The 55655-nt window shown below is 66.0% G+C and carries 54 protein-coding genes (2 of these 54 only partly in view); 22 read left to right on the top strand and 32 right to left on the bottom strand.

The annotated features are described in order from the left end of the window. The 13 genes from B5D62_RS17185 to B5D62_RS17125 all read right to left on the bottom strand — a co-directional run. Positions 1-525, bottom strand: the beginning of a protein-coding gene (locus B5D62_RS17185; RefSeq protein ID WP_085935128.1) for a sulfate/molybdate ABC transporter ATP-binding protein. The gene continues 546 nt to the left of window position 1, outside the view; only the first 525 of its 1071 coding nucleotides appear in the window; it begins with the start codon at positions 523-525; the stop codon falls past the left edge of the window. Between the two features lie 22 nt (positions 526-547). Further along, the gene (gene cysW / locus B5D62_RS17180; RefSeq protein WP_085935127.1) at positions 548-1390 is read right to left on the bottom strand and encodes a sulfate ABC transporter permease subunit CysW; all 843 of its coding nucleotides are present in this window, start codon (positions 1388-1390) and stop codon (positions 548-550) included. After that, complete coding sequence (cysT, locus tag B5D62_RS17175; protein ID WP_085935126.1) at positions 1383-2243, bottom strand: sulfate ABC transporter permease subunit CysT; 861 nt, start codon at positions 2241-2243, stop codon at positions 1383-1385. The genes cysW and cysT overlap by 8 nt, the downstream gene beginning before the upstream one ends. After that, positions 2240-3292 carry a sulfate ABC transporter substrate-binding protein gene (locus B5D62_RS17170; RefSeq protein WP_085935125.1) on the bottom strand — a complete coding sequence of 351 codons (1053 nt, stop codon included), beginning with the start codon at positions 3290-3292 and terminating at the stop codon, positions 2240-2242. The genes cysT and B5D62_RS17170 overlap by 4 nt, the downstream gene beginning before the upstream one ends. Before the next feature lie 22 nt (positions 3293-3314). Further along, positions 3315-3509: a hypothetical protein gene (locus B5D62_RS17165; RefSeq protein WP_139373935.1), complete on the bottom strand. Its 195-nt coding sequence runs from the start codon at positions 3507-3509 to the stop codon at positions 3315-3317. A gap of 408 nt (positions 3510-3917) precedes the next feature. Next, a complete protein-coding gene (locus B5D62_RS17160; protein WP_085935123.1) occupies positions 3918-5246 on the bottom strand; it encodes an ABC transporter ATP-binding protein in 1329 nt (442 codons plus the stop codon). 10 nt (positions 5247-5256) lie between these two features. Beyond that, on the bottom strand, positions 5257-7011 hold the full coding sequence (locus tag B5D62_RS17155) for an ABC transporter permease (RefSeq protein ID WP_085935122.1): 1755 nt from the start codon (positions 7009-7011) through the stop codon (positions 5257-5259). 121 nt (positions 7012-7132) lie between these two features. After that, positions 7133-7927 (bottom strand): ABC transporter permease, encoded by a 795-nt coding sequence (locus tag B5D62_RS17150; RefSeq protein ID WP_085935121.1) that lies wholly within the window; start codon positions 7925-7927, stop codon positions 7133-7135. Continuing rightward, positions 7924-8793 (bottom strand): ABC transporter permease, encoded by an 870-nt coding sequence (locus B5D62_RS17145; protein WP_218191102.1) that lies wholly within the window; start codon positions 8791-8793, stop codon positions 7924-7926. Before B5D62_RS17145 ends, B5D62_RS17150 begins: the two co-directional genes overlap by 4 nt. Before the next feature lie 7 nt (positions 8794-8800). Continuing rightward, positions 8801-9814, bottom strand: coding sequence for an ABC transporter substrate-binding protein (locus B5D62_RS17140; protein ID WP_419188791.1), 1014 nt, complete (start codon positions 9812-9814; stop codon positions 8801-8803). 102 nt (positions 9815-9916) lie between these two features. Further along, entirely contained in the window at positions 9917-11233 is a 1317-nt protein-coding gene (locus tag B5D62_RS17135; RefSeq protein ID WP_085935119.1) for an NAD(P)/FAD-dependent oxidoreductase, read from the bottom strand. 6 nt (positions 11234-11239) lie between these two features. Continuing rightward, positions 11240-11938 carry an HAD-IA family hydrolase gene (locus tag B5D62_RS17130; protein ID WP_085935118.1) on the bottom strand — a complete coding sequence of 233 codons (699 nt, stop codon included), beginning with the start codon at positions 11936-11938 and terminating at the stop codon, positions 11240-11242. Positions 11939-11993: 55 nt separating this feature from the next. Continuing rightward, complete coding sequence (locus B5D62_RS17125; protein WP_231714840.1) at positions 11994-13076, bottom strand: ABC transporter ATP-binding protein; 1083 nt, start codon at positions 13074-13076, stop codon at positions 11994-11996. Positions 13077-13209: 133 nt separating this feature from the next. Between B5D62_RS17125 and B5D62_RS17120 the strand changes: the two genes are divergently transcribed. Next, a complete protein-coding gene (locus tag B5D62_RS17120) occupies positions 13210-14160 on the top strand; it encodes a LysR family transcriptional regulator (RefSeq protein ID WP_085935116.1) in 951 nt (316 codons plus the stop codon). Here the strand turns inward: B5D62_RS17120 and argC are convergent. The 3 genes from argC to B5D62_RS17105 form a co-directional block, all read right to left on the bottom strand. After that, the gene (argC, locus tag B5D62_RS17115) at positions 14154-15122 is read right to left on the bottom strand and encodes an N-acetyl-gamma-glutamyl-phosphate reductase (protein WP_085935115.1); all 969 of its coding nucleotides are present in this window, start codon (positions 15120-15122) and stop codon (positions 14154-14156) included. The genes B5D62_RS17120 and argC overlap by 7 nt on opposite strands. A gap of 345 nt (positions 15123-15467) precedes the next feature. Further along, the gene (locus B5D62_RS32940; RefSeq protein ID WP_218191101.1) at positions 15468-16265 is read right to left on the bottom strand and encodes a hypothetical protein; all 798 of its coding nucleotides are present in this window, start codon (positions 16263-16265) and stop codon (positions 15468-15470) included. 130 nt (positions 16266-16395) lie between these two features. Beyond that, a complete protein-coding gene (locus B5D62_RS17105; RefSeq protein ID WP_085935113.1) occupies positions 16396-17025 on the bottom strand; it encodes a hypothetical protein in 630 nt (209 codons plus the stop codon). Between the two features lie 129 nt (positions 17026-17154). On the opposite strand from B5D62_RS17105, the gene B5D62_RS17100 reads away from it, so the two are divergent. Together B5D62_RS17100 and B5D62_RS17095 are read left to right on the top strand one after the other, a co-directional pair. Then, the gene (locus B5D62_RS17100) at positions 17155-17640 is read left to right on the top strand and encodes an L-2-amino-thiazoline-4-carboxylic acid hydrolase (RefSeq protein WP_085935112.1); all 486 of its coding nucleotides are present in this window, start codon (positions 17155-17157) and stop codon (positions 17638-17640) included. Continuing rightward, on the top strand, positions 17637-18647 hold the full coding sequence (locus B5D62_RS17095) for an NADP-dependent oxidoreductase (RefSeq protein ID WP_085935111.1): 1011 nt from the start codon (positions 17637-17639) through the stop codon (positions 18645-18647). Before B5D62_RS17100 ends, B5D62_RS17095 begins: the two co-directional genes overlap by 4 nt. A 12-nt stretch (positions 18648-18659) precedes the next feature. On the opposite strand, the gene B5D62_RS17090 is transcribed toward B5D62_RS17095, so the two are convergent. Continuing rightward, complete coding sequence (locus B5D62_RS17090) at positions 18660-20027, bottom strand: alpha/beta fold hydrolase (protein WP_085935110.1); 1368 nt, start codon at positions 20025-20027, stop codon at positions 18660-18662. 27 nt (positions 20028-20054) lie between these two features. Between B5D62_RS17090 and B5D62_RS17085 the strand changes: the two genes are divergently transcribed. Genes B5D62_RS17085 through B5D62_RS17070 form a run of 4 tightly spaced genes read left to right on the top strand, consistent with a single transcriptional unit; the run spans position 20055 to position 25012 of the window. Then, complete coding sequence (locus tag B5D62_RS17085) at positions 20055-20555, top strand: methylated-DNA--[protein]-cysteine S-methyltransferase (RefSeq protein WP_231714839.1); 501 nt, start codon at positions 20055-20057, stop codon at positions 20553-20555. A 30-nt stretch (positions 20556-20585) separates the two neighbouring features. Then, complete coding sequence (locus B5D62_RS17080) at positions 20586-22601, top strand: uroporphyrinogen-III synthase (protein ID WP_085935109.1); 2016 nt, start codon at positions 20586-20588, stop codon at positions 22599-22601. A 6-nt stretch (positions 22602-22607) separates the two neighbouring features. Further along, positions 22608-23966 carry a heme biosynthesis protein HemY gene (locus B5D62_RS17075; protein WP_085935108.1) on the top strand — a complete coding sequence of 453 codons (1359 nt, stop codon included), beginning with the start codon at positions 22608-22610 and terminating at the stop codon, positions 23964-23966. Positions 23967-23995: 29 nt separating this feature from the next. Further along, a complete protein-coding gene (locus B5D62_RS17070; protein ID WP_085935107.1) occupies positions 23996-25012 on the top strand; it encodes a methionine synthase in 1017 nt (338 codons plus the stop codon). Positions 25013-25016: 4 nt separating this feature from the next. Here the strand turns inward: B5D62_RS17070 and mutS are convergent, their stop codons facing one another. Both mutS and B5D62_RS17060 read right to left on the bottom strand, forming a co-directional pair. Continuing rightward, positions 25017-27650, bottom strand: coding sequence for a DNA mismatch repair protein MutS (gene mutS, locus B5D62_RS17065; RefSeq protein WP_085935106.1), 2634 nt, complete (start codon positions 27648-27650; stop codon positions 25017-25019). Between the two features lie 94 nt (positions 27651-27744). Further along, the gene (locus B5D62_RS17060; protein ID WP_085935105.1) at positions 27745-28572 is read right to left on the bottom strand and encodes a nucleotidyltransferase domain-containing protein; all 828 of its coding nucleotides are present in this window, start codon (positions 28570-28572) and stop codon (positions 27745-27747) included. A gap of 106 nt (positions 28573-28678) precedes the next feature. On the opposite strand from B5D62_RS17060, the gene B5D62_RS17055 reads away from it, so the two are divergent. The 6 genes from B5D62_RS17055 to B5D62_RS17030 all read left to right on the top strand — a co-directional run bounded on the left by B5D62_RS17055 (position 28679) and on the right by B5D62_RS17030 (position 36314). Then, entirely contained in the window at positions 28679-30988 is a 2310-nt protein-coding gene (locus tag B5D62_RS17055; RefSeq protein WP_419188789.1) for an NADP-dependent malic enzyme, read from the top strand. Positions 30989-30990: 2 nt separating this feature from the next. Beyond that, positions 30991-32709 carry an N-acyl-D-amino-acid deacylase family protein gene (locus B5D62_RS17050; RefSeq protein WP_085935104.1) on the top strand — a complete coding sequence of 573 codons (1719 nt, stop codon included), beginning with the start codon at positions 30991-30993 and terminating at the stop codon, positions 32707-32709. 9 nt (positions 32710-32718) lie between these two features. Next, complete coding sequence (locus tag B5D62_RS17045) at positions 32719-33354, top strand: LysE family translocator (RefSeq protein ID WP_085935103.1); 636 nt, start codon at positions 32719-32721, stop codon at positions 33352-33354. A gap of 64 nt (positions 33355-33418) precedes the next feature. Further along, a complete protein-coding gene (locus B5D62_RS17040; RefSeq protein WP_085935102.1) occupies positions 33419-34453 on the top strand; it encodes a TRAP transporter substrate-binding protein in 1035 nt (344 codons plus the stop codon). 76 nt (positions 34454-34529) lie between these two features. Beyond that, on the top strand, positions 34530-35018 hold the full coding sequence (locus B5D62_RS17035; RefSeq protein ID WP_170920983.1) for a TRAP transporter small permease: 489 nt from the start codon (positions 34530-34532) through the stop codon (positions 35016-35018). 12 nt (positions 35019-35030) lie between these two features. Next, complete coding sequence (locus tag B5D62_RS17030; protein WP_085935100.1) at positions 35031-36314, top strand: TRAP transporter large permease; 1284 nt, start codon at positions 35031-35033, stop codon at positions 36312-36314. Here the strand turns inward: B5D62_RS17030 and rnk are convergent. The 3 genes from rnk to B5D62_RS17015 form a co-directional block, all read right to left on the bottom strand. Then, positions 36311-36733 (bottom strand): nucleoside diphosphate kinase regulator, encoded by a 423-nt coding sequence (gene rnk, locus B5D62_RS17025; RefSeq protein WP_085935099.1) that lies wholly within the window; start codon positions 36731-36733, stop codon positions 36311-36313. The two genes, B5D62_RS17030 and rnk, sit on opposite strands and share 4 nt — an antisense overlap. A 129-nt stretch (positions 36734-36862) precedes the next feature. Then, positions 36863-37810, bottom strand: a complete 948-nt coding sequence (panE, locus tag B5D62_RS17020; RefSeq protein WP_085935098.1) for a 2-dehydropantoate 2-reductase — start codon at positions 37808-37810, stop codon at positions 36863-36865. Then, entirely contained in the window at positions 37807-38490 is a 684-nt protein-coding gene (locus B5D62_RS17015; protein WP_085935097.1) for a pyrimidine 5'-nucleotidase, read from the bottom strand. The genes panE and B5D62_RS17015 overlap by 4 nt, the downstream gene beginning before the upstream one ends. Before the next feature lie 63 nt (positions 38491-38553). Here B5D62_RS17015 and B5D62_RS17010 point away from each other — a divergent pair, with 63 nt between their 5' ends. Beyond that, positions 38554-39600, top strand: a complete 1047-nt coding sequence (locus B5D62_RS17010; RefSeq protein WP_085935096.1) for a DNA recombination protein RmuC — start codon at positions 38554-38556, stop codon at positions 39598-39600. 375 nt (positions 39601-39975) lie between these two features. Here the strand turns inward: B5D62_RS17010 and htpX are convergent, their stop codons facing one another. Continuing rightward, complete coding sequence (gene htpX / locus B5D62_RS17005) at positions 39976-40911, bottom strand: zinc metalloprotease HtpX (RefSeq protein WP_085935095.1); 936 nt, start codon at positions 40909-40911, stop codon at positions 39976-39978. A 59-nt stretch (positions 40912-40970) separates the two neighbouring features. Here htpX and B5D62_RS17000 point away from each other — a divergent pair, with 59 nt between their 5' ends. From B5D62_RS17000 to purH, 5 genes are all read left to right on the top strand, one after another. Further along, positions 40971-41141: a DUF1674 domain-containing protein gene (locus B5D62_RS17000; protein WP_085935094.1), complete on the top strand. Its 171-nt coding sequence runs from the start codon at positions 40971-40973 to the stop codon at positions 41139-41141. Positions 41142-41200: 59 nt separating this feature from the next. Continuing rightward, a complete protein-coding gene (locus B5D62_RS16995; RefSeq protein WP_085935093.1) occupies positions 41201-42532 on the top strand; it encodes an NAD(P)/FAD-dependent oxidoreductase in 1332 nt (443 codons plus the stop codon). Beyond that, positions 42532-43758 (top strand): threonine ammonia-lyase, encoded by a 1227-nt coding sequence (locus B5D62_RS16990; protein WP_085935092.1) that lies wholly within the window; start codon positions 42532-42534, stop codon positions 43756-43758. Before B5D62_RS16995 ends, B5D62_RS16990 begins: the two co-directional genes overlap by 1 nt. Positions 43759-43836: 78 nt before the next feature. Further along, on the top strand, positions 43837-44148 hold the full coding sequence (locus tag B5D62_RS16985; protein ID WP_085935162.1) for an NIPSNAP family protein: 312 nt from the start codon (positions 43837-43839) through the stop codon (positions 44146-44148). A gap of 54 nt (positions 44149-44202) precedes the next feature. Continuing rightward, positions 44203-45813, top strand: a complete 1611-nt coding sequence (gene purH, locus B5D62_RS16980; protein WP_085935091.1) for a bifunctional phosphoribosylaminoimidazolecarboxamide formyltransferase/IMP cyclohydrolase — start codon at positions 44203-44205, stop codon at positions 45811-45813. 108 nt (positions 45814-45921) lie between these two features. On the opposite strand, the gene B5D62_RS16975 is transcribed toward purH, so the two are convergent. The 3 genes from B5D62_RS16975 to B5D62_RS16965 form a co-directional block, all read right to left on the bottom strand. Beyond that, complete coding sequence (locus B5D62_RS16975) at positions 45922-46311, bottom strand: hypothetical protein (RefSeq protein ID WP_139373932.1); 390 nt, start codon at positions 46309-46311, stop codon at positions 45922-45924. Between the two features lie 162 nt (positions 46312-46473). After that, positions 46474-47415, bottom strand: a complete 942-nt coding sequence (locus tag B5D62_RS16970) for a diacylglycerol/lipid kinase family protein (RefSeq protein ID WP_170920982.1) — start codon at positions 47413-47415, stop codon at positions 46474-46476. After that, positions 47412-48407, bottom strand: a complete 996-nt coding sequence (locus B5D62_RS16965) for an LLM class flavin-dependent oxidoreductase (RefSeq protein ID WP_085935089.1) — start codon at positions 48405-48407, stop codon at positions 47412-47414. The genes B5D62_RS16970 and B5D62_RS16965 overlap by 4 nt, the downstream gene beginning before the upstream one ends. A 311-nt stretch (positions 48408-48718) precedes the next feature. Between B5D62_RS16965 and B5D62_RS16960 the strand changes: the two genes are divergently transcribed. Both B5D62_RS16960 and B5D62_RS16955 read left to right on the top strand, forming a co-directional pair. Continuing rightward, a complete protein-coding gene (locus B5D62_RS16960; protein WP_085935088.1) occupies positions 48719-49087 on the top strand; it encodes a nuclear transport factor 2 family protein in 369 nt (122 codons plus the stop codon). A 1-nt stretch (position 49088) separates the two neighbouring features. Next, the gene (locus B5D62_RS16955) at positions 49089-49877 is read left to right on the top strand and encodes an enoyl-CoA hydratase-related protein (RefSeq protein ID WP_085935087.1); all 789 of its coding nucleotides are present in this window, start codon (positions 49089-49091) and stop codon (positions 49875-49877) included. A gap of 27 nt (positions 49878-49904) precedes the next feature. Here B5D62_RS16955 and cysK read toward each other — a convergent pair whose 3' ends face one another. The 5 genes from cysK to B5D62_RS16930 form a co-directional block, all read right to left on the bottom strand. Continuing rightward, positions 49905-50876, bottom strand: coding sequence for a cysteine synthase A (gene cysK, locus B5D62_RS16950; protein ID WP_085935086.1), 972 nt, complete (start codon positions 50874-50876; stop codon positions 49905-49907). A 4-nt stretch (positions 50877-50880) separates the two neighbouring features. Beyond that, positions 50881-52017 (bottom strand): C45 family autoproteolytic acyltransferase/hydrolase, encoded by a 1137-nt coding sequence (locus tag B5D62_RS16945; protein WP_085935085.1) that lies wholly within the window; start codon positions 52015-52017, stop codon positions 50881-50883. After that, positions 52017-52631, bottom strand: coding sequence for a thiamine pyrophosphate-dependent enzyme (locus B5D62_RS16940; RefSeq protein ID WP_085935084.1), 615 nt, complete (start codon positions 52629-52631; stop codon positions 52017-52019). Before B5D62_RS16940 ends, B5D62_RS16945 begins: the two co-directional genes overlap by 1 nt. A gap of 1 nt (position 52632) precedes the next feature. Beyond that, positions 52633-53148: a thiamine pyrophosphate-binding protein gene (locus B5D62_RS16935; RefSeq protein WP_085935083.1), complete on the bottom strand. Its 516-nt coding sequence runs from the start codon at positions 53146-53148 to the stop codon at positions 52633-52635. 113 nt (positions 53149-53261) lie between these two features. Further along, complete coding sequence (locus B5D62_RS16930) at positions 53262-53705, bottom strand: winged helix-turn-helix transcriptional regulator (protein WP_085935082.1); 444 nt, start codon at positions 53703-53705, stop codon at positions 53262-53264. Positions 53706-53811: 106 nt separating this feature from the next. Here B5D62_RS16930 and B5D62_RS16925 point away from each other — a divergent pair, with 106 nt between their 5' ends. Continuing rightward, positions 53812-55251 carry an MATE family efflux transporter gene (locus B5D62_RS16925; protein WP_085935081.1) on the top strand — a complete coding sequence of 480 codons (1440 nt, stop codon included), beginning with the start codon at positions 53812-53814 and terminating at the stop codon, positions 55249-55251. On the opposite strand, the gene hemJ is transcribed toward B5D62_RS16925, so the two are convergent. After that, a protein-coding gene (gene hemJ / locus B5D62_RS16920) for a protoporphyrinogen oxidase HemJ (protein WP_085935080.1) crosses the window boundary here: on the bottom strand, positions 55238-55655 show its 3' portion. It continues 8 nt past the right edge of the window; only the last 418 of its 426 coding nucleotides appear in the window; the start codon falls outside the window, past its right edge; it ends in the stop codon at positions 55238-55240. The two genes, B5D62_RS16925 and hemJ, sit on opposite strands and share 14 nt — an antisense overlap.

The following is a 55655-nucleotide window of genomic DNA, read 5'->3' as shown; positions in this document are numbered from 1 at the left end:
GCGGCGCACCTGGGCATCGAGGGCGCCGAACGGCTCGTCGAGCAGCAGCACCCTGGGCTCGACCGCGAGAGCGCGGGCGAGCGCGACGCGCTGGCGCTGGCCACCGGAAAGCTGCGCCGGCCGGCGCTTGCCGAGCCCGTTGAGCTGGACGAGGTCGAGCAGCTCGCCGACGCGGCGCTGGATCTCCGCCTCCGGCGGCCGCGTGCGGCGCGGGCGCACGCGCAGGCCGTAGGCGATGTTGTCGGCCACGGTCAGGTGCTTGAAGAGCGCATAGTGCTGGAACACGAAGCCGACGCGGCGCTGGCGCGCCGCCAGACGGGTCGCATCTTCCTCGCCGAACAACAGACGGCCGGCATCCGGGGCCTCGAGACCGGCCACCAGCCGCAGCAAGGTCGTCTTGCCCGAGCCGGACGGCCCCAGCAGCGCCAGCAGTTCGCCCGGTTCGACGGCGAGATCGAGGCGGTCGACCGCGGCCGTGCCGTTGAAGACCTTGCCGAGACCCTGCGCCGTGATCGCGACCGCCACATCGCGGTGCGCGCGCGGCCCGTCAGTGGCGGCGGACGGCGGCGAGTTCGTCGCCGTGTCGCCATTCGAGGACGGACTTGCCGACCAGGGTGACGAGGGCGAGTCCTGCCAGAAGCGAGGCGACGGCGAAAGCAGCGACGAAGTCGTACTCATTGTAGAGGATCTCCACATGCAGGGGCATGGTGTTGGTGACGCCGCGGATATGGCCGGACACGACCGACACCGCGCCGAACTCGCCCATGGCGCGGGCGTTGCAGAGCAGCACGCCGTAGAGCAGCGCCCAGCGGACGTTGGGCAGCGTCACCGTGAGGAAGGTGCGAAGGCCGGAGGCACCGAGCGTCAGGGCCGCTTCCTCCTCGGCCGAGCCCTGCTCCTGCATGAGCGGAATGAGCTCGCGGGCGATGAAGGGAAAGGTGACGAAGACCGTCGCCAGGACGATGCCCGGCACGGCGAAGATGATCTTGAAGTCCCAGTCGCTCATCAGCGGCCCGAGCACGCCCTTGGCGCCGAACAGCAGCACGTAGACCAACCCGGAAACGACCGGCGAGACGGAGAACGGCAGGTCGATCAGGCTGACCAGCAGGCTCTTGCCGGGAAACGAGAACTTGGCGATCGCCCAGGCAGCGGCGATGCCGAAGACGAGATTGAGCGGCACGGCGATCGCGGCCACCAGCAGGGTGAGGCGGATCGCCGACTGGGTGTCGGCATCGGCGAAGGTGCTGAGATAGGGGCCGAGGCCGCGGCTGAGCGCCTGCGCAAACACGGCCAGCAGCGGCAGCAGCAGGAACAGCGCCAGGAAGCCGACGGCGATGGCGATCAGCAGCCAGCGGACCCAGGGGCTCTCTGCGATTGCCGCGTCACGCATGGCCGAGCCTTCGCCGGCTCACCGCCTGCAGCGCATTGATCGCCAGCAGCGAGGCGAAGGAGATCGCCAGCATGATGGTGGCGATGGCCGAGGCGCCGGTATAGTCGAACTCCTCGAGCCGCATGACGATCAGCAGCGGCGCGATCTCGGACCGGAACGGCATGTTGCCGGCGATGAAGATGACCGAGCCGTACTCGCCGACGGCGCGGGCGAAGGCGAGCGCCACGCCGGTGAGGATGGCCGGCGCCAGCAGCGGCAGGACGACCCGGCGCACCGTCTGGCCGCGACTGGCCCCCAGCGTGGCCGAGGCTTCCTCGACCTCGCGGTCGAGATCCTCCAGTACCGGCTGCACGGTGCGCACGACGAAGGGCAGGCCGATGAACACCAGGGCGACGAAGATGCCGGCCGGCGTATAGGCGATCCGGATATCGAACGGCGCCAGCAGGGAGCCGATCCAGCCGTTCGGCGCATAGAGCGCCGCCAGGGCGATGCCGGCGACCGCGGTCGGCAGCGCGAACGGCAGGTCGACCACCGCGTCGAGCAGGCGCCGTCCCGGGAAGCTGTAGCGGCTCAGCACCCAGGCCACGACGACACCGAACACGGCATTGGCCAGGGCCGCGAGCGCCGCGGTCACGAAGCTGGTGCGCAGGGCGGCAAGGACGCGCGGCTCGGTGGCGACCCGCCAGATGCCGTCGAGGCCGAGGCCGCTGGCCCGCCAGACCAGCACCGCCAGTGGGATCAGCACGATCAGCGACAGGTAGGTGAGGGCAAAACCGAAGGTGAGGCCGAAGCCCGGCAGAGGGCTCGGCTTGACGAAGACCGCCCGCGGCGCGACGAGGGCGGCAACGCTCATCGCGCGGCCGAGCCTGGCTTGTAGATCTGGTCGAACACGCCGCCGTCCCCGAAATGCGTCGGCTGCGCCTTGCTCCAGCCGCCGAAGACATCGCCCACCGTCACCAGCCTGATCTTGGGGAAGCGGGCGATATCGGCCGGGTCGGCCTGATCCGGATGCAGCGGCCGATAGTAGTTGTGCGCGATGATCTTCTGCGCCGCCGGGGAGTAGAGATAGTTGAGGAACGCCTCGGCCTCCTTGCGGGTGCCGCGCTTGTCGACGACGCTGTCGACCAGCGCCACCGGCGGCTCGGCCAGGATCGAGAACGGCGGGACCACGATCTCGAACTTGTCGGCGCCGAACTCGGCCAGGGTCAGGAAGGCCTCGTTCTCCCAGTTGATCAGCACATCGCCCAGGCCGCGCTGGGCGAAGGTCGTGGTCGTGCCGCGCGCACCGGAATCCAGCACCGGCACGTTGCGGTAGAGCGCCGAGACGAACGCCCTGGCCGCTGCCTGGTCGCCCTTGGTGCGATCGAGCTCGTAGGCCCAGGCGGCGAGATAGTTCCAGCGCGCGCCGCCCGAGGTCTTGGGGTTGGGGGTCATGACCGAGACGCCCGGCTTGATCAGGTCATTCCAGTCCTTGATGCCCTTGGGATTACCCTTGCGCACCACGAACACGATGGTGGAGGTGTAGGGGCTCGAGTTGTTGGGCAACCGCGACTGCCAATCCGGCGGCAGGCGCTTGGACTCGCGGGCGATGGCATCGATGTCGCCCGCCAGGGCGAGCGTGACGATGTCGGCCTCGAGCCCGTCGATCACCTTGCGCGCCTGGCTGCCCGAGCCGCCGTGCGAGGAGCGGATCACCACCTTCTCGCCCGTGCTCGCCTGCCAGTCGCGCGCAAACGCCTCGCTCAGCGCCCGATAGAGTTCCCGTGTCGGATCGTACGAGACATTCGTGAGCACGACCTCCTTCGCGGCCTGGGCGTTGGCAACGTGCGCCCGCACCGAAGCCAGCAGGGCCGGCGCGCCGAGGGCTGCGCCGGCGCGGAGGAGAAGTCGACGTGTCGTCATGGGAAGCTTCGCCTCTCTCAAATCAGTGCAGGGTCACGACATTCGGCCGCGCACGCAGCCGCGCGGCGGCAAGCCGGGCATGGCCAAGCGTGTTGAACTCCGTACCCTCCAGGGCAAAGAACGGACGCGCCACGGCGTGAAAGCGGAAGGCATTGCCTTCCTTGACGACGAAGCCCGCGGGCTCGCCCCACACTTCGACGATGATGGATTCGGACATGATCTCACTCCCGCCGGCATCGGCGGCCGGCATCACCCAATGGAAACGAAAAGAGTCGAATGTCTTGCGGTCAGACGGACCGGCAACACAGGCAGCGATGGCCGCTTCGACAGGGGGTGCGGGAAGTGAAAAAAGGTTTCTGGGTCATCGCCATCTCATCCGTATCAGCGGAGCCCACGAAGCGTTCGTGACGCTTTAGCACTTGGTGACGCGGCGCAAGCTGCTCCATCAAATCCCGCGGTCTTTCGACCCTCCAGACATGACTCTTAGGCCGCGCGATCACAATGAACGGCGTTGCCAAAGTTGATCGACCGCGCGGCAAGCACCGTTTGCCGCACGGTGTCGAGTGGAAAAATTCTTGTCGTCGAGCCGCGGCCGGCTGTCGACCCGGCCCTCAGCTCGACCTTGTCAGCTCGGATTGTCGAGGCTGAACACGCCGCTGTCCTCGTCGTAGGCGAAGATCTCGCCATAGCGCGCCCAGGAGATCACGGCGCGCAGCGTGTTCTCGGCGTAGGTATCGGACATGTGGTCTTCGAGCTCGTCGCGGAAGCGACTGGCCGGCGCGGCATGCGTGCCGCGCTCGTCGAGGACGCGCTTGATGTGCTGGGCCAGCGGAACATAGGCCAGCAGATGCTGGGCGAAGAGCCGCTTGCGATCGTCCGGATCGAGCTGGACGAAGCGGCGGCCCGGCTCGGTGAGCCGGATATCGCCCTCCGCCACCTCGGCGAAGCGCAGAAGCTGCAGGGTCTCGGCGACCGGGAACAGATCGTCGATCTCCATCTGCAAGGGTCCCGCGAGCGCCGGCATGTCGGCATGGCCGTTGAACGGCGCCCCGGCCACGGTCTCCATCAGACCCGCCAGCAGGTTGGGCGACACGCGCGGCAGCTCCATGGTGATGCCGGTGCCGGGAAAGATGCCCTGTGCCTGCTTGCCCGTCGGCCGGGCCGTCATGAGAGCGTAGATGTCGTCGACCATCTGGCGAAAGGCCGGATCGAGACGGTTGCGCGGCATCGGCAGCTTGACCGGGATTTCCGCGCGCAGCCGACCGGGATTGGAGGAGAAGACGAGGATGCGATCGCTCATCAGCACCGCTTCCTCGATATTGTGCGTGACCAGCAGGATGGAGGAGATCGGCATGCGCCCCTCGCTCCAGAGATCGAGCAGGTCGGTGCGCAGCGTCTCCGCGGTCAGCACGTCGAGAGCGGAGAAGGGTTCGTCCATCAGCAGGAGCTTGGGATGCACCACCAGGGCGCGGGCGAGGCCGACGCGCTGGCGCATGCCGCCCGACAGTTCCTTGGGGTAGGCGCTCTCGTAGCCGTCGAGACCGATCAGATCGATGGCCGCCAGGGCCCGCTTGTGCCGCTCGGCCGGCGGCACCTTCTGCGCCTCGAGCCCGATCTCCACGTTCTCCAGCACGGTGAGCCAGGGGAACAGGGCGAATGTCTGGAACACCATCGCCACTTCCTCGGCAGGACCATCGACCGCGCGGCCACCGATCGTCACCCGCCCTTCGCTGGCCGGCATCAGCCCGGCGATGATGCGCAACAGCGAGGACTTCCCGCAGCCGGACCGGCCCAGCAGCGAGACGATCTCGTTGCCGCGTAACGAGAGGCTGATGTCGTCGAGCACCAGCAGATCGTCGCCGCTGCCTTTCGAGTAGCGCTGACGGACATGATCCACCGCCACCAGGGGCGAAGTGTCGGCGGTCGATGCGGGTCTGACGGCGGCGATCTCCATGGCAATCTCCTCAAGCCAGCCGGAAGCGGCGCTCGGCCAAACGATAAAGCGGCCGCCATACCAGACGGTTGCAGGCCACGACCATCACCGACATCACGACGATGCCCAGAACCACGCGCGGATAGTCGGCGGCCTCGGTCGCATCGGCGATGTAGGACCCAAGGCCGGCGGCCTTGAGCTTGGTGTCGCCCCAGCTCGCCACCTCGGCCACGATGCTGGCGTTCCACGATCCGCCCGAAGCGGTCAACGCACCGGTCACGTAATAGGGCAGGATGCCGGGCAGGATGACCTTGCGCCACCACTGCCAGGTCCGCAGGCGGAACAAGGTCGAGGCCTCGCGCAAATCGGTCGGGAACGCGCTGGCGCCGGCGATGACGTTGAACAGGATGTACCACTGCGTCCCCAGCACCATCAGCGGGCTCAGCCAGATGTTGGGGTCGAGATGCAGCGAGACGATCAGCACGACCGCCATCGGGAACAGCACGTTGGCCGGAAAGGCGGCGAGGAACTGGGCCAGTGGCTGGAACCGCGTCGCCGCCCATGGCCGCAATCCGATCCAGACGCCGACCGGCACCCAGATCGCGCTGGCGATGGAGATCAGCACCACCACCCGCAACAGGGTCAGCAGCCCCATCTCCAGTGCCGTCAGCAGGTCGCCCCAGCCGAGCGACGCCTCGGTGAAGAGCACGATCCGCCACAGCGCATAGGCAACCACGGCCAGGATGACCAGTCGCCACAGGATATCCGAGCCTCGCCCGGTCCTCGGCGCCACCACGACGCGCCGCGGCGGCTGCGTCAGCGGGATCGGCAACAGGGAGACGGTGCGGCCGATCCAGGAGGTGACCAGGGTGATACGGCGCACGACATGCCCACGACGCCACAGCTCGTAGACCCAGGAGCGCGGCCGCTGCTGCGCCGCCGTCTGCTCGAAGCGGAACTTGTCGGCCCAGGCGACGATCGGCCGGAACAGGAGCTGGTCGTACGCCAGGATCACCACCGCCATGGTCGCGACCGCCAGCACCACGGCGCCGATATCCTTGGCATCGATCGCGGTCGCCAGCCACGACCCGATGCCCGGCAGCTTGACCGTCGTGTCGCCGACGGTGATCGCCTCCGAGGCGACGACGAAGAACCAGCCGCCCGACATGGACATCATCGTGTTCCAGATCAGGCCGGGCGCGGCGAACGGCGCCTCGAGGCGCCAGAACTTCAGCCACGGCGAGAGCTGGAAATGCCGGCTGACCTCATCCAGGTCGGCCGGCACCGTCCGCAGCGACTGATAGAAGCTGAAGGCCATGTTCCAGGCCTGGCTGGTGAAGATGGCGAACACGGCGGCGCACTCGGCGCCCAATTCGCTGTCGGGGAACAGGCGCAGGAAGAACACGACCGTGAAGGTCAGGAACCCCAGCACCGGAACCGACTGCAGGATGTCGAGCGCCGGAACGATCACCAGCTCGGCCTTGCGGCTCTTGGCGGCCAGGGTGGCGACCACGAAGGTGAAGATCAGCGACGCGCCGATCGCGGCGAACATGCGCAGCGTGGTGCGCAGCGCATATCCCGGCAGGTTGGCCGGATCGAGCGTCACCGGCGCCACCGTCAGCCGCGCCACCGGCGCCGTGACCTCGCCCGCCCCGTAGGCCATCGCCACGAAGGCGGCGGCGATCAGGATGAAGATCGCGAGATCGTAGATGTTCGGGCGCAGCCCCACGCCGCCCAGTCCGAGCAGCGGAGTGCGACCGACCTTTGCGAGGTCCCCTTGAGCCATTGCCTCTTCCGGTGCGCGTCAATCCGTTGCGAACAGCCATCGCAAGCCTAGATGACACGGCAATGACATGCCAGCGCGACACCGCCGCATGGAGCCCCGATCGTGACGAGGACGCCGGCTTCTAGCCTTGGGCGTCGCGTCGATTGCCGCGGCTGGTCGCGATCAGCACGAGCATGAAGGAGGCGGCGGTCATGAGCGTGCTGATGGCCGCGATGGTCGGATCGATCTCGTCCCGCAGGGCCGTGAACATGCGCTTGGTCAGGGTCTGATACTGGCCGCCCGAGACGAACAGCGCGATGATCGTCTCGTCGATGGCCGAGATGAAGGCGAACACCGCGCCGGCGACGACGCTGGCCTTGATCTGCGGCAGCGTCACCACCAGGAAGGCGCGCAGCCGGTTCATGCCCAGGCTGCGGGCGACCATCTCCTGGACCGGATCGAAGCGCTGCAGCCCCGCCGCCACCGCGGTGATCACGTACGGCAGGCCCAGCATCACGTTGGCCAGCACCAGCCCCGGCAGGGTCGCGACCAGGCCGAGCCGCGAATAGACGAAGAAGATGCCGATCGCCACGATGATGATGGGCACGATCAGCGGCAGCATCAGTACCAGATGGATCGCCCGCATCAGCGGATGGCGCGACGTTGTGATGGCGTAGGCGGCCGCGACGCCGAGCGGCGTGGCGACCAGGACCGTCAGGATAGCGATGGCGAGGCTGACGCCGGTCGCGTCCATCCAATTGCGGCTGCCGAAATACTCGACATACCAGCGCAGCGAGAACCCGGTCGGCGGAAAGCGCAGGAACCGTGCATCGGAGAAGGAGATCGGAACGATGATCAGGACCGGCAGGATCAGATAGGCCAGCACCAATCCAACCACCGAAATCAGCGCCAGGCGCGGAAGGAGCCCCGGCTTCATCGATGGCCCAGCACACGGTCGAGCGGCAATGCGCGGCCGACAACGACGAAGATCGCCAGGACGCAGGCGAGAAGGATGACGCCGACGGCGCTTGCCGCTCCCCACTGGTCGTAGAGTTCGACGTTCCGGCTGACGACCATCGACACCATGATGGTGCGGCCACCGCCCAGCAGTTCCGGCGTGATGTAGAAGCCCAGCGCCAGCACGAAGACGAGGGTCAGGCCGGCCAGCACGCCCGGCAGCGACAGCGGCAGGAACACCCGGACGAAGGTGGGCCAGGGCCCGCAGCCGAGGCTGGCGCTCGCCTGCAGCAGATCGCGCGGGATCTTCTGCATGGCCGAGTAGAGCGGCAGCACCATGAAAGGCAGCAGGATATGGACGGTGGCGATCACCGTGCCGAGTTCGTTGTGCACCAGCGCCAGAGGTTCGTCGATCAGGCCGAGGTCCGCGAGCAGATGGTTCACGACTCCGGTCCGCTGCAGCAGGACCAGCCAGGCATAGGCCCGCACCAGCACGCTGGTCCAGAACGGCAGGATCACCAGGCTCATGATCAGGATGTCCCACGGTCGGCCGACGGCCGTGGCGACGTAGGCCACGGGATAGCCCAGCAGCAACGCAAGCACCGTCACCTCGAAAGCAAAGCGGAAGGTGAGCGAGAAGCTGCGCCAGTAGATTGGCTCGACAAAGATCCGGCGATAGTTCTCCAGCGTGAAGCCGTGATCGAAGACCGACTGGCCCATCAGCCAGCCCACCGGCACGACCACCAGGGCGAGGACGACGACCAGCGCCGGCGAGGCGAGCAGGAACATGAGGCCCTGCTCGCGCCGCCGGTGGCGCAGCGATGGATCGGAGACGCCGGCCGCCATCCCGCGCCTATTTCTGCATGAATTCGAGCCAGCGCTTCTCCGCCGCCTCGCCGGCCGGTGAAGACCACCACTCGTACGACATCAGCGCCTGACGACGCGCATTCTCGGGCGCGCTCGGCAATTCCGGCACGCGCGCGGCCGGGATGACGCCGGTATCGAAGGCCTTGGGATTGGCCGGACCATAGTCGATATGCAGCGGCAGGTTGGCCTGCAGCACCGGATCGACCGCCTCGTTCACGAACCGGACGGCGGCCGACAGGTTGGGCGCGCCCTTGAGGATGCACAGCGAGGTGCTTTGCAGGATGCCCTGATTGAAGGTGTAGCCCACCTTGGCGCCGTCCTTGATCAGGGCGGTGATGCGGCCGTTCCAGGCCATCACCATATCGACCTCGCCGTCGTTCAGGAGCTGCGCCGACTGGGCGCCCGACGTCCACCATACGGTGATGTTCGGCTTGATCTCCGCCAGCTTCCGGAAAGCACGATCGACATCGAGCGGATAGAGCTTGTCCGGCGCCACGCCGTCGGCCATCAGCGCCGCCTCGAGCGTTGCCAGCGGATGGTTGCGCAGCGCGCGGCGGCCCGGGAACTTCTTCACGTCCCAGAAATCGGCCCAGCTCTGCGGTGCCTTGGCCGCGTCCGGATACTTCTTGGCGTTGTAGCCCAGCACGCTCGAATAGAATTCGTAGGCGACGGAGTATGGGCTGCGATAGGCCGCCGGCATCGCCGCGCCATTGGGGATCTTGGCGAAGTCGAGTTTCTCGACCAGGCCCTGCTCGCCGCCGCGCAGGCAATAGCTGGTCGGCACATCGACGACATCCCAGGTCGGCTTGCCGCTCGCGACCTGCGATTTCATGATCGGCCAGGAGTCGGGGGCGCTGTCCTGATTGATCGTGATGCCGAGTTTCTTGGCAGCGGGGTCGAGGATGGCGATGGTCTGCGCCTTCTGATAGGCGCCGCCTTGCGACACGAAGGTGATCTGGTCGGCGGCCTGCGCCGCGGCCCCTGCCCCCAGCGCCAACATCAGTGCTGCGGCGGCGGCCGCCAAGCCTCTGGGCAAACCCTTGTGAACGCGTCTGTCAGCCATGATGGATCCCCGTTGTTGAAGTCGTTGGTCTTCTGAACATCACCGTCCGATTGCATCCAGGAACTGGTACCAGCCGGCGACGAGACGCACGGCCGGTTCACGCAGTGAGTAAAGCGGCACCGGCCGCAGGCGTCTTGCATCGAGCAGGCCAACATCGGGCGTCTCGCCGCGCGCGAAGGCGGCGATGTAGCGGCCCATCAGCGTCGACATGGCCACGCCGGCGCCGTTGTAGCCCATGGCGAACAGGGTGCCGTCGTCGAGGCGACCGACATGCGGCACCGAGTCGAGCGTCATCGCCACCAGGCCCGACCAGCGATAGGCGATCGGCACGTCGGCGAGCGGCGGGAAGATGCCGATCATCGCCTTGCGCAAGGCCTCGAAGGCGGAGGCCGAGTCCTGCTTGCCGAAGGCGCCGCGGCCGCCAAAGATCACCCGATCGTCGACCATGCGGAACCAGCGCATCATGCGCTTGGTCTCGGTATAGGTGCGGCGCGTCGGCATGATCGTCGCCGCCAGGTTGGCCGACAGCGGCTCGGTCGCGATCATGGCGCTGCGGAACGGGATGTGCGTCCGCTGGAAGCGCGTCGTAGCGGCGGTGAGATCGGAATAGCTGTTGGTGGCAACGACGAGCTGTCGTGCCCTGACGGAGCCGCTCGCCGTCTCGACGACGACCCCGCCGCCGTCGCGCCGGAAGCGCAGCGCCGGACTGCGCACGAAGATACGCACGCCGCGGCCGGATACGCCCGCCGCCAGCCCCCGCACATAATTCAAGGGATGGATGCCGCCGGTCCCGACATTGCGCACACCGCCGACGAAGGTCGACGAACCGGTTTCCTCGCGCACCTCGGCCGCGGACAGCACCGACAAGGTGCCTTCGCCGAGTTCCGTCCGAAGCCATTCGGCCTCGTCGATGGCGTGCTTCAGGGTCTCCTGGTTGTGCGCGGCCTTCACCTGTCCCGATTGCGTGAAGCGCGCGGCAGTGAGCTGATAGCGATCGACGAGCTGGGCGACCGCATCGATCGATTCGTTGGCCAGCCCGTACATACGCCGCGCCACCGCTTTGCCATGCGCGGTCGCGATGTCGGGAAAGGAGACCCGGAACTTGGCGCTGATCACGCCGCCGTTGCGGCCACTGGCTCCCCAGCCGATCTCGTTCGCCTCGAGGACGACAGGATCGAGCCCACTCTCGGCCAGATGATGCGCCGCGGAGAGTCCGGTGTACCCGCCCCCGACAATGACGACGTCGGCCTGCACGTCGCCCTTGAGCGACTGCAGGTCGGGCGGCGCAATCGCCGTCGCCGCCCACAGCGACGGAGCCGCGGGCGGGAACTGGAGGGAGGCGCGGCCGGACGCCATCTTCGCCTACGCCGCCTCGACCGCGTCGGCCAGCGCCTTCAACGTCGCGAAGTGATAGTCGGGCTTGGTGAGCTTGGGCACCGCCGGCGTACCGCCGAAGCCCGGTTGGCCCTGGCGCCGCTCGATCCAGCAGGTCTTGTAGCCCAGCGCATGCGCCACCCCGATATCGTGATGCTGGCTCTGCGCGACATGAAGGATCTCCTCCTTCTTGTAGCCGAAGGCCGACTGGCGGCCCCGATTGAAGGCGAAGAACTGCGGATTGGGTTTGGCGCAGCCGGTCTCGTCGGCGGTGACGCTGTCGTGGAACGGATTGCCCAGCGTGTGGGAATAGAAGGAGAAGGCGGACCGATCGGCATTGGTCATGGCGACCAGCCGGAACCGCTGGCGCAGCCGCTTCAGCGCTTCCGCCGAGTCGGGGAAGGCCGGCCAGCGCAGCACGTCCATCTGGAACGCCTCGGCCGACCGATCGTCGGCGGGAAGGCCGAGCTCCTTGGCAAGATGGATATAGACCAGCGCCATGACCTCGCTCGAACGTTCGTAATGCGCATCGCGGCCGCGCTTGTAGGGCTCGAAGATCTGTTCGTCGGTCAGGGCCTCGGCCGCCTTCCCAGCGATGCGGCGCACCGAGCGCAGGATGCCGGCCTCGAAGTCGATGAGCGTGCCGACGACATCGAAGGTGAGGACTTTGAAATCACTGAACGACATTATGCATCTCTCGCTTTGCTGACGGTTTGTGGCTGAGGCGATCAGCCCTGGGGGATCAACTCTCGGTCCTGGGCACGACGATCGTGTCCTCGGGATGAAGACTGACATTCACGCGCTCGCCGATCGGCGGAATGCGGCGCGTGGCTTCGTAGTGGCTCGGCTGGCGCAGGCTGAGGCTGGCGCCGCCATCGAGGGTCAGGAAAACGCGCAGGCTCTCGCCCTGGAACACGATGTCGGCGACGCGTCCGGAGAAATGATTGCGGGTCGGATCCTGGCGATCGAGATCGATCAGGAGCTTTTCGGTCTGGACGGCGAGCACGAGATCGCCGGTCGCGGGGACAGGCCGTCCTGTCCTCAGGATCGCGCCGTCCAACGACACGCTGGCGCCGTCCACGCGCGTCACCGGAAGAAGCGTCGCCTCGCCGATGAAGCTCGCCACGAAGGCGTTGGCCGGATGGTCGTAGAGCCGGTCGGGCCGGTCGATCTGGACCAGCTTGCCGTCCTTCAGCACGGCGACGCGGTCGCTCATGGTCAGGGCTTCGCGCTGATCGTGCGTGACATAGATGATCGTGGCGCCCAGCCGGCGATGGAGTTGCCGCAGCTCGATCTGCATCGCCTCGCGCAGCTGCTTGTCGAGCGCCGAAAGCGGCTCGTCCATCAGGATCAGGCGCGGATCGAAGATGATGGTGCGAGCGAGCGCCACGCGCTGGCGCTGGCCGCCCGAGAGCTGGGCGATGCCGCGCTCCTCGTAGCCGGCGAGCCCGACCATCGCGAGCGCGTGCTTCACCTTGTCGGCCCAGCTCGACTTGGGCAGGCGCCGCGCCCGCAGCGCGAAGGCCACGTTCTCGCCCACCGTCATGTGCGGGAAGAGGGCATAGCTCTGGAAGACGATGCCGATATCGCGCTTGTGCGGCGGTACGAAGGTGACGTCACGGCCGCCGAAATGGATCGAGCCGGCCGAGGGTTGGATGAAACCGCCGAGGATGCCGAGCAATGTGGTCTTGCCGGAGCCCGATGGACCGAGCAGCGAAACGAACTCGTGCGGGGCGACGTCCAGGGAAACATTGTCGAGCGCCAGGACCGAGCCGTAGCTCTTGCTGGCCGATCGGACCTCGACGCGCTCGCCCCCTGCCTGCACCGTTCCTCGCCCTGGAAGAATGACGGCCTCGCTCCCATGACCCCTGATCATGGTCGCTGACCGGTATCGATGAGAGAGCGAAACGCAAGTGCAGGCAATTGCCGAATAGTCAGCTTTTCCATAACCTCATGTTATGCCCGACCTTCGCCGGTTATTGCCCTCCAGCAATGCCCTGTTCGTCTTCGAATCAGCGGCCCGCAACGGCAATTTCACGCGTGCTGCAGCGGAATTGAACGTCACCCAGCCGGCCGTCAGCCGCATGCTGTCGCGCTTCGAAAGTCATCTCGGCGTGCGGCTGTTCGAGCGCGATGCCAAGGGGGCGGTGCTGACGCAGGAGGGCGAGGCGCTCTATCGGCGGATCGCCGACGGCTTCCGCAGCATCGAGGCCGGCCTGCGCGATCTCGAGCAGCGGCGCGGTGGGCTCGAGACCGTGACGCTCTCGGTCTCGTCGGCCTTCACCACCCATTGGCTGATGCCGCGGATCGACCGCTTCCAGCGGCTGTTTCCCAGGGTGGATCTCCGTTTCCAGTTGATCGCGGGGTCACTGCGCGGGCCGGTCGACAATGTCGATCTCGGCATGCGCTTCATCGGCAAGGACGAGGTCGGCGCCCAAGGCGTCCTGCTGATGAAGGAGCTCATGGTGCCGGTCTGCAGCCCGAGCTATCGATTGCAGGGCGCCAATGGAGAGGCGCGGGACGACGGCAACACCATCATCCATCTGACGGATACGCCGGCCGACTGGGCTGGCGACGACCCGTCATTCGAGACCGGCCGCCATGGCCCGCCGAAGTCGCTCAACTTCTCCGACTATGCGGTGGTCGTGCAGGCCGCCCTGCTCGGCCAGGGAATTGCCTTCGGCTGGCTGACAGTGGTGTCGAGCGCCCTGATCTCCGGCACGCTCGTGCCCGCCTCGCAGACGCTGACCCATGGCCAGCGCCTCTGCATCCTGCACGGCCCGGCCAACCGGCCGGAAAGGCCGGTCGTCCGGGAGATCCGCGACTGGATCGTTGCCGAGATGCGCCGCGACGTCGAAGCCGTCGATCGGCTCTATCCGCAGCTCGGGCTGCTCGCCGCCAGCTACTGAGCGGCGACGGCCAGACCGGTGGCTTCGTCGACGCCGGTCTTGAGATTGATCACCTGCACGGCGGCGCCGGAGGCGCCCTTGCCGAGATTGTCGAGCGAGGCGACGGCGAGGATGTTGCCGTCGATCTCGTTGGCATAGACCGCCAACTCCATCGAGTTGGTGTCGATCAGCCGGTCGGCCCGCAGGAACCGGTCCCGCTCCAGCCACTTGCGATCGGCGAACGGCCGCACGGTGACGAACTTCTCGCCGGCATAATGGTCGCTCAGCGCCTTCTGTACGTCTGCCGCGTGCGTCGCCTTGGTGGTGATGTCGCGGGTGATCGGCACCATGATCAGCATGCCCTGGGCATAGTGACCGACCGACGGCACGAACAGCGGCGCGTGTGAAAGGCCGGAGTACTTCTTCATCTCCGGCACGTGCTTGTGCGTGAGCTCGAGGCCATAGAGCCCGAACGGCTCGACGTTCGGCGTCTTCTCGTGGATCTCGACCAGCTCCTTGCCGCCGCCAGTATAGCCCGACACACCGAACACCGCCGGGGTCGAGTCGGCCCGCACGATGCCGGCCTCGACCAGCGGGTGCAGGATGCTGATCGCGCCCGTGGGATAGCAGCCCGGATTGCTGATCCGCTTGGAGGCCAGCAGCTTCTTGCGATGCTCCTTGCTGAGCTCGGGGAAGCCATAGGTCCAGCCGTCCGCGACCCGGTGCGCCGTGCTGGCGTCGATCACGCACACATCGGCGTCGCCCAGCGCCGTCATCAGCTCCTTCACCGCCGCGTCCGGCAGGCAGAGCACGGCGATGTCGGCCGCCTTGGCGATCTCGACCCGCTTCGCAAGATCCTTGCGGTCGGCCATCGGCAGCTCGAGCAGCTCGATGTCCGGCCGGTCCTTGAGGCGCTCGTGGATCTTGAGCCCGGTCGTGCCGTGCTGGCCGTCGATGAAGATCTTGGTCTTGTTGCTGGTCATGGTCTTCTCTCTCGCAAGTTCAGGGGCCTTTGGAGCGGGCCGGCTGGAGAAGAGGGAAACAGGGAAGCCGCTCGATCCTCTCCAGCGGCTTCACGATACGGCGCGTTTGTTACGCGCGCGCGTTCTCACGCCGCTTGGAAAAGCGGCGGCGTCGCGACCGGAGGAGGGCGAACGAAGTCATCGCCGCGGATATTTCACCCGGCCGGCGGGATGTCAAGGCGGCACGAACAGAGGTGGCATCCAGGAGCGCCTCATCCAGCCTGACGCCCGACATGATCGAGACGGTCGATGGATCGAGCGCCGCTCAGGCGAATCCGCTCACCGCGGCACCGCCGATCAGTCGGATCAAGAGCCGCCCGCCGCCGATCGAGCCGCGGAAAACTGATAGGAGCAGGCTCTCGGACTGTCGTCCAACTTCACGCCCACGGACAGAGTTCCATCCTTCAATCGGCCGTCGACGTCGTCGGTAAAGCTGCCCGTGCCCTCTTTCTTGAACAGCAGGGACACATCTCCATTGTCGTAGAGCTCACCCTTGACGTCATAGGATGCCTCCGCCGTCAGCTTGCCGGAAAGCTGCCCGTCCTTCACGGTCAGCGACAGACTGGGTTGGGCGCACCAGCTCTGCGTGCTCCCCTTGCCGACGTAGACGCCATTGTAGGCCGCATCGGTCGTGGGCTTGATGACCCCCGCCTTGGCGCGCGCTTCCGCTGTGCACTGACGCTGGTCGATCTCATGATCGAGGGACGAGCGCTCCGACCGCAGGTCGTCGATGGCACGCTGCCTGTCCTGTCCGGCCAATGACCGTCCCCCTGTCATCGCTGAAGACCCGCCAAACAGTCCGATAATCCCCGCCGCGGAATTGGGCGCGCCGTGGTTGTTATCGGCGTCGTCGAGCAGCCTGGCGACTCGACGACGGTTCGCCGTCAGGCTGGCGCAGTAGTCGGTGGCGGAAGCCTGGGAACTTGCCGTTTGGGGACCTGCGCTTTGGGTGGTGGTGTTGTCCGAGACGCAGCCTGACAACAGGCCCGCGGCTGTCGCCGCAAGCACGGAAAACCAAATCGATTCGCGCATCGTTCCACCCCAATTCCCCGAGTTGCCGTGGGTAGTGAAACGGGGCTGGCTCCGCAATCTGCGATGACGCATAACAGAGGAGCTGCTTCAAAGCGGCGGCGTCGCAACCGCAGAGAGGCGAACGAAATCGTCGCCTCCCGGAGGAGCAGATCATCCCTTCTTCATGCAGCTCCCGACACTGAGAAACGTGCGGTTCGCATCGTCACCGCTCGGTGGAGGCCTTGAGCGGCGCCGAGCCGGAAACGGGCGTCACAGAAGTGCCTGACGCCTCGGGCGTGGAGGCCGAGGGAGGTGTCGGCGAAGCCGTTGCAGGGGCAGAGGACGGCGCGTTGGCACCCGTCTGTGATGCTGCCTGCTTTGTCTCCGCGCTCTTGCCGACCGGTCCGTAGGTCGCCGGCAATGTGGCTTGCGCCTCCGACTGATCGGGCGAATTAGCGGTCATGCGTATATCGACCTGGCTTTGGTATTCATTCCCCGCACCGGTGGATGCATCCACCGCCGCTCCAATGGCGGTCGATATACCAAGCGTGAATATTCCGCCCACCAAATTGACTGCCGTCGAACCAGCCAAGCCCGAATGATTCAAATATGTCGCCTGCTGATATCCTGTCTTCACGCAGACAATCGAAATATCGTGCTTTGTCTTGGTAATCGTGGCGCTGCCGGGTGTGTTCTGGATCGTTGCGATCCGGAGGCCGCCTTCGCGATACAGTCCGCAATCTGCTCCGGGAGGGTCGGTGGTAACCAGAACCTGCTGAGTTCTACCGTCGATCATCGAAGCGCACGCAGATACAACCAACGCCGTCACGGCAAGGGTGCCGATGACGCTCACGCGACCTAAACTCATTGTTCTCCCCCAGCGCGCATTAACGCACGCAATAGCCCCCAATTCTTGAACCCAGTACCGAAACGGTGCAGGCTTCGCAATCTGCGAAGATGCACAACACGCGAGTTATTTTTCATGGCACAACCTCTGCACCCCGAAGGCCTGTCGATGCTCGAGAAGCGGAAGATCGAGGCCGAGATCCTGAAAGAGGTCTACGAGACGCTGAAGGCGAGCCATGGCGAGGAGGTCGCGCGCAAGACGATCACCGATTCGGTGCGGCGCTCGGCAATCGCCCAAGGCAAGCAGTTCGCTGCTTCGGCGCCGGGCGGGCCGTCGCTCCAGGCGTTCGAGGACGTGATGCCGCTCTGGACCAAGGGCGGCGCGCTCGAGATCGAGGTCAAGGAACAGACCGACAAGACCTTCGCGTTCAATGTCACGCGCTGCCGCTATGCCGAGACCTACAAGGCCATGGGGCTGGGCGAGATCGGACATCTGCTGTCCTGCAATCGCGACGGCGCCTTCTGCGAGGGCTACGATCCCAAACTCAAGCTCGAACGCACGCAGACCATCATGCAGGGGGCCAGCCACTGCGACTTTCGCTATCGCTACGAAGATAAATGAAGAACGACGTCAACCGGCAGGTGCTGCTGCGGGCCCGGCCGACCGGCATCCCGCAGGCCGAGCATTTCGAGGTCGTCGAGCGACCGTTGCCCGTTCTGACCGACGGCCAAGTGCTGGTGCGGAACTCCTATCTCTCAGTCGAACCGGCGATGCGCGGCTGGGTCAGTGCGGTGGCCAATTATTCCGAGCCGGTGCCGCTGGGTGGCGTCATGCGCTCCCTCGCCGCCGGCCGGATCGTCGAGTCGCGCCATCCCGACTGGCAGCCGGGCGATGTGGTTGTCGGCATGTTCGGCTGGCAGGATTTCGCTGCTGTCGACCCGGACGCTATCCAGACCAAGGTCACCAGTGCCGAGCCGCCGCTGTCGGCCTGGCTCGGCGTGCTGGGCCTCAACGGTCTCACGGCCTATTTCGGCCTGCTCGATGTCGGTCAGCCGAGAGCCGGCGAGACGGTCGTCGTCTCGACGGCGGCGGGGTCGGTCGGCTCCTGCGTCGGCCAGATCGCCAAGATCAAGGGCTGTCGCAGCGTCGGCATTGCCGGAGGACCGACCAAGGCCGAACTCTGCCGCGACGCCTTCGGCTACGATGCCGCGATCGACTACAAGCAGGGAGATCTCGACGCGGCGCTGACCGCCGCCTGTCCCAACGGCATCGATGTCTATTTCGACAATACGGCGGGCGCCATCAGCGATGCCGTGATGAAGCATCTGACTGTCGGGGCGCGCGTCGTGATCTGCGGCACGGCATCGGTGTCGAGCTGGGATCCCGTTCCGCTCGGCCCGCGCGTCGAGCGCCATCTGCTGGTCAAGCGGGCCCGCATGCAGGGCATCCTGATCTTCGATTACGCCAATCGCTACGACGAGGGCCGTGTCGCCCTCGCCCAGTGGGTTCGCGAGGGCAGGCTCCGCTACCGCGAGGACATACTCGACGGGATCGACAAGGCGCCCGACGCCATCGCCAGCCTCTATCGCGGTGAAAATCTCGGCAAGCGGCTGATCCGGATCGCCTGACCCGACCGACCGTCAGTTGGTGAACTCTGCCACCACGATGTGGTTGTCCTTGGCCGGAAGAGTGCGTGTCGGGATGACTTCGTTGTTGAAGACAGCGACGACGGTCCGCGGTGTCGCATCGAAGGCGAGCTTGCCGGTCGATACCGCGGGAACGCCTTCGGTGATGCCCGGCGGCACCTTGCCATCGAGGCTGAACTTGTCGCGTCCGACTCCGAAATAGCCGCGCGGCCGGCTCATGATGACGATTGCACCGGCCGCTTCGTCGCCTTTGCCGAAAGGCTGTGGGCGCAGATGCACGATGTCGGACGACCGCAGGAACGGCGACCGATAGATGTGCGTCGTCGGCTGGCCCGACACCTTGACCATGAATTCGTAATAGGCATCGGAATGGGCCACGAACGGTCCCCACTGGCCATCGACACCGGTCTTCTTGTGGTGGACGGGAACGTTGCTCTTGCGCTCGCCGGTCTTGGCGTCGACCTCGTAGATTTCCACGTCGGCGTCGGCAACCGGCAGGTTGGTATAGACGCCCTCGGCGATCCCGCTGACCTTGCCGTTGAGTGTCGGCAAAGGTTCCTGCGCGATGAACAGCGTGCCGGCGGGCTGGCCGACGATGAATTCGTATTGGGCGCCGAACGCGAGCTTGTGGAAGGCGGTCTCGCGATGATCCAGCCCGTCGAGGATCACGTTCTTTGCGCCGCGCAGTTCCGAGGCGTCGTATCCGACTCCCGTCGGCTTGCCCGGAAAGCCGACATAGCGGCCATCGGGCTGCGAGTACTTGTCGTTGTTGTCGGAGCGGATCGCCATCATCTCGACGCCGGGAACGAGATCGTTCGCACCGCTGTTGAGATCCTTCAGGAACGGCGCCGCGCCATTGAACTCGCTGCCGGGCAGCATCGTCTCGGAAATGACAATGCCCTTGTTCGGCGTGCCGCACAGAACGGCGTGGCTCACAAATTCCGCGCCGCCGCTATTCTTCAGATAGCCGCGCACGGCATCGCCGCCGCGCGACGAGGCGATCAGCGCGACCTTGCGCCGACGGGTGGTGCTGCGAACCTGGGCGACGAAGGCTGCCAGTTCGCGCGTCTGGTCTTCCGCCGACGAGCGCAACGCCTGCGGCTTGGAATTGTCGGTGCGCGCCAGCGGATAGGGGAAGTCGATGGCAAAGAGCTGGTTGCGCCGAAACCCGTTGCTCTCGAAACGCCAGAAGTTGTTGATCCAGACGGCGGCCGAATCGCCATTGCCATGCACGAACACGATCGGCGGCGGTCCCGCAGCGTCACCGGTGGACGCCTGGCGCTGCCGGCCCCAAGCGAGGGTCGGGGCCAAAGCCATCGCGCCCGCCAATACGGCGCGCCGTGTCGGCCGTCCGCCTGTCATTTCATCTCCCCCGAACAGGTTGGGCGCATGTTGGCAAATGCCATCGCCCGACGCTACGCTTCGACCATGACGATCTGCTTCATCGACAGTCCTGTCGGCCGCCTCTCCCTCGAGGCGGAGGGCGAGGCCTTGTGCGCCGTGCGATGGACGAACGCCGATGAGCCGCCGCTCGATACGCCTTCTCGCGTCCTGAGGGAAGCGACGCTTCAGTTAAAGCGCTATTTCGAGCGCAAGCTCAAGCGCTTCGATCTGCCGCTGCTGCAGCATGGCACCGATTTCCAGAAGCGCGTCTGGGCGATGATGCGCGATATCCCGTACGGCGAGACTGCGACCTATGGCGGCATGGCGATGGCCCTTGGCTCAGGTCCGCGCGCCGTCGGCATGGCCTGCGGCCGCAATCCGATCCCCATCATCGTCCCGTGCCATCGCGTCCTCGCCAGCGGCGGCAAGGAAGGCGGCTTTTCAGGCGGCCGCGGCCTGCCGACCAAGCGGCAACTCCTCGCCGTCGAAGGCGTCGTCTTGCTTTAGGCATTCGCGCCACTGGAGTGGCGCCGCCCAATGGGCTACGGAGAGCGCATGCGCGTGCTGATCACCCGGCCGGAACGCGAGGCTACGACGCTGTCCCAGGCACTCGGCCAGCGTGGGCACGTGCCCGTGATCGCGCCGTTGTTCCAGCTTCATTTCCGCCGACCACCGGACGACTTCGCGCCGGCGCTGGCCGCCAGTCAGGCAATCCTCCTGACCAGCGCCAACGGCGCTCGTGCGCTTGCCGAAGCGACCGAGCTTCGCAGCAAGCCGATCCTCGCCGTTGGCGACATGACGGCGGCGACGGCGGAAGGATTGGGCTTCACCTCCGTGACGTCCGCTTCGGGCGACAGCGCGGCGCTCGCCAAGCTCGTCCAGGAGCGGCTCGATCCCAAGGGCGGGCCGCTCATCCATGTCTCGGGCGTCGATGTCAAAGGAGACCTCGGCCCCCAGGATTTCGTCCGCCGATTCGCGCTTTATGAATCGCAACAGGTCGACACCCTGCCCGACTCGGCGCGCGCCGCCCTGGAGGCCCGCGCCATCGATGTTGCGACCTTCTTCTCGCCGCGCGCCTCCAAGCTGTTCGTGCAACTCGTTCTCGCCGCCGGCTTGGCCGAGTCCTGCCGTACGGTAACGGCCATTGCCATCAGCCCGGCCGCGGCCGAGCCGCTGAAGGCGTTGCCCTTCAAGGCCACGGTGGCGGCAGAGCGTCCGACGCGCCAGGCCATCCTCGACGAGATCGACCGGCTGGCTGAAGCCGATGCCCAAAATGCGGAGCACGAGACCCATCCCATGAGCGAGCCCTCTCCCTCTCCGCTCCCCGAGAGCGAACCGCCCGCCGCACCCTCACCGGCGCCGACACCGCCTCCGCTGGCGACACGTCCGGCGGCCGTGCGATCCGGGATCGGGCCCGTCACCGCCTTTGTCATTGGTATCGTGTCTGCCGTCATCGTCCTCGCGGCTGCCCTCTTTTCCCTGCCCTATTGGCCCCCGGAAATGCAGGCGATGTGGCGCGGACCGGCAACTGCCGCTCCCGAGAGTGGACAAGCGTCGGCGATGGCAGACAAGGCTCGGCAGGAAGTGGAAGCGGCGCTGCGCGCCCTGGCCGAAGCCCAGGCACGGCTACGCGCTGACGAAGACAAGCTATCCAAGACGCAGGAAGAATTCCGGGCACGTCTCGATGACATCGACAAGCGGATGCGCGCCCTGGCGAATACCGCGACCCAAAGTCCTGCGCCTGTCGCGTCCGACGAGACGCTGAACGCGCTGCGCAACCGCATCGAGACCCTGGAGAACAAGCCGGCGCCGCAACCGGCACCGCAACCCGCCGCCGATACGGAGAAGGTCGACAAGGATGTCGCGGCGCTGCGCATCGAGATCGCGACCCTGCGATCGGGATTGCAGAATCTCGAACAGGCGATGTCGGGCCAGAAGGATCAGGCAACCGCCCTCGCCGATGCGATCGAGAAGACCAAGGCGCAGTCGAACCGCATCAGCGCCGACGAGCAGAAGACCCTTGCCGCAGCGCGCGCCTCCGCCTTGATCGGCATCGCGGCCCGGCTGGATGCGGCACTCGAATCGGAGCAGCCCTTCACCGCCGATCTCTCCCTTCTGGCGCCGCTGGCGCAGGACAATGCCAAGGTCGCCGAACAGAAGGCCACGCTGCAGCCCCTGGCCGAGAAGGGTGTCGCGTCGCGCGCAGCCCTGGCGGCCGGCTTTCCCGCTGTGGCCAAGGCGGCCCTGGCCGAAGACCTTGCCGACGACTCTCTCGGCCAACGAGTCCTGGGCCGGCTCAAGTCGCTGATCTCCCTGCGCCGCGTCGGTGCCGACGTTCCCGGCGACAGCGCCGAGGCCAAGCTGGCCAGGGCCGAGGCGGCCTTGAAGACGGGCGACCTCGCCAAGGCGGTCGAGCTCGTGAAGTCGTTGCCGCCCCAGACGGCATCGGCCACCTCCTCGTGGCTTGCTCGTGCCGAAGCGCATCTCGCGGCCCAGCGCGCCATCGACCTGCTGGCGGCCGAAGGTGTGGCCCTCCTGGCAGCGGCGCGGTAGGCGGCCATGACCTTCCTGCGCGCGCTCTTCTGGTTCGCGATCGCGGCCGTCCTGATGTTCGGGGCGGTGTGGCTGGCCGAACGCCCGGGCCTGGTCACGATGGAGTGGCAAGGATGGCGCCTCGATACCAGCGTCGGCATCCTGCTGGGCGGCGTGCTGCTCCTCATCCTGCTCGCGGTCGCGGCGTGGCTGCTCTACCGCTGGATCGTTGGTACACCGGGAGCCTTGCTGGAGGGCTGGGGCGAAAGTCGGCGCCGACGTGGCTACCGCGCCCTCACCCAGGGATTGGCGGCCGTGGCTGCCGGCGATGCTGCCGATGCGCAGAAGAATGCGCGCAAGGCCGAACAGCTCCTGTCCGAGCCGTCACTGACCCTCCTCCTGTCGGCCCAGGCCGCGCAGCTCAATGGCGATCGCGAGGGCGCGCGCCGGGCGTTCAACGCCATGCTGGAGGACGAGCAGATGGCCTTCCTCGGCCTGCGCGGACTGATCGCCCAGTCGCTGACCGACGGCAACCAGGCACAGGCGCTCGACTATGCCCAGCGCGCCTTCAAGCTGCGGCCGCAGACGCCGTGGGTCGTGCACTCCCTGTTCGACATGCAGGCGCAGATCGGCCGCTGGAAGGACGCGCAGGAAACGCTGGAGACCGGGCTGCGCACCAAAGTCGTCACATCCGATAAGGGACGCACCCTAAAGGCGCTCCTGCTGGTCGAGCGCAGCCGCGTGGCGGAGCGCGAGAACTACGAGGTCGACGCACTGGCGCTGGCGCGGGAAGCCTTCAGTCTGGCGCCCGAGCGCATCGCCGTCGCGCTCAGGCTGGCGGAGCTGCAGATCAAGTCCGGCCAAGCCAAGAGGGCGATGAAGACGCTGGAGCGAACCTGGGCTCTGGCGCCACACCCGGACCTGGCGTCGCTCTATCTCAAGGCGTCGGGCGAAACCGATCCGCTGAAGCGGGTCGGCGTGATCCGGAAGCTGGTCGACCACAAGCCCGAGGATGCCGAGAGCCATATCGCGCTCGCGCAAGCGGCCTTGGACGCCTCGCTGTGGGGCGAAGCGCGGCGGCATCTCGAGCTCGCCGGCGGCGAGCATCCGACCGCACGCATCTGCCGCTTGATGGCCGATGTCGAGGAGCGTTCGGGCGGCGATCCCGCCAAGCTGCATGAATGGCTGGCGCGCGCGGCGGAGGCTCCAGCCGACCGGACCTGGCGCTGCTCCGCCTGCGGCGCGCATCACGAGACCTGGCGCTCGGTGTGTGAGAGTTGCGGCGCCTTTGGGACACTGCATTGGCATGCGCCGGGAACCTTCGGCCATATCCTGCCGCCGGAAGTCCAGCCGCAACCGGCGTTGCAGGGACCCCTGCCGTCCTGAGATCAGAAACAAGAACCTAGGGAGGACTCATGTTCGAGACGACGCTGGCCGGAAGCCTGCCCAAGCCGTCGTGGCTGGCCACACCCAACGTGCTGTGGGCACCCTGGACGTTGACCGGCGCTCCCCTGCAGGAAGCCAAGGAGGACGCCACCATCCTCGCCATCCGCCGCCAGGAAGAGGCCGGTCTCGATATCGTCAGCGACGGCGAGCAGGCGCGGCAGCATTTCGTCCACGGCTTCCTGGCCGAAGTCGACGGCGTGGACTTCGACAAGAAGGTCCGCATGGGGATCCGGAACAATCGCTACGAAGCCGATTGTCCCACCGTCACCTCGGCGCTGAAGCGCCGCAAGTTCGTCCATGAGCGCGAGGCACGCGCCGCCCGGGCAGCCACGGCACGCAAGCTCAAATTCACCTTGCCCGGCCCGATGACCCTGATCGACACGCTGGCCGACGGCTATTACGGCGACCGCGTGAAGATGGCTTTCGCCTTCGCGGAACTCCTCAACCAGGAAGCCAGGGATCTGGAGAAGCTCGGCGTCGACGTGATCCAGTTCGATGAGCCGGCCTTCAACGTCTATCTCGGCGAGACCGTCGAGTGGGGCGTCCCGGCACTCGAAAAGGCGGCCGAGGGACTGAAGTGCACGACCGCCGTGCACATCTGCTACGGCTATGGCATCGAGGCCAACATCAAGTGGAAGGAGACGCTGGGCGAAAGCTGGCGCCAGTACGAACAGACCTTCCCTGCCCTCGATCGCAGCAAGATCCAGCAGGTGTCGCTCGAATGTCGGCAGAGCCACGTTCCGCCCGAACTGATGAAGCTGCTCAAGACCAAGACCGTGCTGGTCGGCGCGATCGATGTCGCTTCGGACAAGATCGAGACCCCGGAAGAGGTGGCGGCGACGCTCAAGGTCGCGACCGAGTTCGTCGATCCCGAGCGCATCCAGGCCTGCACCAATTGCGGCATGGCGCCGATGACGCTCGCGACCGCCTACGGCAAGCTGCGCGCCCTCGCCCAGGGCGCGGCGCTGGCCCGTCAGGCCCTTTGAGATTTCAAGACGCCGGAAGTCGCGCGCGCAAGGCGTAGACCAGCTCCAGTGCTTCGCGCGGCGACAGCTCGTCGGGATTGACGGCGACGAGAGCGGATTCGATTTCCGAGGGTGCCGACTTGGCGCTGCCGCCGGCAGGCCGCGCCGGCGCGGCGGCAAACAACGGCAGATCGTCGACGAGGCGCGTCACGGCACCCGACTGCTCGCCCTTCTCGAGGACTGCCAGAACTTCTTCGGCGCGGGCGACGACGGCCGACGGCAGGCCGGCCAGCTGGGCAACATGGATGCCGTAGGATCGATCCGCTGCGCCGGGCGCCACCTCGTGTAGGAAGACGACCTCGTTCTGCCATTCCTTCACGCGCATCGTGTAGGGCGCGAGCGCGGCCAGTCGTTCCTTGAGCGCCCCCAGCTCGTGGTAGTGCGTGGCGAACAACGCCCGGCACCTGTTGATGTCGTGCAGATGCTCGAGCGTGGCCCAGGCAATCGACAGGCCGTCGAAGGTCGCTGTGCCGCGGCCGATCTCATCCAGGATGACGAGGCTGCGTGCGGTGGCCTGGTTGAGGATCGCGGCTGTCTCGACCATCTCGACCATGAAGGTCGAACGGCCACGGGCAAGATCGTCGGCCGCGCCGACACGGCTGAACAACCGATCGACGATGCCCAGCCGCACCTCCCGCGCCGGCACGAACGAGCCGGCTTGCGCCAGGACCGCGATCAGGGCGTTCTGGCGCAGGAACGTCGATTTGCCGGCCATGTTCGGACCGGTGAGCAGCCACAGGCGACGATCCGGCCCCAGCTCGCAATCGTTGGGCACGAAGGACGCGTTTCCCTGGCGTTGAAGCGCGGCCTCGACGACCGGATGTCGCCCGCCGACAACGGTGAAGGCTGGATCGTCGCTGAGGGTCGGCCGAACGTAATTGCCCGTGACAGCGAGTTCGCCGAGACCGGACGCGACATCGAGCGCGGCAAGTGCCCGGCCCGCCGCGGCAACGGCGGCAGAAACAGCCACGACCTCGCCAATCAGCGCTTCGAAGACGGCGAGTTCCAGCGCCAGCGCCTGGTCGGCGGCACGACCGATGCGGGTTTCGAGATCGGCCAGCTCGGCGGTGCTGAAGCGCGTCGCGTTGGACATCGACTGACGTCGCGTGAAGCCGAGCGCCGGCAGGTCGAGCTTGTCGGCGTGCGTCGCCGTCACCTCGATGTGGTAGCCGATCATGTTGTTGTGGCGGATCTTGAGCGACGGCACGCCCGTTGCCGTCCGGTATTTCGCCTCGAGCGCCGCCACCGTCTTGCGGCTGTCGTCGCGCAAGGTGCGCTGCTCGTCGAGTTCGGCGCGATAACCGGCGCGGATGAATCCACCTTCGCGCGCGAGCAACGGCGGCTCGTCGGTCAGCGCCGCGGCCAGCGACTGGATCAGGGGTCGATGGCCAGAGATGGCGACGACAATCTCGGCCAAGGGCGCTGGAGCGGGCGCCAGTGCCTCGGGCTCCGACGACAGGAGCGCGGCCAATGCCTCGGCCGAGTCGAGGCCGTCGCGTAGGGCAGCGAGATCGCGTGGACCGCCGCGTCCGACCGACAGCCGCTGCAGCGCGCGCTCGATATCCGGTGTGCGCTTCAGCGCCTCGCGCACGCGCTCGCGCAGCGCCGGGCGCTCGACGAAGAGCTGGACAAGGTCGAGACGACGCTCGATTTCGGCACGATCGGTCAGCGGCGCCGCCAGCCGCTCGGCCAGGAGGCGTGCACCGGGTCCTGTCAGGGTGCGATCGACGGTGGCGAGGAGACTGCCCTCGCGCCGGCCATCGAGGCCGCGCACCAGCTCCAGATTGCGCCGCGTTGCCGGATCGATCTCCATCGTTCCGTCGGACCGCTCCCGCCGCGGCGGCGAGAGCGCCGGTGCCTTGCCGGCCTGGGTCAGCTCGACATAGTCGAGCAAGGCGCCGCACGCGGCGACCTCGGCGCGCGAGAAGGAGCCGAAACTGTCGAGAGCCGCGACATTGAAGGCGGCCTGCAGGCGCTTGCGGGCATTGTCGCTGTCGAAGCGCGCCGAAGGCAGTGGCGTCAGCGCGGCGTTCCAGTCGCCCAGCACGATCTTGACGCCGTCCCGCGCCAGCAGCCGGTCGGAAACCAGGATCTCGCCGGGAGAGAGGCGAGCCAGTGCGGCGGCAAGTTGGCCCGGCAGCAACGGCTGGGCCGCGAAGTCGGCCGTTGAAAGATCGAGCCACGCCAGCGCCAGCTCGCCCTGCGCCTCGGCCAGGGCCGCAAGATAGTTGTGGCTGCGCGCATCAAGCAGCGCGTCCTCGGTCAGGGTGCCGGGCGTGATGACTCGGACAACGGCGCGCTCGACGACCGACTTGGCGCCCCGCTTCTTGGCCTCGGCCGGATCCTCGGTCTGCTCGCACACAGCGACCTTGAAGCCCTGGCGGATGAGCCGCGACAGGTAGGCCTCATGGCTGTGCACCGGCACACCGCACATCTTGATGTCTTCGCCCAGATGCTGGCCGCGCTTGGTGAGGGCGATGTCGAGCGCGGCCGACGCCTTGACCGCGTCCTCGAAGAACAGCTCGTAGAAATCGCCCATGCGATAGAACAGCAGATGATCGGGATGCGCAGCCTTGATCGCCAGATACTGGCGCATCATCGGCGTCGCTTCGGCAGGCACGGAGGGAGGAGGCGAACTGTCGGGCACGTCCCCGCTTAACACGGGCGTTCGACGTCCCGCCACGGCCGGTAATTCACACTTTCAACAGGCCCGCGGTCTCCTCGACCAGGGCCGCCAGATCGGAAAGACCTGCACCCGCTCGCGCAAGCGCGCTCTCGACGCGGGAGCGGAAGTCGACCGGCTTGATGCACAGGCGCTCGACGCCCGGTACCGCGCCCTTTTCGTTCAGGAGATACGTGCGGTTCAGCGCAAAAAGCGTCTGGCACAGGCAGGCAACACAGCGGAACGCGCAGCCGGCGACATAGGAAAGATCGTCCCGGCCGCGACCGTGGCTGGCATTTTCGAGCGCAAAGCGGGCTTCCCAGAAGAACGTCCTGATCAGCGCCTCGCCAAGCGCGTCGGGGTAGGAAGCGCATTTGCGGCGCGTCGAGACAAGTGCGTTCTCTGGATCCCACAGGATCTGGCAGAGCGCCAATTCGCCCATGTAGATAGCCGACACGAAGGCATGCGGGTGGCCAGGCTGATAGACGCGCTCCACTGTGCCGGCGCAGCAATCGTCGACGACCTGCCGCACCTTCTCCAGATCGCGATAGAGAAGATCGACCTTGCGGCCATCGACGGTCAGCCAGGCACCGCCATTGATCCACGGTCCCCATTCGCCGATCGCCGTCACGGAGGACCGTGCCGCGCCCGGCAGGAGCATCGCCGCCTTGGCCAGCCGGCCGACATCGATCGGATTGTCGGGCTCGTAATACAGCCCGATGTCGTAGTCCGAGTGCGCAGAGCCTTCGCCGCGGGCACGCGATCCTCCCAGAACGACAGCGCGGATACCGGGCACGCCGCCGAAGGCGCGTACCAGGCGGTCGAGCAAGATTCGGTCGTTGGAGGTGGAGTCATTCATCGCATCACTCATGTGCAAATAAACGGTTCTGCGCCACGTTGCAGCGCGGCATGGCTGGCTGGTACCACCATCGGAATACCGCCAATATGCGCACTCAACTGGGAGAATGAAGCAGATGACGAGCAGCAGCAGCTCGGAAGCAATGGTCAATGAAATGGGCGATCTCGACGGCGATTCGCTGCGGATGCACAAGGCCGGGCGTCCGGGAAAGATCGAGATTATCGCGACGAAGCCCCTGGTGACGCAGCGCGACCTGGCACTCGCCTATTCTCCCGGCGTTGCCGCCCCCTGTCTCGAGATCGCCAAGGATCCCGCCAAAGCCTACGACTACACCGTTAAAGGCAACCTGGTGGCGGTGATCTCCAACGGCACCGCCGTGCTGGGTCTCGGCGATCTCGGCGCGCTCGGCGGCAAGCCTGTGATGGAAGGCAAGGCGGTGCTGTTCAAGCGCTTCGCCGATGTCGACTGCATCGACCTCGAAGTGGACACCAAGGATGTCGACCAGTTCGTCAACTGCGTGCGCTATCTCGGCCCGACGTTCGGCGGCATCAACCTCGAGGACATCAAGGCGCCGGAATGCTTCATCATCGAGCAGCGCCTGCGCGAGCTGATGGACATCCCGGTCTTCCATGACGACCAGCATGGCACCGCCATCGTCTCGGCCGCCGGCCTCATCAATGCCCTCCACCTGACCGGCCGCAACATCAAGGACGTCAAGATGGTGGTGAATGGCGCGGGCGCCGCGTCGATCGCTTGCATCGAGCTCGTGAAGGCGATGGGCCTGCCGCACGAGAATGCGATCCTGTGCGACACCAAGGGCGTGATCTACCAGGGGCGAACCGAGGGCATGAACCAGTGGAAGAGCGCCCACGCGGTCCGCACCAAGGCGCGCACGCTGGCGGAAGCCATGAAGGGCGCCGACGTGTTCTTCGGCCTGTCCGCAAAGGGCGCGGTCACCAAGGACATGGTGAAGTCGATGGCCGACAAGCCCATCATCTTCGCCATGGCCAATCCCGACCCGGAGATCACGCCGGAAGACGTGAAGGCGGTGCGCGGCGATGCCATCATGGCGACCGGCCGCAGCGACTATCCCAACCAGGTCAACAACGTGCTGGGCTTCCCCTACATCTTCCGCGGCGCGCTCGACGTCCGCGCCAGCACGATCAACGAGGACATGAAGATTGCGGCCGCCGAGGCGCTGGCCAAGCTGGCGCGCGAAGATGTGCCCGATGAGGTCGATCGCGCCTATTCCGGCCGGCGGCTGCGCTATGGACCAGAATACATCATGCCAGTGCCGTTCGATCCGCGCCTGATCTCGGCCGTCTCGGCGGCGGTCGCGGAGGCGGCCATGAAATCCGGCGTCGCGCGCAAGCCGATTCCCAACATGGCCGAATACAAGCGCTCGCTCTCCGGCCGCCTCGATCCGACCAGCCACTGGCTGCAGAACCTGTTCGAACAGGTAAAGGCCAATCCGCAGCGCATCGTCTTCGCCGAGGGCGAAGAGGAACGGACGATCCGCGCCGCCGTGGTGTTCCGCGACAACGGCTACGGCACGCCGATCCTGATCGGTCGCGAGGAGCAGGTGCGCGAGACGATGAAGTCCCTCGGCATTACCAACACCGACGGACTCGAGATCCACAACGCCCGCCTGTCGACGCGCAACACGCCCTATACCGACATGGTCTACAAGCGCCTACAGCGCGACGGATTCCTGCGCCGCGATGTGCAGCGCATGGTGAATCAGGGCCGCAACGTCTTCGGCGCCTGCATGGTGGCGATGGGCGATGCCGACGGCATGGTGTCCGGCCTCACGCGCCGCTTCCCCGAGTGCTACACCGACATCAGGCATGTGGTCGACGTCGATCCCGGCAAGGTGGCGATGGGCTACTCGGTGATCGTCTCGCGCCACGGTACCGTGTTCCTCGGTGACACATCGATCAACGAGACCCCGACACCGGAGGAGCTGGCCACCATCGCCAAGCAGATGGTGAAGAGCGCGCGCATGATGGGCCACGAGCCGCGCGTCGCCTTCCTCTCCTTCTCCAACTTCGGCAGCCGGGAGATCGAACGCATCGACCGCATCCGCAAGGCGATCCGCATCCTCGACGCCGAGAAGGTCGACTTCGAATATGACGGCGAGATGCAGGCCGACATGGCGCTCGACCACGCACTGATGAAGGCGACCTATCCCTTCTGCCGCCTGACCGGGCCCGCCAACGTGCTGGTGATGCCGGGGCTCCATTCCGCGCACATCGCCTCGCGCCTGATGCAGAGCCTGGGGGGTGTGACCGTGATCGGGCCGGTGATCGACGGCCTGCAGAAGCCGATGCAGATCGTGGGCATGGGCGCCACGGTCAGCGACCTCGTCAACCACGCCGCGCTCGCCGCCTATGGAGCGCTCAGCCGACGGAGCTAGCCATGTCCGATCTCGTCATCCGCGGGGCCACCCTCATCGATGGCCTCGGCAACGAACCGCGCCGTGCCGATCTGTCCGTGAAGGATGGGCACATCGAGGCGATTGGCGAGATCAAGGACAGAGCGGCCGAAACCATCGATGCCGGCGGCCTCGTGCTGGCCCCCGGCATCGTCGATGTCCACACGCACTATGACGCCCAGATCACCTGGGATCAGACTCTCTCGCCCTCCCCGTCGCTGGGCGTCACCACGGCGGTGATCGGCAATTGCGGCTTCGGGATCGTGCCGGCGCCGCCCGCCGCGCGCGATCTCGTGATCCGCAACCTCTCGGTCGTCGAAGGCATGGATCTCGAGGCGCTCCGCACCGGCATCCAGTGGGATTTCGAGAGCTTCGGCCAGTACATGGACATGCTGCGCCGCCGGCCGGCCTACGCCAATGTCGCGGTTCTGGCCGGCCACTCCACGATCCGCACGGCCGTCATGGGAGAGGCGGCCTCGCAACGCGCGGAGGCGACGCCGGAAGAGCTGGCGCGCATGAAAGCGATGGTGGCCGACGCGATGGCACAGGGAGCCATCGGACTGGGCGCCTCCTATTCGCTCAATCATTCCGGCTATGGCGGCGTGCCGATGCCGTCGACCATCGCGCCGATGTCGGAGCTCGATGCGCTGGTCGGCGCGATGGGACCGCGCTGCAAAGGCGTCATCGCCATCGCCTCGGGCGTGAAGACGCCGGAGGAACTGGAGCCGATGGCGGCGAAGTACGGACGACCGTTCTTCCAGGGCACCGGCATGGCGATGTACAATGAGCAGGAGCCGCAACGCGCCATCCGCATCTTCGATGCCTGCGCCGCCGCCATCCATCGCGGCAACGGGCTCTATGTCCAGATCCCCTGCCAGCCGCTGTCGTTCGATTTCACGATGGCGAACGCCTATCCCTTCTACAGCCATGCCGCCTTCGATCCGATCAAGGCCTACACGCCGGAGCAGCTGAAGGCCGTGTTCCGCGATCCGTCGTGGCGCGCCCAGTTCCGCGACAACGCGCGCAACCCGCGGCCCGGCATGATCTTCCAGGGCAACTGGGATCGCGTGATGGTGGCGGTGGCGCAAAAGCCCACCAACGCCCGCTACGTGAACCGCTATCTCGACGAGATCGCCCGGACCGAGCGGCGTGACCCGCTCGACGTCATGCTCGATCTGGCACTCGACGAGGATCTTGGAACCGCCTTCCTCGGTCGCTTCCTCAATGTCGGCGACGACGGCGTGGCGCGGCTGCTGAAGCACGAAGCGGGCGTGGTGGCGTTGAGCGATGCCGGCGCCCACCTGATCTACATGTGCGATGCGGGATTTGGCCTGCATTTCCTGTCGCACTGGGTGCGCGAACGAGGCGATTTCGATCTCGTCGAAGGCGTCCGACGGCTCACCAGCCATCCGGCGGATCTTTATGGCATCCCCAATCGCGGGCGCATCGCCATCGGCGCTCAGGCCGACCTGTTGCTGTTCGATCCCGCGACCGTCGGCGTGAGCCCGGCCGAGCGTGTGGCCGATCTGCCGGGTGGAGGCCGCCGGACCATCCGCCGGCCGACCGGCGTCCACGGCGTGTTCTGCAATGGCGTGAAGACCTTCGACGGCAAGGACTATGTGCGCCACGCCAAGGGACCCGGCCATGTCCTCGATCGCTTCGCTCCGTCACAGGGCCGGCATGTCGCCCTCGCGGCGCAGTGACTTGACCGCATGACCTTCCAGACGTGGTGGCTCTATCTCGGCGCGGTCATCCTGATCAGCGCCACGCCAGGCCCCAATGTCCTCTATGTCACGACGCGCAGCATCCGCTTCGGCTTCGGCGCCGCAATGCTCGGCATGACAGGCTGCCTGCTGTCCCTGACGGTTCTGCTGGTCGCTTCGGTGGCCGGCGTCAGTGCCTTCATGCTCGCTGTGCCCGTCGCCTTCGAGGCCCTGAAGTATGCCGGCGCCGCCTATCTGATCTATCTCGGCATCCAGACGTGGCGGTCGCCTGTGGACCCACCCGTCATTGCGGCACCGTCGCGCGAAACCAACGACCGCACAGTGGATCGCTGGACCTTGCTGCGCGGTGGTTTCCTCGTCGGCATCAGCAATCCCAAGCTGCTGGTGTTCGCCGCCGCCTTCTTTCCGCAATTCATGACGCCGAACGCGCCCTGGGCCCCGCAATTCGGCCTGCTGGTCGCGACGTTCCTCGCCGTCGAAGCCTTCTTCTACATGCTCTATTCGCTGAGCGGTCGGCGATTCGCGACTCACCTCATGCAAGGTGCCTGGCTGCGTCGCGTCAATCGCGCCAGCGGTGCGATCTTCTGCGGTTTCGGTGTGGCCTTGCTGCGTTACAAGCCATAGCGCTTTGCGCCCCTCTCCCCGCGGTATAGGATTTTCATAAATAAATCGCCTGGGAGGGCGCGCCATGTCGACGATCATGAAAATCAGCAGTCGGAGTCTGTCCGCAATTCGGCGGCGGAGTCTGGTGACGGGCGGGATGGCGGGCATCCTGGCGAGCGGGCTTGCCCCCACCTTTGCCCGCGCCGAAGCAAAGAAGCTGGTCTTCGCGCATATCAATGCCGTGCCCGAGTCGGCAGCTGTCGCCTTCGACTGGATGGCGGGCGAAGTGAAGAAGCAGTCGAACGGCGAGCTCGACATGCAGTTCTTCGGCTCGACCTTGCTCAGCAAGGAGCTCGACATCATGAATGCCGTGAAGTCCGGCAACATCGCTATGGGCAGTCCGGCCGGCGCCGCGGCAACCATCTTTCCGGAGATGGGGGTGTTCCTCGTGCCCTATCTCGTGAAGAGCTACGACCAGGCCTACAAGATGTTCAACGGCCCGATCGGCGACAAGATGGACAAGGATTTCCAGCAGAAGTACGGCGTGAAGACTCTCTGCTACTTCGATTACGGCTTCCGCCACTTCTGGACCGGCAAGAAGGCGATCGTCGAGCCGAAGGATCTGCGCGGCGCCAAGATCCGTGTCCAGCAGGCCAAGGTGTTCGGCGACACGATCAACGGCCTGGGCGGTAATGCCGTGCCCATGGCCTGGGGCGAGGTGATCTCGGCGGCAAAATCGGGCGTGATCGACGGCGGCGATCTTCCCATCGTGAACATGATGGCGCTGAAGATCTACGAAGTCTCCAAGTACGCCTCGCTGACCTATCACAATTACGGCCCGACCAATGCGGTCATGAACCTCGCTGTCTGGAACGGCCTGACGCCGGCCCAGCAGAAGCTGATGCTGGATCTCAGCCGCGAAGCACAGCGCCGGATCCGCGATCTCACAGAGTCGGTCGACAATTATGAGAAGGCGAAGGAACTGCTCGAACCCAAGGGCATGACGGTGGCCAAGGCCGACGTCGAGGCCTTCCGCAAGGTCGCTGAGGCGAAGATCTGGCCGGCCTACAAGAAGCAATACAGCGAGATGTGGGACGAGATCGCTTCGTTCAAGTCCTAGCCGACCTCGACATCCCGGGGCGATGCCGCGGGACTTTCACCCAACTCGAAGCCTGTGTCATCCTGGGACGACAATGATGAAGTTCATCGCCGCGATCCCCAAGCTCGTCGTTTCCCTGCTGCTGATCGCAGCGATCGTCAACCTGTTGATCGGCGTGTTCCTGCGCTACGTCATGATTCCGGTCACGGATTGGCTCGACCTGGATCCGATCCCCTTCACCTGGGTCGAAGAAGTGGGCGAGATGATGCTCGCCTATCTGACCTTGATCGGCGCGGCGATCGGCGTGCGTGAACGCGCACACTTCACGCTGCACGTCCTGCATCTCACGCCGCGCGGCCTGCTGTTCGTAGAACGCATCCATTTCGTTCTGGTCGCCGCGCTCGGTTTGCTGGTGGCGTGGTTCGGCGTCAGGCTGTGCATTCTCAACAGCACACTCACCACGCCGGGCCTCGAGATCAATCTCGCCGTCCTTTATGGATCTGCGGTGATCGGTGGAGTCCTGCTCGCGATCTATGCCGCCTCCATGGTGATCGCACCGCCGCCCCGCTTCCCCACTGCACACTGAGGATCGAACGGCATGTTGTTGCTTCTGGTCGCCGCGATCTTCGTCGTCCTGATCGTCTTCTCGATGCCCATTGTCTTCGCCCTCGGCGTCTCCGCCGTGGCAGGGCTATGGATCGGCGGTTACGACATGCAGGTCCTGTCCTCGAGCCTGGTATCGGGCTCGCAGAGCTGGGTGCTGCTGGCCATTCCCGCCTTCGTCTTCGCCGGCGGCCTGATGGAACGCTGCGGCATGAGCCATGCCCTAGTCGATTTCGCCCGCGCGCTGGTGGGCTGGGTCAAGGGCGGGCTCGGCATGTCGGTGATCGTGGTCGCCTATTTCTTCTCCGACATCTGCGGCTCGAAGATGGCCGAGGTCTCGGCGCTGGGCTCGACCCTGATGCCGCCGCTCACCAAGGCCGGCTACAAGCGCGAGGACTCGGCATCACTGATTGCCGCCGGCACGGCGATGGGCATGCTGGTGCCGCCAGCGATCTTCATGATCGTGATCGCACAGGTCACGAACACGTCGGCGGTCGCGCTCTTTCTCGCCGGCTTCGTGCCTGCGGCCGTCATCATGCTCTGCCTGATGGCCTTGGTCTGGTACCGGGCCCGCAAATACGATTGGCCGGTCGACACGCGGCCGGATCTGACCTTGCTCACCACCACGGCACGGCGCGCCGCGATTCCGCTCGTCATTCCGATCGTCATCCTGGGCGGCTTCATCGGTGGCGTATTCACCGCGACGGAAGCGGGCGCGGTGGTGGCGGCTTACGCCTTCGTCGCCGCGCGCTTTTACTATCGCAACGTCAGTTTTCGCGAGATGGGCAAGCTTGCCTACGAGAGCGCGATCCTCACCGCATCGGTCGTGTTCCTGCTCGCCGTCGCGTCGGTGTTCCAATACCTGATGGGCGTTTCCGGCGTGCCGAAGCTGCTGGCGGAGGTATTGTCGCCGCTGCACTCGATGCCGTGGCTGTTCCTGCTCTGCACCGCCGCCATCACCATGATGTTCGGCATGGTGCTGGAGGGTCTGCCGGCGGCGGTGGTGCTGATTCCGGTGGTGTTCCCGATCGCCGAGAAGATGAACATCAACCCCTACCACTTCAACATCGTGCAGACGGCGGCGGTGGGCATCGGCCTGTTCCTGCCGCCGATGGGGGTAGGGCTGCTGATGGCGCTCAAATTCGCCAACCTGACCGTCGGCCAGCACTGGCGCACCTACATGCCCTACATCGCCGCACTGCTGTTCGGCCTGCTGCTGATCATCCTGTTCCCGGACATCGCGCTTTTCCTGCCGCGCGCTGCCGGCGCCATCAACTAGGGCTGGCAACTAGGGCTGGCAGGCGTCGAGACGTGCGTAACGGTCAGGCGATGATTCTTGCCGTCGCGGGCCGACCAGGAGATCGACTGGCCGACGCCTAGGCCGATCAAGGCTGCTCCGATCGGAGTCATGACCGAGATGCGGTGCTGGTCGAGGCTTTCGTCGGCAGGATAGACGAGCGTCATCGTACGCACCCGGCCGTCGTCCGACTCGAAGGTAACGGTCGAGCCCATCCGCACCACGTGAGGAGGCACCGCCTCATCCTCGACGACCTTGGCCCGATCCATCTCGGCCAGCAGCTCCTCGGCGACCTCCGGAAGGCGCTGCATGGAGGCATTGGCGAGATCGATCAGCCGCTCGTAGTCGGCGTTGCTCACGATGATCTGTGGAACTGAACGGCTCCGCACGACGTCACGCATCGGGAAGGCCTCTGAAGCAAATTGTGGAACGAAGAAGAAGGGCGCAGACGCGCAAACGCACGATGGCGCGCGCCATCGTCACCAAAACGTAAGGAGCCAGGGCCGGGATTTCAACCCGGCCCGGAGGGGCTATTTGGTGGGCTTGCTCAGGCCACCGCGGGCGCGGCGTGCTTCGTAGGCCTGGACCACTGCATAGGCCATGCGCAGGTTCGGTGCGGCAATGCCATGCTTGCGCGCCCGGCTCAGCATGTCGCCGATGACGTGGCGGCCCTCGATGGCCCCGCCCTTCTCGAGATCGCCCAGCATGGAGGCCGCGAAGGCCGACCCGCGCTTGGTCAGATAGACCTTGAGGTTTTCGATGCCCTTGTCGCCGGGATCGAAGCCTTCGGCGCGGGCGACGCGGCGGCATTCGTCGACCGTCTCGAGCATCAGCGCTTCGCCATCATCGGCCGACAGGATGTCGCCGGTGGTGCCACGCAGCGTGCAGCACATCGATGCCAGCGACGTGAGCATGATCCACTTGTCCCAGAGGTCCTGGTTGATCTTGTCGTTGAGGCCCCCTTCGATGCCAGCCTTCTTGCACAGTGCATCCAGCTCCCCGAGCGACGCCCGCACGGGCTTGCCCGAACGCTCGCCGAAGGAGACGCCGGCGAACGGGCTGGTATGCAGCACCTCGCCGTTGGGACCGAGCATGCCGCCGATGCGGGCGAGGCCGCCCGCCACCTTGTCGGCGCCGAACTTGTTATCGAGTACATCGAGATGCGCGAGCCCGTTCAACATCGGCACGATGGTCGTGTGCTCGCCCACCGCCGGCGCGATCGCCTCGATCGCCGAATCGAGGTCGTAGGCCTTGCTGGCGAGGATGACGATATCGTAGGGCCCGCCTTCGCTGCCCTTGGTCACCACCTTGACCGGCAGCACCGCGTCGCCTTTCGGGCTCTTGATCACGAGACCTTCGGCCTTGACCTTGGTGGCGCGCGGCTCGCGCAGCAGGAACGTCACGTCAGCGCCGGCCTGATGCAGACGGCCGCCGAAATAGCCGCCGACCGCACCGGCGCCGAGGATCAGGATCTTCATTTGGCAGTGCTCCTTTGCGCGACCCAATCGCTCAGCCACGTGGCGAGGTCGTCGGTCTGATGATGGATGTGATCCAGGTTGGTATCGGCGGCCCGCTTCACGCTCTCCTCGGTCCGGATCCACACCGTGCGCATGCCCATGTCGTGCGCCGGCTTGAGGTTGGCCGAGACGTCGTCGGCAAAGGCCGCGCGCGTCGGGTCGACGTCATGCTTCACCACGAGCTTGTCGTAGATCGCCTGGTGGGGCTTGGGCCAGTAATCGCCGGCGACGATGTCGAAGATCGCCTCGAAATGATGAGCCACGCCCAGCCGCTCCATGACGCGCTCGGCATGCGGCACGTCACCCGCGGTAAAGACGATCTTGCGGCCGGGCAGCGCCTTCAGGGCAGCGTCGAGTTCCGGGCTGGCGGGCACCGGCGAATAATCGATGTCATGCACATAGGCGAGCATGTGCCGCGGGTCGACGCCATGCAGGGTCATCATGCCCCGCATCGAGGTGCCGTGATCGCGCCAATACTGCTTCTGCACGCGTCGCGCCTCTTCGACATCGACCTTGAGCCAGTCGGCAATGTAGCGGCTGATGCGGACATCGATCTGGGCAAACAGATTGCACCGCGCCGGGTAGAGCGTGTTGTCGATATCGAACAGCCAGACGTCGGGATCGTGTTTGGGAGCGGCCATTTGGGGATTTTGCTTAATCGCGGTCCGTGCGCTTGTCGAGCGGGCAGCCTATAAGAAGCCGCAATGGATATTCTCGTTTATGCCTTGCTGGCGCTAATCGCCCTACTGCTTGTCGGGCTGCTTGTCCTGCTTCTGCGCCGGAACGATGCGGGCGAGACCGAGGCCGTCCGGCGTCATCTTGAGCTGGCGCTGAGCCAGCAGGCCGAGACCGTTCAGCGGGTCGAGCGATCGCTGCGCGAGCAGGAACAGGCCCTGAGCAAGGTCGTCAGCGAGCGGCTGGACCGCAACGAGAAGGCCACCGGCCAGGTCGTCAGCGACCTGCGCGAGCGACTGGCCCGGATCGACGAAGCGCAGAAGAAGATCGGCGATCTTTCCACGCAGGTCGTCGGGCTGCAGGAGATCCTCTCGAACAAGCAGGCGCGCGGCGCCTTCGGCGAAGTCCAGCTGAACGACCTGGTGCAAAACGCCTTGCCCCCCTCGGCGTACGAATTCCAGTGCAGCCTGGGCAACGGCTCGCGGGTCGACTGCCTGCTGCACCTGCCCAACCCGCCCGGCTCGATCGCCATCGACGCCAAGTTCCCGCTCGAGAGCTACCGGCAGCTTCGCGCCGTCGCCCCGGGCGACACGCAAGGGCTCGCCGTTGCGCAACGCGCCTTCCAGCAAGCGATGCGCAAGCATATCGGCGACATTCGCGACAAGTACATCGTGCCCGGCGAGACGGCCGAGTCGGCTTTGATGTTCCTGCCCTCGGAAGCGGTCTATGCCGAACTGCATGCCAACTTCACGGCGATCGTCGAGGAGTCCTACAAGGCCCGCGTCTGGATCGTCTCGCCGACCACCATGATGGCCACGCTCAACACGGTCCGCGCGGTCCTGAAGGACGTCCGCATGCGCGAGCAGGCGGGCGAGATCCAGAAGGCGGTCGGGCTGATGCTCGAGGACGTCCGCCGGCTCGACGATCGCGTCACCAATCTCAAGAAGCACTTCGCCCAGACCGAGAAGGATCTGCGCGACATCGACACCTCGACCGACCGCATCACCAAGCGCGGCCAGCGTATCCTGGATACCGACCTCGGCGAAGGCCCGACCCCACTGCCGCCCAAGGCCTAGTCCCGGCCCGTCCCACCGCGTCTCACCCGGTGGGACACGTCCGATGCCGATGGCATCGGCCTTTTGCGCCGGTCGTCCCGCTTTCTGCCACCCCCACCCGAATCGCGGCGAAGGAAAAAGCGGATTTCCCGAAAACCGCAAAATGGAGTCCGATCAAGAGGTCGACGCGATTCCAGCCGGCTTTTCGGGAATCCCCGAAACGACGCGACGGGACCGCGGCGCGGCAGACGGTGCGGGCGGCGATGCAGGATGGAGAGACGGCGGAGGGCATGGCGTATTCGACCGGAGCTGGAGCGACGCCGCCATTTTACCCTTCGATCTTCACCCCCCGATTATGGTCACCACGCTGCCGACGGCGCGGAGCAGAGGCCGGCGTCAGCCCCACGGGCCGCGGCCGCCAGTCTGCGGGACCGATCCGCCGGCACGGGCGCGGGTCGTCGTCCCGTAAGCGGGAGCCGGCGTCATGGACGACGCCATCGCCTGCAGGCGCGCAATGCGCTCTTCCATCGGCGGATGGGTCGAGAACAGGTTCGCCATGCCGCCGCCGGACAGCGGGTTGTCGATATAGAGATGCGCCGTCGCCGGATTGGCTTCCGCCGTCGCGTTGGGAATGGCCTGGGTCCCCGCATGCAGGCGCGCCAAGGCCGAGGCCAGCCATTCCGGGTGACCCGATATCTCGGCACCCATCCGGTCCGCCTCGAACTCGCGGCTGCGGCTGATCGCCATCTGCACCAGCGTGGCGGCCAGCGGCGCCAGAATCATGGCCGCGATGGCGACGATCGGATTGACCAGCGGCCGGCCATTCTCGTCGCGGCCGCCGCCGAACAGGCCGCCGAAGGTCGCCAGCATGCCGATCGCACCGGAGAGCGTGGCGGCCACCGTCATGGTGAGCGTGTCGCGGTTCTTCACGTGGCCGAGCTCATGGCTCAGCACGCCGATCACTTCCTGCCGGTTGAGGTGCCGCAGGAGACCGGTGTTGACGGCGACCGCCGCATGCTCCGGGCTACGGCCGGTGGCGAAGGCGTTGGGCTGGTCCTCGTCGATGACATAGACGCGCGGCATCGGCAGGCCGGCGCGCTGCGTCAGCTCCTGCACGATCCCGTAGAGCTCGGGCGCCTCCTGCGGCCCGACCTCATGCGCATTGCTCATGCGCAGCACCAGGCTGGCCGAGTTCCAGTAGGCAAAGACGTTCGTGCCCAGGGCCACCAGCAGGGCGATCACCAGCCCGTTATGGCCGCCCAGCATATAACCGACCGCGAGAAAGAAGGCCGTGAGCGCCGCAAGAAGCAGCGCGGTCTTCACATAGTTCATGCCCGGAAAGATGGCTCCAGACTGTGGCGAATCAAGGCGCGGGACGGCATCATGGGGCCATGACCCAGGATGAAAAGCCCGCCGCCACGGCGGAGACCCCGAAGGCGGAGCCGGCCAAGCCCGCCGCCCCGGACAAGCCCAAGAAGGTCGAGGAAATCGGCGGCCCGCCCGGCCCCGAACCGACCCGCTACGGCGACTGGCAATTCAACGGCAAAGTGACCGACTTCTAGGACCGATCGGTCAGGCCGTGCCGCAGAGCCTGCCTGCTGCGCTGGAGACGAGTAACGCCATGAGTACATCGAAGAGCATCTTCCATCCCAGCTTCAAGGCCCGGCCGTGGTGGTGGGAAGCCTGGACGCCCAACAACGCCCTGTCCCAGGACCCGCCGGCGAAGACCGACGTGGTGATCGTGGGCGCCGGCTATGGCGGGTTGGCAACGGCGCTCGAGCTTCGCCGCAACGGCATCGATGCCGTGGTGCTGGAGCGCGGCGACTTCGGCGTCGGCGCATCGACCCGCAATGGCGGCATGATCTCGGGCGGCGTCAATCTCGGCAAGGGGCTGGGTGGCAAGAACCAGGCAGCGGAGGAATTCGCGCGCCGCAAGGCCGAGTTCCTGGGCGCCGGCGCCGATTCGCTGTCGGTGATCGAGGACATCATCGCGCGAGAGAAGATCGAGTGCGGCGTGATCAAGAAGGGCCGTTTCGTCGGTGCCTGGACGCCCCGTCACTATGACGAGCAGGCGGCCAAGATCGAGATGTTCAACAAGTACGCCGATGTCGGGGCCGAGATGATCCCGCGCGAACGGCAGCGCGAGATGATTTCGTCCGATTATTACTTCGGCGGCATGTATGCGCGCCGCTCCGGCCACCTGCATCCGGCGCTCTACTACAAGGGCCTGTTGGAGGCCGCCCATCGCGCCGGCGCGATCCTATGCGCCAACGTGGAGGCGGAGCGGACGGAGAAGGTTGGCACCGGTTGGCGCGTGCTCACCGCAAAGGGCCCGATCCAGGCCAAGGAAGTGGTGATCGCCACCAACGGCTATACCGGCGATCTGACGCCGCGCCTCAAGCGCCGCGTCGTGCCGGTGGCGAGCCACATCATCGCCACCGAGGAACTGCCGATGCCGGCGACGGAGCTCATTCCGGAGCTGCGGTCGATCGCCGACACCAAGCGGGTGCTGACCTATTACCGCCCCTCGCCGGACGGCAAGCATATGATCTTCGGCGGCCGTGCGCGTTTCACGGCCGCGCCGCCCGAAGTCAGCGCGCCGGTGCTTTACCAGTACATGATCGACCGGTTCCCGCAGCTCAAGGGCATCCGCATCACCCATGTCTGGACCGGCAATGTCGCCTTCGCTCTCGACTACATGCCGCACATGGGCACCGATCAGGGCCTGCACTATCTGCTGGCCTGCAACGGCAACGGCGTCGCCATGATGACCTATCTCGGGACCCAGACGGCCAAGAAGATCGCCGGCGGCTCCAACGCGCCCATCAATCCCTTCGACGGCCGCGACTTTCCCGACAACCCGTTCTACAACGGCGATCCATCCTGGATCCTGCCGCTGATCGGCGCCTGGTACCGCACACGCGACTGGATCGACCGCAAGCGAGCCGCCTGATGACTCCCCTTCCCGTAACGCTGTCCGATGTCCGGGCAGCGGCCGACCGCATCCGCGGCGCGATCGTTCGCACGCCCTGCCTGCGCAGCGAGACCCTGTCGCGCATCTTCCATGCCGACATCTGGATCAAGTTCGAGAACCTGCAGTTCACCGCCTCGTTCAAGGAGCGCGGTGCACTGAATACCCTGCTGCAGCTCACAGCGGACGAACGCGCGCGCGGCGTGATCGCCATGTCGGCCGGCAACCACGCCCAGGGCGTGGCCTATCACGCCGGACGGCTCGGCATTCCCGCCACCATCGTGATGCCGTCCTTCACGCCGAACACCAAGGTGAGCCACACCCGCGCCCATGGCGCGACCGTCGTGCTCCACGGCGAGACGCTGGCCGAGGCGGCGGCGGAAGCGCATCGCCTGGCGGCGGCGCGCGATCTCGTCTTCGTCCACCCCTATGACGATGCGCGCATCATCGCCGGCCAGGGCACGATCGCCCTTGAGATGCTCGAGGATGCGCCGCAGCTCGACACCCTGGTCATACCGGTCGGCGGCGGTGGCCTGATCGCCGGATGCGCCGCCGCCGCGCGCGGCCTGAACCCCGGGATCAAGGTGATCGGCGCCGAGGCGGCGGCCTATTCGGCCATGCGGCAGCTCCTGGCCGGGCAGCCGGTGTCGGTCGGCGGCGATACGCTGGCCGAAGGCATCGCCGTGCGCGACATCGGCGAGCTGACGCTTGGGCTGGCGCGCGCCCTGGTCGATCACGTCGTGAGTGTCGACGAGGTGGCGATCGAGCGCGCCATCTCGCTGCTGCTCGAGGTCGAGAAGACAGTGGTCGAGGGTGCGGGCGCGGCCGGCCTGGCGGCGCTGGTTGCCGCCCCGGACTCGTTTGCCGGCCGCAAGATCGGGCTGGTCCTGAGCGGCGGCAACATCGACACGCGCCTGCTCGCCTCGGTGCTGCTGCGCGGCCTGGTGCGCGACGGCCGCATCGTCCGTCTGCGCTGCATGATCGGCGACCTGCCCGGCCAGCTGGCCCGGGTGGCGGGCCTGATCGGCAAGGCCGGCGGCAATATCGTCGAGGTGCAGCACCAGAGATTGTTCGGCAGCGTGGTCGCCAAGCGCGCCGAACTCGACGTCACCGTCGAGACCCGCGACCGCGAGCACGTCAAGGAACTGGTGAAGGCACTCGAGGGCGACGGCTTCGCCGTCCGTGTGCTGGAGGGCGCCGATATCTGACGTGCATTCGGCGTCGCCCGAAACAAAAGCATGACGTCCAGGGCAAAGATCGTGCGGTCCCAACTCAAGGAGACCGCCATGACAATCACGGTTTTCATCCGCTATCGGATCGATCCATTCCAGCGCGAGGCGTTCGAGGCTTACGCCCGCCGCTGGCAAACCATCATACCGCGATGCGGCGGCGACCTGATCGGCTACTGGATGCCCCATGAGGGCACCAACAATATCGCCCAGGCGCTCATCGGCTTCGAAACTCTCGCAGCCTATGAAGCCTATCGGGCACGGCTTCGGGCCGATCCGGAGGCGACCGCCAATTTCCGCAACGCCGAAGAGCAGCGTTTCATCCTGGAGGAAGAGCGCACTTTCCTAAGGCCTGTCGGTCCGGCCTGACTCGCGCCAAAGCGCCGCTTACATCGGGGCGGGGGTAGAGCTAAAAGACCGGCCATGTCCGCCCATAGCTACACCCCTTCCCCCACCCCCGATCTGGCCCGCATCGAACGGGCGCTGATCTCCGTTTCCGACAAGGCCGGCCTGGTCGAGCTGGGCAAGGCGCTGGCGGGCCATGGCGTCGAATTGCTCTCGACGGGCGGGTCCGCTAAGGCCTTGCGCGACGCCGGGCTCAAGGTCATCGAGGTGAGCGACCATACCGGCTTCCCCGAGATCATGGATGGGCGGGTGAAGACGCTGCAGCCCTCGATCCACGGCGGCATTCTGGCCCGGCGCACCGACGAGGGACACAGGAAGGCGATGAGCGATCACCGGATCGCCCCGATCGACCTGGTGGTGGTGAACCTCTACCCCTTCGAGGCCACGGTCGCCCGCGGCGCCGACTTCCCGACCTGCGTCGAGAACATCGATATCGGTGGGCCGGCCCTGATCCGTGCCTCGGCCAAGAACCACGACTTCGTCACCGTCGTTGTCGACCCCGCCGACTACGACTCGGTCCTGGCCGAGCTCGCCGCCAACAAGGGGGCGACGACCCTGGCGCTGCGCCGCAAGCTCGCCGCCAAGGCCTATGCGCGGACCGCCGCCTACGACTCGGCGATCGCCAACTGGTTTGCCAAGCAGCAGGACGAGCTGTTCCCCGAGCAGCTCACGCTTGCCGCCAAGCGCGTACAAGTCCTGCGCTACGGCGAGAACCCGCACCAGAAGGCCGCTTTCTATTCCGACGGCAGCAACCGGCCGGGCGTCGCCACGGCGCGCATGGTCCAGGGCAAGGAGCTTTCCTACAACAACATCGGCGACACCGAGGCGGCCTACGAATGCGTGGCCGAATTCAAGGAGCCGGCGGTGGTCGTGGTGAAGCACGCCAATCCCTGCGGCGTGGCGATCGGCAAGGACCAGCAAAGCGCCTATCTCAAGGCCTATGCCTGCGATCCGGTCTCGATCTATGGCGGCATCGTCGCCGTCAACCGGACACTCGAGGCGGTGACGGCAACCGACCTCGCCAAGCGATTCCTGGAAGTGATCATCGCCCCCGATGCCACGCCCGAGGCACTGGAGATCCTGGCACGTCGCAAGGATGTTCGCGTGCTGCTTGCCGGCACGCTGCCGGACCCGACGAGCGCCGGCATGACGCTGAAAAGCGTTGCCGGCGGCTACCTCTTCCAGAGCCGCGACAACGGACGGGTCGCGAGGGCTGACCTCAAGGTCGTCACGAAGCGCGTGCCGACCGAACAGGAGATCAACGACATGCTGTTCGCCTTCACGGTCTGCAAGCATGTGAAGTCGAACGCCATCGTCTATGCCAAGGACGGCGCGACCGTCGGTGTCGGTGCGGGCCAGATGAACCGCCGCGACTCCTCGCGCATCGCGGCCATTCGCGCCGCGGAGTCCGGGGAGATGGCCAAGCTGGCGCAAAGCCCCGCTATCGGCAGTGTGGTTGCTTCCGACGCGTACTTCCCCTTCCCGGACGGCCTGCTGGCGGCGGCAGAGGCGGGCGCGACGGCCATCATCCAGCCCGGCGGCTCGATGCGCGATCAGGCGGTGATCGATGCCGCCGACGAGGCGGGATTGGCGATGGTGTTCACGGGAATGCGTCACTTCCGGCACTGAGCCGATCCACACACATTCCCCTCATCCGCCCGGAATATGCCGGGCGGGCCCCAGATTGCGCTTGGCCTGGAAGGCCCAGCGCCAACCGCCTAACACGCGACTTTGTTGTTAGGCGTACTCAGGCTCCGCAACCGGAGCAGCGATCTCGGTGACGTCGATAAGATTCCGCGTGGAGGGGAGCATCACCGCTGTCAGACCGCGATCGAGACGTTGCAGCGACACTTCGATTCCATTGGAAAACCTTACCGCATCCTTGTGCGGGCCGGTTTCCAGACGCGTCATCACGACATCCTCGACGGGGCCGACGCCATAGGCCTTCTGCACCGTCTCGCCGATACCTTCCAGGCGCAACTTGCTATCGGCCGCCACGCACACGGCCAAGTCGCAGGTCTGTCCCGAGGTAAATCCCATTGAGCCACTGGCAAAGCGCTCAAGGGTGAGTTTCTCACCAGCTTCGGCAGGTCGTGACTGATACGCTTCGAGTGAGTAATCACACATATCGACCTCCTCTAGAGTAAGACTCAACTCACAAGTGGGGCGCCTGCCCTCCTCTTCAAGACTGCATTCGCCCCAAATAGAAACACGCAAGAAGCACGCCGTGTTCCTTCTGCTTTTGATGGGATCGAATGGCGCCGGCACTCACGGCCGGCAAAGTTTGCGCTAAGTGGCCGCCCCGACAGAGAAAGCGAGCGGCAACACGGTGACTTCGAGAGGCAGACGACCAACCGTCTCACCGTCGACATCGACGAGAATATCCACATCGGCCTCGAAGCGGAATGATCGTCCGCGCGTCACTCTCACCTTGGAGTGATGAATATGTGTGCCGCGATGGAGCTTAGGCATGATCGCCGTAAGCATGCCGGCGCGGGAGATGTCGCCCATCTCGACGAGGTCGAGCACACCATCATCGAAGAGTGCGCCTGGCATGAGTTTCATGCCGCCACCGCCATTCTCCGTATTCGCCACGATCGCGGTGAAGAGTCGTCTCGGCCCTTGCGGCACGCCATCGATGGCGACAAGCACGGAATGGTTGCGGTATCCCAATGTCACAACCGGCGTCATCAGAAGGTACGCAGCGGGTCCCAACTTCTTGATCCAACGCGATTGCGACGTGCGATGACTGATCGCCGCGGCGGCGCCCAGGGACACCATCAGATAGCCGAAGCGCTCGATAGGCCGACCGTCGAGACCGGAACAGCGGATGCGCAGCAGATCGATGGCTTTGCTGCCTGTCCCCGCCGCGGCGTCATAGGCGCGGTCGGCGTCTGGGAGATGGCCAAGCGCTCGATTGAGTTCGTTGGCCGTACCGGCAGGGATCGGGCAGATCACCGCGTCCGGTTCGATCAGCCGGCCAGACCTGTCGAGCAGGCCGTTCAGCACTTCGTTGACGGTGCCATCGCCACCCACCGCGACGAACCTTCGGCTGCCCGACAAAAGGGCCTGGCGCGCCAGATCAGTGGCGTGGCCCGGGGCCGTGGTGAAGCACGGTTCGAAGTCGCCAAGGCGCGCGGCCAGCCTGGCGCAGATCGCCGGCCAACGACGGCCGGCGCCGCCCTTGTTGGCGGCGGGATTGACGATGACTGTGGAACGCGGGTCCGTCACAGGCGGGGAGCCACCTGGTCCGCCAGCAGGCGGAAACTCTCGCGGCTGAGGGGCGCGCAGATCAGGTAGGTGAGGCCGATCTCTTCCTTCAATCGCGCGACCTTGTCGACGACCGCCTCGGGCGTGCCGTGCAGGATCACGTTGTCGACGTAGTAATCGACGGGGTCCCGGCCGTCGTAGTTTCGCCGGACCTGCATCGACTTGCGATGGGTATGCTGAGGACCGGCGTAGGCATCGAGCAGCCACTGCGCGCCACGCCGGGCAATCGCCGCCGCTTCCGCCTCTGTCGCGGCCAGCGCCAGCAGGCGCGCCATCGGGATGTCGCGATCCTTCTCGGAGAAGCCGGCTTCGGTGAGCTTGTCGGCATACAGGCGACGCTTGCGGCCGAGTTCCTCGATCGAGGCGTGCGGATCCATCAGGATGGAGAAGCCGCGGCCCGCTGCCCACGCGATCGCCTCTTCCGACGTTGCCGCCATCCACACCGGCGGATGCGGTCGTTGCAACGGCTTGGGCAGCACCTCGACTTCGTCGAACGAGAAGTGCCGCCCGTGGTAGGTCAGCCGGTCGTCACGCCACGCCGCCAGCACGATCTCGACGGCCTCGCGAAAGCGCTCTCCGCTTTCTTCCGGCGGCACGCCGAACGCCGCGAATTCCGAATGAGCGAAACCTCGGCCCGCACCCCAGTTCACGCGGCCGCCGGACAGCACATCGAGCAGTGCCACCTCCTCGGCGAGCCGCAGGGGATGATAGAGCGCAGCAAGCGACACGGCGGTCCCGATCCGCAGGCGCGTCGTCCGCGCCGCCGCCAGCACGCCCAGCATATGCACCGACGGACAGACGCTGAAAGTCGTGAAGTGATGCTCGGCCAGCCACACCGCATCGAAGCCGCCGCGGTCCATGATCTCGATGCGCTCGAGCGCGCGGGCATAGACGTCCTCGAGTGGCCCATGCCGACCGGGCCAGCTGAAGAACTGAAGCACGCCGAGCTTCATGCTTCCTCCCGATGCTTTATCGATTTGTTGCTCGCATCAGGCGGGGCGGAAGGAGGAAAGTCAATCGAGCCGATGCTCCGGCAGCACAAGCGCGTCTCACTCGCGGCGATCGAACCTGATGGCGACGGCCTGAGCACCCTGCGAAACGCAAGGGGTGATCACCTGGTCATGGAGCGCTACGGTGGCGCGAGGAATTGGGGAAACTCGTGCCGTGACGCTGCTTCTCGATCGATGGTGTTGCCGCCGGCTCTTGCGCTTGCCGAGCCCGACGATCCCCGTGTGACATCCCGGCCAACAACGAGGAGATACCCATGGCAGATGCCATCGATGATCTGTTCCGCCGCTTCGGCAAGGCCTTCAACAAGGCGGATGTCGAGGAGATCGCTGCCTGCGTGACCGACGATTTCGAATGGCGCCTGGCCTCCGGCACTCAGCCGTCGGGCCGGGTTCTGAAAGGCAAGGATGACCTGCGGCGCCATTTCGCCGACAAGAGCCAGGCCCATCGCGAGGCCCGCTATTCCGAGGCGCGCATTCATCGCGCCGGAGACAAGCTGTTCGGGACGTTCCGCGTCACCGGCATCGACGCCCAGGGCCAGGCCTTCGATCGCTACGGCATCGACCTCTACGAACTGCGCGACGGGAAGATCGCGCTCAAGGACAGCTATCTCAAGGGAGACTGACGTGAACGATACGGTGCTCTGGAAGGTCGATGGTCGCGGCGTGGCCACCGTCACGCTCAACCGTCCTGCAGTGAACAATGCCTATAACGGCGACATGATCGCCGGCCTGCATGCCGCGATGGATGCCCTGGCGCAGGAGCCGACGCTGCGCGTCGTCGTCGTCACCGGCAATGGCAAGCATTTCCAGGCGGGTGCCGATCTCGCCTGGATCAATACCGTCGCCAAGCAGACGCCGCGCGAGAACGACGAGGTGAGCCGCCTCACGGCGGAGGCGATCCGCCGGCTCGATACCTGTCCGGTGCCGACCGTGGCGCTGATCCAGGGTGGATGCTTCGGCGGTGGCACCGGCATTGCGGCCGCCTGCGACATCGTCGTCGCCAGCGAAGACGCGATCTTCTCCATCAGCGAGACCCGCTGGGGGTTGATGGCGGGCATCATCCTGCCTCAGCTCTGCCGCGCCATGGGCGTCCGGCAGGTGCGCCGCTACGCCCTGACGGGCGAGCGTTTCGGCGCTGCGGATGCGCGGCGGATCGGCTTCGTGCACGAGGTCTGTCCAGCCGACGCCCTGCGGGGCACCGGCGACAAGATCGTCGATGCGATCCTGATGAATGCGCCAGCCGCCACCACGGCAACCAAGCTCCGCACCCTGGCTTCGGCCGATGCCTTCGTCGACGACGGCGAGATGCGGGACCTGATCCAGGAGCATGCCCGCACGCGCCAACTCGCCGAAGCCACCGAAGGGCTGGCGAGCTTCAAGGAGAAGCGCAAGCCTGCCTGGTATCCAGGCTGACGGGTCTTCCGCGTAATCGCGCTTTCGTCAGTCCAGCCCTTCGAACAACGGCGTCGACAGATAGCGCTCGGCGAAGTCCGGCACGATGACGACGATACGCTTGCCGGCATTCTCCGGCCGCGCGCCGACCTGCAGCGCGGCCGCTACCGCCGCGCCACCGGAAATGCCGATCGGAATTCCTTCCTGAGCGGCCATTCCGCGGGCGGTCTTGAAGGCGGCGTCGTTGGACACTTTCACGACTTCGTCGATCACCTTGCGATCGAGAATGTCCGGCACGAAACCGGCGCCGATTCCCTGGATGGGATGCGGCGTGTGCTGGCCGCCGGACAGGACCGGGCTGGCCTCAGGTTCGACTGCGATCACCTTGGCCGAGGGAACCTTGGCCTTCAGCACCTTGCCGACGCCGGTGACCGTACCGCCGGTGCCGACGCCGGCGACGAAGATGTCGATCTTGCCGCCGGTGTCGCGCAGGATCTCCTCGGCCGTGGTGCGGACATGCACCTCTGGATTGGCCGGGTTCTGGAACTGCTGCGGCATGAAGCTGTCGGGCACTTCCTTCAGAAGCTCCTCGGCCCGGGCGATGGCGCCCTTCATGCCCTTCTCGCGCGGCGTCAGTTCGAGGCGCGCCCCCAGGAAGCGCAACATCTTGCGCCGCTCGATCGACATCGATTCGGGCATGGTCAGGATGATCTTGTAGCCGCGCGCCGCGGCCACGAAGGCGAGGCCGATGCCGGTATTGCCGGAGGTCGGCTCGACGATGGTGCTGACGCCGGGCTTTAGCTTCCCGGCCTTCTCGGCGGCGTCGATCATCGCCACACCGATGCGATCCTTCACCGACGACATCGGATTGAAGAATTCGAGCTTGGCCAGGATCTCGGCCCGAGCGCCCGCTTCCTTCGGCAGGCGATTGAGGCGGACGAGCGGCGTCGCCCCCATCGTCTCGGTGATGTCGCCATAGATGCGACCACGGAAAGGGGAAGTCGATGTCGTATCGGTCATTGCGTCACTCCGCGGCTGCCGCGCGTTGCGCGGTGATATCGGGCGTCAGGCCATAAGTCGTGAAGGTGCGATTGAGCGCCGGCATGGGGCAGGCTTCGAGATGTCCCTCGGCGGGACGCATGAGGATCATGGCGGAGGTGGCAACGATGGCGCCACGGTTGTTCGGCCGCGGCGGGCGGCACACCGACCAGGGAGACGCATAGTCATCGAAGAAGGCCTCGCGGAAGTCCTCGAGCGTGAGCTTGCCGCGCTTCGGCGACAGATGGTCGCGAACGCGACGGTCGCGATAGATGGAACACGGCGTCTCGGCGAGGCCGGTATCCTTCACCTTTGCCCGTGCGGGCTCGGAAATCCAGTGATTGGCATGGACGTAGATCCCGTCGTCCGGCGCCAGCCAGAATGTCTCGTCCGGTGCGCACTCGAAGCCGAACGCCTCGCCACCGCAATGGCTGACTGCCATGTGGTTGGATCCGAGCTTGGGCGTAGCGAAGATCGTGCGGACGGCGTCAGCCAAATAGGCGCTTTCCAACACCTTGCGGCGGATGAACGGCAGCGGCACGCCCAGGCCCCGCTGATAATCGCGGTCGCATTCGAGGGCATTCGCAGTGAGGCCGATACCGGCCGAGTTGAGGCCGGACCGCGCCAGGCCGCCGGCCTCGGTGAAGGTCAAGATATCGGGCCCGTCATCGCGGCGGATGCGCAGCACGACACCGGTCTCGGCGCAGTCGGCGCGCCAGTCCCAGTTTTGACCGTGCAGCAGGACACCGTCGGCACTCGCCGACGGCAATGCCAGGGCCGCGGTGCAGCCGTCTGGAAAATGCTTTTCGATATGCTGCCTGCGCGCCGCCACCACCAGTTCCGTGCGCGCGTTCATCAGCACGATACCGGCGAAGGGCTGGCCGGAGCCTTCGGCTATGCCACGCATTTCCTCGACATAGCCGGGATCGAACTTGTCGATCGTCGGGACCAGCGCCTCGGCCCGGCGTTCGAGATCCTTCCAGGCGACACCGCTGGCGAGAAGGGTCTCGGCATACATGGCGATGCCGCGCTTGATGCGGTCCGGGACCGCCTGGCCATGCTGGCGGCCGCGCTCGCGCGGGCTGCCGGTGAGATCGATCAGAGGAAATGGCGCATAACTCATTACGGTCTCCCAAACAGCGCTTGCCTGAAGCGATCCTTGAGATGGGCGCCATCCTGCGGCGGCATCACGAACTCGAGCTTCTCCACCATCACCTTGACGAGGCGGAAGACGGGACCCTTCTTGCTGCGCGCGTCCTTGACGAGCTGCAGCACCTCGCCCTCGTCACGCACAATCAAACTGTCGGTGATGCCGCAGCCCTTGGCGATCAGGCTGAGATCGGTGCCGGCGCCTGATTCAGTCGGGCCGTTGTTGCGCGGCGACGTGTGCGTGGCCTGGTTGCCGGTCTCGCCGAACTTCTCGTTATCGAGCACGACGATGGCGAGATTGTCCGGCTGCTGACTGGCGACCGTGGCGAGCGAACCCATGCCCATCAGCATGTCGCCGTCGCCGGTAATCACCAGGACCCGCTTGGTTGGCTGCGCGAGGGCGAGGCCAAGGCCCATGCAAACGGTGGCGCCCATCGCGCCCCATAGCGGCATGTTGAGCGGCCGATCGCCAGCTTCGGTGATGTCCCAGTTGGACGAGCCGAGGCCGGCAATCACGAGCAGATTGTCGTCGGCTCCCTCGAGGAGCTTCTTGACGAGCGGGCGGCGGCGCAGCGTGGCTTTGCTCATGTCATTTCTTCCCGAAGGTCTTGATGCCGATCAGCTTCTGGCGCAGCAGCACGGCCACGGCCTGACCGCCGTGAAAAGCCGAACGGGCGGCTGCGTCGACCGTCGCCTTCACCTCGGCGGCGCTATCGACCGAATAGAGCAGCACGCCCATGGCCTCGAGCACCTTGGGCGTGCCCTGACCCATCGGATATTGCCAGGAGTTGAACTCGCCATAGTCGCCACGCATGGTGATCAGGGTCAGAAAGGGGAACCGCAGCGTCTTGGTGAGTCCCATCAGGTTGATGGTGTTGCCGACGCCGGAGCTCTGCATCAGCAGGACGGAGCGCTGCCCACCCAGCCACGCGCCGGCAGCAAGCGGGACGCCCTCTTCTTCCGTCGTGAGAGCCAGGGTCCGGATCGCGTTCGATTTCTGGCAGGCCTCGATGAGGCGCGAATGGCCAGCATCGGGAACGTGATAGACTTGTTTGATGTCATGGTCCTGAAGGACCGCGAAAATGTCGTCGCGCCAATCGCTCATGGAGTCCGTGCTTGGTGTGCCGTCGGAGCGCGGCAGTCTAGCGTCGTCAGGCGCAGGCACCAGTACGAAGCGGGAGCAATCGAGCTTGCATTTCGCGGGGAGACCGTGGCCGGCTAGGCGACCCGCGTGACCATGGTCTCGCCGGGTCCGAGCAGGCGGCCGTCGCTGGCGCGGATTTCCAACTTGCGGATCGGCTGTCCGGACTTGCGGTCGACCATGGCCATGCGCCCGGCATCCGGAGTGGGCAGGTTGTCCTGGCCCCATTGGCCGAGGGCGACGAGGATCGCGAACAGGCCTCGACCCTTGGCTGTCAGGCGGTAGGCGCTGTAGGCGCTGCCGTCGGCGGCCGGCGCCAGTTCGAGGATGCCTTGCTCGACGAGCACGCGCAGGCGCTGGGTCAGGATGTTCCTGGAGACGCCGAGGCTCTTCTGGAACTCGCTGAAGCGGCTCATGCCGCGCAAGGCATCGCGCACGATCAACAGGGACCACCAGTCGCCGATCACGTCGAGCGTGCGCGCGATGGGACAGGCCACCGCCGAAAGACTCTTTCGTCGCATGAGATAACCTCTTGCAAGCGTAGTTGCATCATAGAACAGGCCCGGGCTAGGCTCCAAGTAGTTCCATTATGAAACCGGTCGATCTGTGCCGGGAAGGAGTACGCCGATGTCCGACGTCGCCGCCCTTGCCGATGACGCTGGTCCTGCAGTCGGACCGGCACTCGCAAAGCCTGTCAGCACCGCTGGCGCCGAGCGCAAGGCGCGGGTCCGGACGCTCATGTTGGAAGGTCCGATCGTTCCCACCCTCACCCGACTTGCCCTGCCGACGATCGGCGTGATGGTGGCCCAGACGGCCGTCGGCATCGCCGAGACCTATTACGTGGGCTTTCTCGGCACCGACGCCCTGGCAGGCGTTGCCCTCGTCTTTCCGATCTTCATGCTCATGACCACGATGTCCAACGGCGGAATCGGCAGCGGCGTGGCCTCGGCCGTAGCGCGGGCGATCGGCGCAGGACGGCATCATGACGCCGACGCGCTGGTATTCCATGCCACCGTGCTGGCGGTGTTCTTCGGCGCCCTGTTCACCGCCGGCGCCTGGCTGGGCGGCCCGGCCCTCTATGCCGCGCTGGGAGGCCACGATGCCTCACTGACCGCAGCCTTGAAGTATTCAAACTGGCTGTTCGCCGGCGCAATTGCGGTCTGGATCGTGAACATGTTCGCTGCGGCCCTGCGTGGCTCGGGCAACGTGAAGGTACCGGCTCTGGTCACGCTTGTCGGCGCCCTCGTCATGATTCCGGCCTCGCCGGCATTGATCTTCGGGTTCGGCCCGATTCCTCGTCTGGGCATCGCCGGTGCGGGCATCGCCTTCGGCGCCTATTACACCGGCGCCCTGCTGATCATGCTGGGGTACATGCGCTCGGGGCGATCCGGCTTGACGCTTGGCCTGGCGCGTCTGCAATGGCGGCTGTTCGCCGACATTCTGAGAGTCGGACTGCCGACCGCCATCAACGCCCTGCAGACGAACCTCTGCGTGATCCTGGTCACCGGCGCTGTCGGCCTGTTCGGCACCGCGGCGCTGGCTGGCTACGGAACCGCTTCACGGCTCGACTATGTGATGATCCCCGTCCTGTTCGGGCTTTCCTCCGCAGTGCTCACCATGGTCGGTATCAATATCGGCGCCGGCAACGGCGCACGCGCCCGCCATATCGCCTGGATCTCGGCCCTGATCGGTGTTGGCGTCACCGAACTGATCGGGCTGGTGGCAGCCATTGCCCCATCGCTCTGGCTCACCCTGTTCACGCACGATCCGGCAGCGCTCGAGGCGGGAACGACCTACCTGCGGATCGTCGGCGTCGTCTATGGGCTGTTCGGCTTCGGCTTCGTTGTGTCCTTTGCCGGCCAGGGAGCCAACCTCGTCTTCTGGCCCTCCGTTGCCGTCTCCGGTCGCCTGCTGACGGCGGCTGGGCTTTCCTGGTTGGCGGTAACGTTTCTCGGCGCCGGCATGGGAACAGTATCGGCCATCGTCGCGCTTTCGTTCGTCGTCTATGCCGGCTTCGCCTCCCTGGCGATCTTCCGGCGCGCCGGATGGCACGTCAGAACGGCTTGAGAACCGCCAGGAAGACGATGGCGATCATCAGGACGGTCGGGACCTCGTTCCACCAGCGATAGAAGCTCGCGGGCCGCGTATTGCGGTCTGCGGCGAAATCCTTGCGCCACCGCGAATAGAAGTGGTGCACGACGGTGAGCACGATCGCGAGCGCGAATTTGGCGTGCCACCAGCCAGCATGCCACCAGCTTCCTTGCCACACCACGAGCAGGCCGAAGATCCAGACCAGCACCATCGCCGGGTTCATGATGCCGCGCAGCAGGCGGCGCTCCATGATCTTGAAGGTCTCGCTCTGGGCCGAACCCTTCTCGACGGCCGCGTGATAGACGAACAGGCGTGGCAGATAGAGAAGGCCTGCCATCCACGCAATAACCGCGATGATGTGGAGCGCCTTCAAGACATTG

The sequence above is a fragment of the Enhydrobacter aerosaccus genome (genome assembly GCF_900167455.1).
In the GTDB taxonomy this organism is placed as follows: Bacteria; Pseudomonadota; Alphaproteobacteria; order Reyranellales; family Reyranellaceae; genus Reyranella; species Reyranella aerosaccus.
This window is presented reverse-complemented; position numbering and strand designations above follow the sequence as displayed.

Excerpts from the sequence above, each read along its gene's own strand:
- cysW (WP_085935127.1), bottom strand. The coding sequence starts at position 1,390 with ATGCGTGACGCGGCAATCGCAGAGAGCCCCTGGGTCCGCTGGCTGCTG.
- cysT (WP_085935126.1), bottom strand. The coding sequence starts at position 2,243 with ATGAGCGTTGCCGCCCTCGTCGCGCCGCGGGCGGTCTTCGTCAAGCCG.
- B5D62_RS17170 (WP_085935125.1), bottom strand. The coding sequence starts at position 3,292 with ATGACGACACGTCGACTTCTCCTCCGCGCCGGCGCAGCCCTCGGCGCG.
- B5D62_RS17165 (WP_139373935.1), bottom strand. The coding sequence starts at position 3,509 with ATGTCCGAATCCATCATCGTCGAAGTGTGGGGCGAGCCCGCGGGCTTC.
- B5D62_RS17160 (WP_085935123.1), bottom strand. The coding sequence starts at position 5,246 with ATGGAGATCGCCGCCGTCAGACCCGCATCGACCGCCGACACTTCGCCC.
- B5D62_RS17155 (WP_085935122.1), bottom strand. The coding sequence starts at position 7,011 with ATGGCTCAAGGGGACCTCGCAAAGGTCGGTCGCACTCCGCTGCTCGGA.
- B5D62_RS17150 (WP_085935121.1), bottom strand. The coding sequence starts at position 7,927 with ATGAAGCCGGGGCTCCTTCCGCGCCTGGCGCTGATTTCGGTGGTTGGA.
- B5D62_RS17145 (WP_218191102.1), bottom strand. The coding sequence starts at position 8,793 with ATGGCGGCCGGCGTCTCCGATCCATCGCTGCGCCACCGGCGGCGCGAG.
- B5D62_RS17140 (WP_419188791.1), bottom strand. The coding sequence starts at position 9,814 with ATGTTGGCGCTGGGGGCAGGGGCCGCGGCGCAGGCCGCCGACCAGATC.
- B5D62_RS17135 (WP_085935119.1), bottom strand. The coding sequence starts at position 11,233 with ATGGCGTCCGGCCGCGCCTCCCTCCAGTTCCCGCCCGCGGCTCCGTCG.
- B5D62_RS17130 (WP_085935118.1), bottom strand. The coding sequence starts at position 11,938 with ATGTCGTTCAGTGATTTCAAAGTCCTCACCTTCGATGTCGTCGGCACG.
- B5D62_RS17120 (WP_085935116.1), top strand. The coding sequence starts at position 13,210 with ATGCCCGACCTTCGCCGGTTATTGCCCTCCAGCAATGCCCTGTTCGTC.
- argC (WP_085935115.1), bottom strand. The coding sequence starts at position 15,122 with ATGACCAGCAACAAGACCAAGATCTTCATCGACGGCCAGCACGGCACG.
- B5D62_RS32940 (WP_218191101.1), bottom strand. The coding sequence starts at position 16,265 with ATGCGTCATCGCAGATTGCGGAGCCAGCCCCGTTTCACTACCCACGGC.
- B5D62_RS17100 (WP_085935112.1), top strand. The coding sequence starts at position 17,155 with ATGGCACAACCTCTGCACCCCGAAGGCCTGTCGATGCTCGAGAAGCGG.
- B5D62_RS17095 (WP_085935111.1), top strand. The coding sequence starts at position 17,637 with ATGAAGAACGACGTCAACCGGCAGGTGCTGCTGCGGGCCCGGCCGACC.
- B5D62_RS17090 (WP_085935110.1), bottom strand. The coding sequence starts at position 20,027 with ATGACAGGCGGACGGCCGACACGGCGCGCCGTATTGGCGGGCGCGATG.
- B5D62_RS17085 (WP_231714839.1), top strand. The coding sequence starts at position 20,055 with ATGTTGGCAAATGCCATCGCCCGACGCTACGCTTCGACCATGACGATC.
- B5D62_RS17080 (WP_085935109.1), top strand. The coding sequence starts at position 20,586 with ATGGGCTACGGAGAGCGCATGCGCGTGCTGATCACCCGGCCGGAACGC.
- B5D62_RS17075 (WP_085935108.1), top strand. The coding sequence starts at position 22,608 with ATGACCTTCCTGCGCGCGCTCTTCTGGTTCGCGATCGCGGCCGTCCTG.
- B5D62_RS17070 (WP_085935107.1), top strand. The coding sequence starts at position 23,996 with ATGTTCGAGACGACGCTGGCCGGAAGCCTGCCCAAGCCGTCGTGGCTG.
- mutS (WP_085935106.1), bottom strand. The coding sequence starts at position 27,650 with ATGATGCGCCAGTATCTGGCGATCAAGGCTGCGCATCCCGATCATCTG.
- B5D62_RS17060 (WP_085935105.1), bottom strand. The coding sequence starts at position 28,572 with ATGAATGACTCCACCTCCAACGACCGAATCTTGCTCGACCGCCTGGTA.
- B5D62_RS17055 (WP_419188789.1), top strand. The coding sequence starts at position 28,679 with ATGAAGCAGATGACGAGCAGCAGCAGCTCGGAAGCAATGGTCAATGAA.
- B5D62_RS17050 (WP_085935104.1), top strand. The coding sequence starts at position 30,991 with ATGTCCGATCTCGTCATCCGCGGGGCCACCCTCATCGATGGCCTCGGC.
- B5D62_RS17045 (WP_085935103.1), top strand. The coding sequence starts at position 32,719 with ATGACCTTCCAGACGTGGTGGCTCTATCTCGGCGCGGTCATCCTGATC.
- B5D62_RS17040 (WP_085935102.1), top strand. The coding sequence starts at position 33,419 with ATGTCGACGATCATGAAAATCAGCAGTCGGAGTCTGTCCGCAATTCGG.
- B5D62_RS17035 (WP_170920983.1), top strand. The coding sequence starts at position 34,530 with ATGAAGTTCATCGCCGCGATCCCCAAGCTCGTCGTTTCCCTGCTGCTG.
- B5D62_RS17030 (WP_085935100.1), top strand. The coding sequence starts at position 35,031 with ATGTTGTTGCTTCTGGTCGCCGCGATCTTCGTCGTCCTGATCGTCTTC.
- rnk (WP_085935099.1), bottom strand. The coding sequence starts at position 36,733 with ATGCGTGACGTCGTGCGGAGCCGTTCAGTTCCACAGATCATCGTGAGC.
- panE (WP_085935098.1), bottom strand. The coding sequence starts at position 37,810 with ATGAAGATCCTGATCCTCGGCGCCGGTGCGGTCGGCGGCTATTTCGGC.
- B5D62_RS17015 (WP_085935097.1), bottom strand. The coding sequence starts at position 38,490 with ATGGCCGCTCCCAAACACGATCCCGACGTCTGGCTGTTCGATATCGAC.
- B5D62_RS17010 (WP_085935096.1), top strand. The coding sequence starts at position 38,554 with ATGGATATTCTCGTTTATGCCTTGCTGGCGCTAATCGCCCTACTGCTT.
- htpX (WP_085935095.1), bottom strand. The coding sequence starts at position 40,911 with ATGAACTATGTGAAGACCGCGCTGCTTCTTGCGGCGCTCACGGCCTTC.
- B5D62_RS17000 (WP_085935094.1), top strand. The coding sequence starts at position 40,971 with ATGACCCAGGATGAAAAGCCCGCCGCCACGGCGGAGACCCCGAAGGCG.
- B5D62_RS16995 (WP_085935093.1), top strand. The coding sequence starts at position 41,201 with ATGAGTACATCGAAGAGCATCTTCCATCCCAGCTTCAAGGCCCGGCCG.
- B5D62_RS16990 (WP_085935092.1), top strand. The coding sequence starts at position 42,532 with ATGACTCCCCTTCCCGTAACGCTGTCCGATGTCCGGGCAGCGGCCGAC.
- B5D62_RS16985 (WP_085935162.1), top strand. The coding sequence starts at position 43,837 with ATGACAATCACGGTTTTCATCCGCTATCGGATCGATCCATTCCAGCGC.
- purH (WP_085935091.1), top strand. The coding sequence starts at position 44,203 with ATGTCCGCCCATAGCTACACCCCTTCCCCCACCCCCGATCTGGCCCGC.
- B5D62_RS16975 (WP_139373932.1), bottom strand. The coding sequence starts at position 46,311 with ATGTGTGATTACTCACTCGAAGCGTATCAGTCACGACCTGCCGAAGCT.
- B5D62_RS16965 (WP_085935089.1), bottom strand. The coding sequence starts at position 48,407 with ATGAAGCTCGGCGTGCTTCAGTTCTTCAGCTGGCCCGGTCGGCATGGG.
- B5D62_RS16960 (WP_085935088.1), top strand. The coding sequence starts at position 48,719 with ATGGCAGATGCCATCGATGATCTGTTCCGCCGCTTCGGCAAGGCCTTC.
- cysK (WP_085935086.1), bottom strand. The coding sequence starts at position 50,876 with ATGACCGATACGACATCGACTTCCCCTTTCCGTGGTCGCATCTATGGC.
- B5D62_RS16945 (WP_085935085.1), bottom strand. The coding sequence starts at position 52,017 with ATGAGTTATGCGCCATTTCCTCTGATCGATCTCACCGGCAGCCCGCGC.
- B5D62_RS16940 (WP_085935084.1), bottom strand. The coding sequence starts at position 52,631 with ATGAGCAAAGCCACGCTGCGCCGCCGCCCGCTCGTCAAGAAGCTCCTC.
- B5D62_RS16935 (WP_085935083.1), bottom strand. The coding sequence starts at position 53,148 with ATGAGCGATTGGCGCGACGACATTTTCGCGGTCCTTCAGGACCATGAC.
- B5D62_RS16930 (WP_085935082.1), bottom strand. The coding sequence starts at position 53,705 with ATGCGACGAAAGAGTCTTTCGGCGGTGGCCTGTCCCATCGCGCGCACG.
- B5D62_RS16925 (WP_085935081.1), top strand. The coding sequence starts at position 53,812 with ATGTCCGACGTCGCCGCCCTTGCCGATGACGCTGGTCCTGCAGTCGGA.